Below are 57,671 nucleotides of genomic sequence, written 5' to 3'. Positions count from 1 at the left end.
AAAAATCCCTGATGCTGAAACCATTTAATGTGATGGAAATGGGTGCTAATTACAGTTTTTTCAACTCTTCATTGAACTGAAATGATAGGCGTTTTCTACAGAAATGCGAACAAGTATTTCCGATTAATTCGTCATACATTGAATTGAATGAAGAGTTAAAAATATAAAAAAGTTGGAGCACTATTTTTTACAGATAAAAAAAGAGCATGCGTAAGCATGCTCTTTTCTTTGCAAGAAATTACTCAGCTACGATAGTAACTAGAACTTCTGCAACAACATCATGATGCAATTGGATTGCGATGTTGAATTCACCAGTGTTGCGAAGCGCACCATTTGGTAAACGAACTTCTGCGCGGTCTACAACAAGACCAGCATTAGTTAACGCGTCAGCGATGTCACGAGTACCGATAGAACCGAATAGTTTACCTTCGTCACCAGCTTTAGCAGTGATCACGATGTTAACTTCGTTCAATTGGTCAGCACGTGCTTGAGCAGCAGCTAATACTTCAGCTTCTTGTTTCTCAAGTTCAGCACGACGAGCTTCAAATGCAGCAGTGTTAGCTTCAGTAGCAGCAACTGCTTTACCTTGAGGGATAAGGAAGTTACGGCCGTAACCAGCTTTAACTGAAACTTTATCGCCTAATTTACCAAGGTTTTTAATGCGTTGTAATAAGATAATATCCACAGCTCAACCTCACTTATGATTGTCAGTGTAAGGGATCAAAGACAAGTAGCGAGCTTGTTTAATAGCTAGCGCTAATTGACGTTGGTAACGAGCTTTAGTACCTGTAATACGGCTAGGAACAATCTTGCCGTTTTCAGTGATGTACTGTTTTAAAGTGTCGATATCTTTGTAGTCGATGTACGTAACGTTCTCAGCTGTAAAGCGGCAGAACTTGCGACGACGGTAAAAACGTGCCATGTTATGTTCTCCTTATGCTTCAGCAGAGTCTTGAGCTTGTTGTGCTTCTTCACGTTGAGCTTTACGCGCACGTTTTTCTTCAGCACTCTTAGCCAATAGTGACTCTTCAGTGATAGCGTTTTCACGACGGATGATAAGGCTACGAATGATTGCATCGTTATAACGGAACAATTCTTCTAGCTCATCAAGAGTAGTTTGACCACACTCAACATTCATAAGAATGTAGTGAGCTTTGTGGATCTTGTTGATTGGGTAAGCCAATTGACGACGGCCCCAGTCTTCAAGACGGTGGATTTGACCTTCAGCTTCTTTGATGTGAGTTAGGTAACGTTCTACCATACCCACAACTTGATCGCTTTGGTCTGGATGTACCAATAGTACGATTTCGTAGTGACGCATTGTCAGCTCCTTACGGTTTAGGCAGCCCCAATCATTAATTGATTGAAGCAAGGAGTCACAACCAAAGTTGTGTCGCAATAATTGCGAAGCGTGAATTTTAGAGCGTTTAGGCTTGAAATACAAGGCATGGATTTAAAATGCTTGAATTATTTATGGTTTAATTCGGTTTTTCACTGCGCAATAAAAATACCACATAACCTTTAAAATAAGGATCTTGCGCTAAATGTGCAGGTGCTTGCCAAAGCCCGTTTTGTACAAGACCAATTTTATAGGGGAGTTTTAATTTTGAGACTTTATTTAAATAAAGCGTATAGTTTTTAATGGTGTGGCTGCCTTGATAGGTCTGTATAGCAATCTCATCAATATTTTGAGCAAGTAATTTTAAGGTTTGCTGATCCTGAACATTGGTCCAATCCATTAAACCCGTAATGCTTAAACGATATTTTTGAGGCATTTTCTTTCGTATCTTTTCAAGGAATACCGCATATCGATGGATATTTTGTGTCTTTGCATCAAAATCAATTTGTAAGCCTTGAATCTGATTGCCATTTTTTTCCCAATGTTTAAGCCGCTGCAAAATTTGCTGAATATTGTTATTTGACCATTGTAAATGATGGCTACGGATTACAATCCAAATTTTCTGCTGTGGTTTATGGAGGACTTGAATACCTTGTGGGATAAACTCGGATTGCTTTAACGGTTTATTCCAATTCATTTCACCTTGTAAAATATAGAGCTCCTTGGCTTGCTGTAAGTAGGGGCTACTAGAAATATTGCCCCAAATCCAAAAACTTGAATAATGTGCTGCATTAACACGTTGCTGTATTTCGGTGTGAGCTTGTTGTGTATTTCCAGATTGGGCAGGTGAACAAGCGGAACACAAAACAATGCTCAATATGAACAAAAGTTCTAATGTATTTACCCGCCTGATCATCTGGAAAAGCATTGAAAATTACCAATAATATTTTAAGGATTTAGCCCAACTTGTTTCAGGATAATCCTGTTTGATTTGATCAAACCATTGTTTGCGTACAGACTTACTCACATCTTTGTCTTGGCATTCATTATTACCACTTGGCGCATAACATTGAATGGCACGGTACAGCGCATAAGCCGTTAATTCAGATTTTGTCCCTGTTTTAATAATATTTTTATATACATCTCCGCGTGCAAAATAACGACCTTTAAAACTTTGTGGCGAATCATCTGACTGATAGCTGAGATCGACCATGCTGTAGGCTTGTGAACTACGCGCATACTCACCTAAACACAATTGCAGGCTCAGGTCTTTCGGATTTACTTGTAATTGCTTGGTCAATGTCGCTAAGTCAGGGCATTTGATTGAATTGCTCACAGTGATGCCTTTCCATAAGAAATTGGCAAATGGTGGTTGATAGCGATATTTCTCCGCAGTATTTTGCTCACTATTAAACTGGGCTGCATTAGTTGGTAATTCGGTATAGGCTTGATTAAATAAATCAAAATTTTGATAAGCCAGTGATTTGTTCAGTAAGGTATAAAGTGCTACATTTTTTTGATCCTGAGTCGCTGCATTATTTTTCACAACACTCACTAAGCTTTGTTCATTTGCAACTTCAACTAAATATTGTTGCTGCAAAAAAGCTTGTTTAATTTTTGCTGAGGGACCGATAAATTGTGCTGTATTTTGCTGCTGAGCATAGTAACGATACAGCATAAGTTCAGCCAAACCACGTTGTTCAGCTGTTTTGCTAATGGAAAGTAGATTTTCCCAATATTGCTGCGTTGTTTGATTTTGTCCACTTGCTTCCAAAATGCGACCTTTCAACATGACTTGGCTCAATTGAAGGTAGCTGCCTATGTTATTCGGCATTTGTTGGGGAAGGTATTTCAAGGCTTCTTGTGCTTTGTTTTGCACATAAAATAAGTGGTTCGCCTGCAAATACTGGAACAGTTCTGGCGCGTCTTTAAAATAATTTTTTTGTGCGTTTAATTCAGCCCAGGAAATGACAATATCATCGGAACTTTGTATTTTCCGCATGTGCATCAGATCATAGATAGTGAGGAAAAACGGATCTTTCAAATTTTTGACATTCAGACGCTTACTTTGAAATACATGACGATCTAATTCATAGGGTAGATTGGGCAGCTCTAAGTTATAAACGCTGGATTTAGGATTATTGATTTGCCATACGTATTCATTAATCAGTAAATCATGTTTTCCACTGAGCCAAAATCCACGTCTTAATAAACCGCGTGCACTTGCGGCATATTGACCTTGGGGATAGAGCTTAAAGTACTGGGTGATATTATTGAAAAAATTGGTTAATAAACTTTGATTGAGTTTGTCATGATCTAAATCGCCATATTCACCTAAACCACTTTGATAAGCCTCATTTAAAGCACTTCGAATCAACATATATTGTGATGTTTCTTTCAGCCAAGGTTGATCCACATTAGTTAATACTGAATAAATCTTAGTCGCTGTGGAAAAGTTAGCATTGTAAAACGAAATTGTGGCGTTTAAATACGATGCATATTGGCGTGCAGATACTGACCAATTTGGATTTACGCTTAGCAAAGTTAGTTTATTGTCGCAATCATTAATTTTCTGACGTTCGCGAATCAGGGTGTCTTTTTCACTACTTGAAAGCTTACTGTCCTTTTTGACTTGTTCAATAAAGGCTTGTGCGCCATTTTGAATGCTGTTGCAATGTTCGTTAAAACTTAGATCAGGTGTTTTTAAAGGTTTACGTGCATTCGGCAGTTTATTGCTGCTAGTGCTCATGATACTGGAAACTTCAAATGGAACTTTGCTGTAGCTAGTTCGCCAAAGTGTGGATTTATCTTCATGAATATTAAATTTGGCAATACCTAAATCGCTAAGCAACAGCAGCATGTTGGTTTGATTGTCATTTGCAGGTGTGAGCGCAGGGAGTTCATCGCATGCGGTATAAGCATTGGTTTGAATAAGTGTCGACGGTTCACAATAAATATCCATGCCTGCATGACTTTGCATACTAAAGAAAATACCGAATGGAATACTCGATGTGAAAAGGGCAGAGTGAATAAATTTTTTTTGATATGACATAAGGCACAGTTAATTATAGTTGTGTGTGCAATGGTATCAAGTTGGGCTTAGGGGTTGAAGCTATTCACAAATAAAAAAAGATAGAGTAAAACTCTATCTTTTTTAAAAAAATACAATTGGCTTTAGAGGAGCAGTGGAAGTAAAACTAAAAATTAAACTAATCACTGTGATCAATTTGACTGAAAACATGAAATATTGTTTTGCCCAAATTTGATCATCTTCAGCTTTGAATCCTTGAATGGTTAAATAAATCCAATACAGACTTAAGGCATTTAGGACAATCATATAAATCAAATTTGCATAACCAAAAAAGAATAAACCATTCATGGTGATGCAGAACAAAATCACGTAAACCAAAGATTCAACCTTGGTTCGATGAATTGAACGTGCTACAGGTAAAATTGGAATACCTGCATTTTTGTAGTCATCAAATCGGTAAACTGCAATTCCCCAAGAATGAGGCATTTGCCAAAATGCATAACCAATAAAAATCAGCAATGCACCTAAATCAAACTGGTTTGCAACAGCCGTATACCCGATTACAGGTGGCGCTGCGCCAGAAAGACTGCCGATAATGGTTTGATGAATTGTTGTTCGTTTTGTCCATAAGCTGTAAAAACCAACGTATACGACAAAACCAATAACAGCAAAAAGAAAAGCGTAAGCATTTACCCAGAACCATAAAATGCTAAAACCAATTACACCTAAAACTAAAGCAAAAACTAAAGCAACAGGAATCGAGATTGATTTTTTAACCATCGCACGATTTTGTGTGCGTTGCATTTTTGAGTCGATGTCTTGGTCAATAACGTTATTGACAACACATCCAGAAGCGACCACAAAGAGGGTGCCTAAGAGGGTAAGAAGCAACAGAAGGAAATCTACAGAACCTTGGGCAGCTACAAAGTAGCCACCCAAAGCGGTAACAAAGTTACCAAAGAGAATTCCTGGTTTAGTCAGGAATAAATACTTTTTCAGCATGACGACCAGTTTAGATCATCATGTTGAAGTGAAGGTAGTTCATAATCCACACAGAACCTACTAAAAGGATAGCAATTGTGAGGATTGTATAAACAAATGCAATCACGTTCCAGCGTTGCTCTGAAGAAGAGTTCATATGCAGGAAGTAAACTAACTGAATAAGAACCTGAGCAACCGCAGTAATCGCGATTACGGCAACCAATAGACCACGGCTAAAACCACCTGCCATTACCATACCGAATGGAATTACGGTAAGTAGAACAGAAAGGATAAAACCGATTGTATATTGTTTAACGTTACCGTGAGCTGCACCAGCAGAGTTATGATCGTGACTCATTAGATAACTCCCATCAAGTAAACAACGCTGAATACGCAGATCCAAACGATGTCAAGGAAGTGCCAGAACAAGCTTAGGCAAGCAAGACGACGAGTGTTTGGAAGTGTCAAACCATATTTCTTGATTTGGAACATCAACACAAGCATCCATACCAAACCAGAAGTTACGTGAATACCGTGCGTACCAACTAAAGTAAAGAACGCAGATAAGAACGCACTTGTGCTTGGGCCATGACCAGCATGAACTAAATGATTGAACTCATAAAGTTCCATGCCAATGAAGGCTGCACCAAATACCCAAGTAACTGCTAACCAAGTTAAAACTTGACCAACATTTTTCTTGTATGCTGCAAGAACAGCAAAACCAAAAGTTACAGAAGAGATAAGAAGGGCGAAAGTTTCAGTTAAAACGAAACCTAAAGATTCACCAAACAGCTCATGTGCACTTGGCGTACCCACTGGAACGTGGCTACTTAATACAGCGAACGCGATGAAGAGTGTCCCGAAAAGAACCAAGTCACTCATCAAGTAAGTCCAGAAACCAAAGACAGTGATGTCAGTATCATCGTGATGATGATGTTCGTCATGTCCGTGGTTGTCGTGATGAAGTACTTCAGCCATTGTCTTAGTCCTTCTTCAAATGTTTTTCAAGAAGCGCGTAGCGTTCATTTTCAATACGTTCAACTTCTGCAGCTGGAACATAGTAGTCCACTTTCTTAGTGAAAGAAGAAACGATGAAGCTGATAATTGAAGCAATGAAAGTTACAACGACTAACCACCAGATATGCCAGATTAATGCGAAGCCCATAACTGTAATAAACATTGCAATTACGAAACCTGCCGCACGGTTTGTAGGCATATGGATGTCTTCGTATGTAGTTGGCTTAGCGTAAGCAACACCATTTTCTTTGTCAGTCCAGAAAGTATCAATACCATTGATCTTTGGAAGATAAGCAAAGTTATAGAATGGTGAAGGAGATGAAGTAGCCCACTCAAGAGTACGACCATCCCAGATATCGCCAGTAACGTCCATGTTGTCTTTGCGTTGAAGGAAACCAACAACGATTTGCATAACAAAACAGAAGATACCGATAGCAACCAATACAGAACCAAATAAAGCGATCGCTAAGTACGGATCCCATTCAGGGTTGTCATATGTATTCAAACGACGAGTCATACCCATGAAACCAAGGATATAAAGTGGCATGAATGCAAAGTAGAAACCGAAGAACCAGAACCAGAACGCTGCTTTACCCCAAGTTTCATTCAATTTCCAACCAAACATTTTTGGCCAGTAGAAAATGATACCCGCGAACATCGCGAACACTACACCACCAATAATTACGTTATGGAAGTGAGCGATAAGGAATAAAGAGTTGTGTACTAAGAAGTCCGCTGGTGGAACTGCCATTAATACGCCTGTTAAACCACCAATACCGAAAGTCACAAGGAAGCCAAGTGTCCAAAGCATTGGAGTTGTATAGGTGATGCGGCCCTTGTACATGGTGAATAACCAAGAGAAGATTTTCACACCAGTTGGGATCGCAATGATCATGGTCATGATACCGAAGAACGCGTTAACGTTGGCACCAGCACCCATTGTAAAGAAGTGGTGAACCCAAACAACCAGTGAAAGAACACCAATTGCTACAGTTGCGTACACCATAGATTTGTAGCCGAACAACGCTTTGCGTGAGAACACAGCAGTAACTTCTGAGTAAATACCAAAAGCAGGTAATACCAAGATGTAAACTTCTGGGTGACCCCAAGTCCAAATCAAGTTTACATATAACATTGGGCTACCACCCATGTCATTTGTAAAGAAGTGGAAGCCGAAGTAACGGTCAAGTGAAAGCATTGCAATAGTCGCAGTCAAAACTGGGAAAGTTGCAACGATAAGCACTACAGTAACTAATGCAGTCCAAGTGAAAATAGGCATGTCCATAAGTTTCATGCCAGGCGCACGCATTTTGATGATGGTAACGAAGAAGTTAACACCAGTAAGAAGCGTACCTAGACCAGAAACCTGAAGTGCCCAGATATAGTAGTCTACACCTACGCCTGGAGAGTATTCGATGCCAGAAAGTGGAGGGTAAGCCATCCAACCTGTTGCAGCGAATTCACCAATTGCAAGAGAAGCCATCATCAAGCCCGCAGCGCCGGCGAATAACCAGAAGCTAAGAGAGTTTAATAATGGAAATGCTACGTCACGTGCACCAATTTGAAGTGGTACAGCAACGTTCATTAAACCAACAACTAGACCCATTGCTACGAAGAAGATCATGATTACGCCATGGGCAGTAAAGATCTGGTCATAGTGTTCTGGGTGTAAGTAACCTTCACCGCCACCTTTTGCAAGGAACAGTTGAAGACGCATCATAATCGCATCGGCAAAACCACGCACAAGCATGACAATTGACACGAGGATATACATGATACCAATTTTTTTATGGTCTACAGATGTGAACCATTCGTTCCACAAGTAGCCCCATTTTTTAAAGTAGGTGATACCAGCAACAATTGCGATACCGCCAAGGATCATCATTGCAACAGTAACCAACACGATTGGGTCGTGTGGAATTGCATCTGGTCCTAACTTACCTAATAAGCTCATGTCTTATTCCCCTGCAACAGTCGCATGTTCAACGCCTGCATGAGCTTCAGAAGCAGCAGCTTCGTGTCCAACAGTAGCTGTATGATCAGCACCGTGGTAGTTGCTCATGTATTTGTTAATCACTGATTCGAACAATTTAGGTTCAACTGAAGAATAGTAAGTCACTGGGTGTGGCTTAGTAGGGTAAGGCTTCATTGCTTCAGCTAGAGCCTTCTCTTCAGGAGTAGTTGCTTTGGCAACTAAAACTTCGATCTGGTGTTTAGAACGGTTGCCGTCACGTAAGGTTGCAAATTCAGCTTGGTCTAAAACAGTTTTTTGAACCGCTTCAGGATTAACTGAAGAACCATTACCAGCTTTAACAGCAGAAACCCATTCAGCAAACTGAGCATCAGTCACAGCATGTGCACGGAAGCGCATTTGTGAGAAGCCATAACCTGAATAGTTAGAAGAGAAACCACGGAAGCCTTCAGCAGGACTAGTTTCATCAGCTAATAAGTTCAAGTGAGTTTGCATACCTGCCATAGCATAAATCTGACCACCTAACGCCGGAATGAAAAATGAGTTCATTGTGAAGTTAGATGTTAAACGAAGGCTTACAGGAGTTTTCTCAGGGAAGCGGATCTCGTTTACAGTCGCGATGCCTTGTTCAGGGTAGATGAAGATCCATTTAAATTGTTCAGCAATAACTTGAACAGTTAAAGGAGCTTTATCTGACTCGAGTGGACGGTAAGGGTCATACTTGTGGGAACCCCACCAAGTTAACCAAGCTAAAATAGCGATAATAATTACGGGAATACCCCAAACTACAACTTCAATTGCAGTCGAGTGTGCCCATGTAGGTGCATAGTCTGCATCTTTATTTGACGCGCGATATTTCCAACCAAACCAAAGAGCCATAAGTGCTGATGGAATAACTACCAACAACATTAGGTAGATCGCAGTAAGCATGAGGTTTGACTGACCTTCAGCAACTGGACCTTTTGAGTTTAGAAGTACCATATCACCACCACACCCAGTTAAGAGTGCAGCGATCGCAGATAAAGACAATACAGCTAAAATTGTTTGTCTCATTTTACAACCTCGGTGAAGAGTCCCATTCCCTAATTTTTAAAATTGGGATAGCGAATAAAGTGTCGCATGATTGTGATTTTTCAGATATGAAAAAAAGTTCACAATGATGTGACACCGCTACGTTGTAGGGCATTATGCCTGATATCGGCAAACTAAGCTATACATAAAGATGCTTTAAATGACTGTATTAAAACCCTATTTTGTTGGTCGGGATTGTGTTTTTTTTATCTGAATTTTATTTTAATTTCAATGTAATGCACAAAAAAGGGATGAGAAATTCATCCCTCAATAAAAGTGAAAGTTATTGGTTTATTACCTTGGTTTTTGCTAACTTGTCATGCAAAGTTTGACGCTTTTTGCCGAAAATAAAAACGGAATCAATGATTGCGCTTAAAGGCATCGATAAAAAGTTCAGAAAAATAAATAAAACACTACGTAAAGTGAAGCCACGCATGAGGTTGACAGGTTGGCTGGTTTCGGCATCTACGATTTTAATTTTGGTGATTTTTTTACCAATACTTTGACCAGATTTAGCAATCAAATACGCTTGAATGAAAAGCATAATGAAGAGGTAAGCAAACATTGCAATCCAAGCTTGGTTGGGAAACATCTCAACCATTTGTGTTTGTAGTGCTTGTAAAACATTAGGGTCAGCATTTGGGGTCATCACAGCTTGCATAAACTGTTCATTTAGATTGGCAAATTGTGTCTTTTCACTTGGATTAAAAAATGCCGTTAAGATAAAAGTTGCCGGTATCCAAAGCAGTAAATCAACGATCTTAGCCAAAACACGTTTAGGAATACTGGCTAGGCTAGTTTGCAATTGTACAGCCTGAGGTTGTGTGTAGGTATTTGATGGCGTAGTTGTAGTTTGATTTGATTCGAATGCTGTCGGTGCTATATAACCTGCAGGCATATAAACCAACTGACCTTGAGTGAGTTCACCCAAAGCTTTCCATTCGGTCATACCTTGGTGCCAAACCAAGTCCGTGAGTAACACTTGTTGGCTCGCGAGCATTTGGTTAAGTTGTTCTAAGGTATAGGGACCAGCTTGTTGGTTATTTCGTGCCAAGTAAATCTGCATAAAACTAAAATCTCAAAAAACGTCTGTAAAAGTATAAATAAAAAAAAAGACCCACATGTGGGTCTTTTTTTAACACAGTTTATTAAGCTTGTTGAGCTTTTTCTTCAGAAAGGAAGAACCAAGTGTCTAATACTGAGTCTGGGTTAAGCGAAACAGACTCAATGCCTTGTTCCATTAACCATTTAGCTAGGTCAGGGTGATCTGAAGGGCCTTGACCACAAATACCTACGTATTTGCCAGCTTTACGACAAGCATGGATTGCCATAGAAAGAAGTGCTTTAACGGCTGGATCACGTTCATCAAATAGGTGAGAAACGATACCAGAGTCACGGTCTAGACCGAGTGTTAATTGAGTTAAGTCGTTTGAACCAATAGAGAAACCGTCGAAGTGTTCAAGGAACTGTTCAGCCAATAATGCGTTAGTTGGAAGTTCACACATCATGATCACTTTAAGACCGTTTTCACCACGTTTAAGACCGTTAAGCGCTAACAATTCAATAACACGTTTCGCTTCAGCAACAGTACGTACGAAAGGAATCATGATTTGAATGTTAGTTAAGCCCATTTCGTCACGTGCTTTTTTCAGTGCGCGGCATTCAAGTTCGAAGCAGTCACGGAAATTGTCAGACACATAACGGCTTGCACCACGGAAGCCAAGCATTGGGTTTTCTTCTTCAGGTTCGTATAACTTACCACCGATTAAGTTTGCATATTCGTTTGACTTAAAGTCAGACATACGAACAATCACTGGTTTGTCAGCAAACGCTGCAGCAAGTGTAGAAATACCTTCAACTAGTTTTTCAACATAGAATTCGATAGGAGATGCATAACCCGCAGTACGTGACATTACAGCAGCACGAGTTTCACGTGGTAGGCTGTCAATATTAAGCAATGCTTTAGGATGTACGCCGATCATACGGTTGATGATGAACTCAAGACGAGCAAGACCAACACCTTCGTTAGGAATTTGAGCAAAGTCAAATGCGCGGTCAGGGTTACCTACGTTCATCATAATTTTGAACGGAAGTTTAGGCATAGATTCGATAGAATTACGTTGGATTTCAAAGTCCAAAGCACCTTCGTAAATAAAGCCTGTGTCACCTTCAGCACAAGAAACAGTCACTTCTTGACCGTCAGTCAATACTTCAGTCGCATTACCACAACCTACGATTGCAGGAACACCAAGCTCACGTGCAATAATCGCAGCGTGACAAGTACGGCCACCACGGTTAGTGACAATTGCAGCTGCACGTTTCATTACTGGTTCCCAATCTGGGTCAGTCATGTCAGATACAAGTACATCGCCGTCTTGAACTTTGTCCATTTCTTTGATTGAAGTCACAATACGAACGCGACCAGAACCAATGCGTTGACCGATTGAACGGCCTTCACAAATCACATTACCTTTTTGTTTAAGAAGGTAGCGTTCCATTGTGCCCACGTTTTGGCGGCTCTTCACAGTTTCAGGACGTGCTTGAACGATATAGATTTGACCATCATCGCCATCTTTCGCCCATTCGATGTCCATTGCTGAACCATAGTGGTTTTCAATGATCAATGCTTGTTTAGCAAGTTCTTGAAGTTCGTGGTCATTTAAAGCGAATTGTTGACGATCTGCTTTTTCAACGTCTACAACAACCACTGACTTACCTGCAGCACCTTCTTCACCATAAATCATTTTTTGGTGTTTAGAACCAAGGTTACGACGTAATACAGCGTGTTTGCCTGCATTTAAAAGTGGTTTAGATACATAGAATTCGTCAGGGTTTACAGCACCTTGTACAACCATTTCACCCAAGCCATAAGAAGCTGTGATGAAAACTGCATCGCGGAAACCAGATTCTGTATCTAGTGTAAACATTACACCAGCTGCACCTGTTTCAGAGCGAACCATGCGTTGAACACCTGCAGATAACGCAACGACGTCATGTGCGAAGTTTTGGTGTACACGGTAAGAAATTGCGCGGTCGTTATAAAGTGAAGCAAATACTTCTTTAATCGCAATAAGGACGTTGTCGATACCACGGATGTTCAAGAAAGTTTCTTGTTGGCCAGCAAATGAAGCATCTGGTAAGTCTTCTGCTGTTGCAGATGAGCGAACGGCAACCGCGATATCAGGGTTGCCGTTTGAAAGAGCTGTGAAAGCCTCACGAATTTCTGTTTCAAGTTCAGCTGTAAGCGGAGTGTCTACAATCCATTGACGGATTTTTGCACCAGTTTCAGCAAGTGCATTTACATCGTCAACATTGAGTGCAGCAAGTTCAGCGTTAATTTTAGCGTTTAGGCCACTTTGCTCGAGGAATTCACGATATGCTTGAGCTGTAGTAGCAAAACCACCAGGAACAGATACACCAGCATTTGCTAGATGGCTGATCATTTCACCTAATGATGAGTTTTTACCACCCACGAGTTCTACGTCGTGTTTCCCTAATTTTTCTAGACCAATTACGCGCGCTTCCAAAGTTGTTACTCCACTTTTGCAGTATTAATCACTATCTTGGCATGAAATTATAACAAATTACTTAGCATTCTAAATTTACTAAGTGACAGTCATGTAAGATGGTTTACTATAAAGATTATATAGCACTAAGACAAATTTTGGAGGAGAATTTTAATGTCAGAAGGTAAACAGATTCAGCGTAGTGTTTTCTTTGTTTCGGATGGTACCGCGATTACCGCAGAAACCCTTGGACACTCACTGTTAGCCCAGTTCCCTCATGTAGATTTTGACATTCATATTATTCCATATATTACCTCTGAAGAAGCAGCTACAAATGTGGTTGCAGAGATCAATCTTAGAGCGCAGCAAGACGGTCAAAAGCCTTTGGTGTTTGATACCCTTGTAGACCCGTATGTACGTGACATTATTAATACTGCAAATGCGATAAATCTTGATGTTTTTGAAGGGCTTATTAGTAAATTGTCGGACGAGTTGGGTACAGCTCCTACGACTTTAGTCGGTCAAACCCATGCAGTTACAGATTCTGAGTCTTATAAAGCACGTATTGATGCGGTGCATTTTGCTTTAGATAACGATGATGGGGCACGTACTCGTCATTATGATAAAGCAGATTTGATTTTAATTGGAGTATCACGTTCGGGTAAAACACCAACTTCAATCTATCTCTCTTTGCAATTTGGTATTCGTGTAGCTAATTATCCTTTGACAGAAGAAGATTTGGATGACAACCGTTTACCTGCAGTTTTACGTGAGCACAAACATAAGTTGTTTGGCTTGATGATTGATGCAGAGCGCCTTGTAGCAATTCGTTCAGAGCGTAAGGCCAATAGTCGTTATGCAAGTTTTAGTCAGTGCCAAATGGAACTACGTGCGATTGAAGGTATTTATATTTCTGAAGGAATTAAATACTTAAACGTGTCAGAAATGTCGATTGAAGAAATTTCTACACGTGTTTTACAAATGACCGGACTGAAGCGTCGCATTGGTTAAGTGTAAATTGAGCCACTTTGGTGGCTCTTCTGATAATAATAAATTACCGTATAAATTATATAAAAATAGTATTAATTTCTGGTTTGTCATACTTTTAATGAATGATAAATATTTAAGATATTGATGAAAATTTTCCTCAATATTTAGACTTAAATTTTAAGCAATTTTTGCATTCATTTGTGTACCAATTCGATAAATTTCTTTGCCTAAAAATTTATAAAATATGGCCAAATTGACAGCACAAATCTTTTATAAAAATCCGTGTTTTGCTGTATTTTTATCTATGAATTAAGCCTGAATAATCCACTTGATATGAGTTGTGTAAATACAAGATTTAGCTGATATAGTTTAATATTTAATCAATTTTTCAAAAATACTGATTTAAATGCTAAAAAAATAGGCAGAAAATAGAATAAAAAATAATCAAACAGTTGCTTTTGGGTGCTAAATATAAAGAAATGTCACCATTTATTTAATTGATGTGAGTGAAAAATATTCAAATTGATAACATTCAGGCTCTAAACTCCGATATAAATTGATATTTAAACTGGATTTCAATCTGTTATTTTCCTATTAAATATAGATAACAATATAGGTAAATATCGGTTGAACATAAGCATCAATATAAATTTTTCAACTTACAGTTAAGGAGTAAATAGAGCTGTGTAAAAAAATAAGCACTGAAAAAATTATTGGTTTGACTAATCTTCTTATAGCTATATTGATCATAATTATTTCAAAGTTACACCTCTATAAACTCGCTCTATCTACAGGTGTAATGCTGATGCATGAATTATGCAATAGAGCTGATAAAGCTATTTTTCATTTATGAGTTTATAAGAATTTTTAGCCTTATCGAATTGAAGTATCCAATATAGTAGGGGAGCTACCAAAAGCCGCCAGAGATGGCTTTTGGTATTGTGATTTTTGATCAATCAGATAAATTTTAGTAAATGTTATGTGAAAATCATTTCATTGTAATTACTTTTCTTTAGGCTGGTTAGGTTCGCTGCGCACAATGACATCACACTCAAACGTATGCTCATCTAAAGCCGTGATTGAATTATTCTGAATATTCGCAATTGGCCAAGTATTTAAGATGCAGTTGGGCTGCTGTAATGCAGCATAATAATGATCCGATTTTAGGAAGGTTTTGTTCTGAATTGCGGTATTTGGACTGAGTAAATGTCTTAACCAATGGTTCGGCACTTGATCTTCTAAAAAGCGAATCGCCAAAATACTCTTAATACGATTGCTAAATAAACGTCGATTTTTTGCAATCAGTGGGTGCTGGATTAATTTATTCAGTAGACGTTCGGTGCGTGGTAAGACAAATTGCGGTTTGATTTGATAGACCATGATGTTATCTGCAACCTGACATAGATGATGTAGTTCAGAGACCACATGCTGATCTATCCCAATAATTGCGATTTTTTGATTCTTAAAATCATAATCTTTGATCTGTTCTGAACCGATGATCGTTCCACGAAAGTGTTCAAAATCCTCTAGATGATTATTAAAAATATGGTGGGTTGCATCCTGCTTGTTGGCCATATTTATTCCTTGTCTTTTCTTTTTTTAGTTGAGTCTTAGATAGAAATATATTCTGTGATGGGCCAGTCGGGGTAAAGCGTTTTTTCAGTCTGATGAGTCATACAATTTGTCTAGAATTGATTTGCTTGGCCCTTGTCATTTATACATTTCTAGGAGTGAACTGATTTTTTTATGCGTTGTAGTTCATTAACCGCTCAAGCAGATCGATAAAACAATGAGCGACCTGCATGAGCAGCTTTTGAGATCTATAAATTTTGTGAGTTTTAAAGTGGTTCATCATCTGATGAGTTATAGTCAAGCTGACTCGGGGTTGAATGCTTAAGTTCGGGTTGGTCGGTATGTGTACGTAAATAGTCCATATCACGAATATTTTTTTGTACAGCAACTGCACCAAACAGACTCATTAGGAAAGCCATCATGTAAAAACCTTTTTCACTTAATGCCAGTTCAGCATTCCATAGACCAATGGCAAGAAGTACGAGGCAAATAATGACGGATGCCCAGCACAGTCCAAAGTAGATTGCAGTGACATGCATTCCTTCTAAACGGTCACGAATGATTTTTTGTAGTGAAACCGATGAAAATAATCCATAAAGCAATAAAATGAGATAAAAGCCTTTTCATTCAACATCATATTTGCATTGAATAAACCTATGCAAAACACCACAGCGCCTAAGATCAGTGCACACCAACTTGCTGCGATAAATGCGGGTGTGGGTTTATTAATATATTGGCTCATCTGCTTATTTTTCTCTTTGTTTTGCTTATGTTTAATATTTATACAGCAATAAAAATGAGTAAAGCAATTATTTCGTTGAGGCAATGATGGTTTTTAAGTGTAGCTTTAGTAAATGTTAGCCAAAGCATTGTTCTCGGTTGTATCCGTCTAAAAGAGCCACAAAAGACGTAATCGCAATTCTGGCTTTAGACGGATCAAACGCTTGGATTAAATCATTAAGCTTAGAGTCTTAAGCTAGATCATTTTTGATTTGCATTAAACGTTCGAAATTTTCAATGCGCTTATCGGTATCGTAAATGTCGCAGGTGAAAATAAATTCATCAACGTCATATTTGGTGAGTAGGTTTTCTAAACCTGCTCGAACGGTTGCATTTGAACCGACTTGTCCCATAGCGTAGAAATTATCAACAGACATTTTTTCTGCAGCAGACCATAAGCCTTGCATACTGTCGACTGGAGCCTTGAGTTTTAAACTTTGACCGCGCATTAAACCTAAAACTCGTTGATAAGCACTCGTTGCCAGATATTCTGCTTCTTCATTTGTTTCGGCGACAACCGTTGGTACGCCCATAGACACATAAGGTTGATCTAAATATTCGGATGCTTGGAAATTTTCACGATAGAGCTGAATTGCTTGTCCAAGCATGCGTGGTGCGAAATGAGAAGCAAAAGAATAGGGTAGACCTAAACGTGCAGCGAGTTGTGCACTGAATAAACTTGAACCTAGCAGCCATACGGGAACATGTGTATTTTGTCCCGGTGTGGCAATGATGCGCTGGTGAGGTTCAGGTGCTTTGAAGTATTGTAAAATCTCAAGAACATCTTGTGGAAATTGATCTTCGGTTTCCTGACGGCCACGGCGTAGTGCGCGCATGGTGGTTTGGTCAGTACCTGGTGCGCGACCTAAACCGAGTTCAATACGTCCAGGATATAACGTTTCAAGTGTGCCAAATTGTTCAGCGACAACTAAAGGCGCATGGTTGGGCAACATAATCCCACCTGAACCGAGCTTGATAGATTGTGTATTTGCTAAGAGATAACCGAGTAAAACCGCAGTTGCAGAACTTGCGATGCCGTCCATATTGTGGTGTTCGGCTAACCATAGACGTTCATAGCCAAGCTCTTCTGCTCTCTGCGCTAACTGGAGTGCATGTTTGAGCGAAAATTCGATGGTTTTATCATCTCGAACAGGTACGAGTTCAAGTATTGAAAATTTTGTATCGGCTAGAGTACGCATGTTTTCTCTCAGAGATCTTTATATCGAAATAATACGATATAAAAAGCTGAATGTATATCGAATAAATTCGATATGGCTGTGGGGCGGTGTAAAAGACAACTTTAGATATATCTAAACTTTTTTATATACAAAAAAAGCACCCGAAGGTGCTGATTTTTTTCCATTGAAATATATCGATTAACGTTTACCGTTTTTATACCAACCTAAGTGACGACCATTGTCTCCACGGTAGCCTCGGTCGTTGTAGCTATAATTATTGGTACGATAGCCACGGTTGTTATAACGACGGTCATAGCGATCATCATAACGACCATTATAGCGGTCATCATAGCGACGGTCTTCAGACACTTTTTTACCTAGTGCAGAACCACCAGCTGAACCAAGTGCAGCACCGATATAACCACCGTTTGTGCCGCCCATGTTTTTACCTACGGTATAACCACCTGCGCCACCAAGTGCACCACCGATGATGGCACCATTACGGTCACGTTTGTTTGCCGATGCTGCTGCACCTGCACCGCCACCAATTGCTGAACCAATCATTGCGCCAGTTTGGCCGCCAACTTGGTTACCGATTGCTGCACCAACAACACCACCTAAAGCAGATGTTAATGCAGTATTGGTGCTATTACCTGCATGTGTTGCAGTCATAGTAAGTGCTGAAGCGGCAATTGCTGCACTGAATAGAATTTTATTAATTTTCATTTTTAAACTCCTTACGAAGCATGATGTTTATCTGTTGATATCAATATATGAAAACACATAGCGAATATTTGGAGCGTGATGTGAAATAAAATACGTGTTCCGTTGCTGCAATGTAAATTTTGCACTTTATTTCTACATGATTGATTACATGGATAGAGAGAAGGCAAATCTGCATATGTATGAAGTGCAATAAATTAAGTTGTACTTATCATTTGAAAAATGGCGATACATAAAAAAAGCACCCGAAGGTGCTCTTTTCACTATCCAATAAGTTTGGACTCACTAATTTAAAATTAGTGACGACGACGGTAACGTTTTTTGTATTTACGTTCTTGGTGTTTGTCGTAAGCTTTATCTTTAGAGATTTTATTACCTAGAGCAGCACCACCAGCAGCACCTAGTGCAGAGCCGATGTAACCACCGTTTGTACCGCCCATGCTTTTACCAACAGTATAACCTGTACCACCACCTAAAGCACCGCCGATAGCAGATTCTGTACGGTTGCGTTTATTACTTGCTACCGCAGCACCACCAGCACCACCAAGAGCGGCACCAATTGTAGCGCCGGTATTACCGCCCATGTTTTTACCAATTGCAGTACCTGCAACACTACCTAATGCACTAGCTGCAGCAACGCGTGTTGTACTATCTGCATTTGCAGACACAGTGAACATAGAAGCAGTTGCTAGAGTGGCTGTCATTAAAAGAGTATTCAGTTTCATAGTTCACTCCATGTCCTTCATAAACGCGAGGACTTTTTCATAATCATTTCGATGCCAGTAAATGTAACAAAACTATTCGCTATAAATATGGAGAGCTTTCTCTTTATTTGGTGATTTGAGTGTCTAGTTTGTATAAGTTTTATTAATATTGTGAAAAAAATGGTCGAATGCAGAAAATCTGTACGACTTTGTGGAGAAAGGTAGGAGTGATGAAGTTCACACTTTGATATTTAGGGTCATTGATAGGCCAAAAAACAATATATATGTCATTTCAGACCCATTATCGGTACACTAGCGCCATTATTTTGAATTTTGGCATATCCGTGAAAGTTTAGCGGTAGAGCCTGTGTATTGAGATTTTTTGAAAAATGAAAGAATCGTTACGTTTACGATTAGATCAGCTCTCTGACCGTCACGAAGAATTAAATGCATTACTCGCAGATGTAGAAGTCATTTCAGACAACAAACGTTTCCGTCAGTTGTCACGTGAGCATAGTGATTTATCTGAAATCACTGAAGTTTGGAAAAAATACCGTCAAGCTGAAGAAGATATTGAGACTGCTGAAGTAATGATGACGGATCCAGATTTTAAAGAGATGGCCGTTGAGGAAATCAAAGAAAATAAAGCTTTGATCGGTCAGCTTGAAGCAGACTTAAACATTCTGATGATTCCAAAAGATCCGAATGATGCGAACTCTGCTTATTTAGAAATCCGTGCCGGAACAGGTGGTGACGAAGCTGCAATTTTCTCGGGTGACTTGTATCGCATGTACAGTAAATATGCTGAATCACAAGGCTGGCGTATTGAAGTGTTGTCTGAAAATGACGGCGAACACGGCGGTTATAAAGAAGTGATTTGCCTCATCAATGGTGAAGGCGTATATGGTCGTTTGAAATTTGAAAGTGGTGCACATCGTGTACAGCGTGTTCCTGCAACAGAGTCACAAGGTCGTGTTCATACTTCGGCATGTACTGTTGCGATTTTGCCGGAAATTGATGTAGACACAAGTGTTGAAATTAATCCTTCAGAATTACGTATCGATACCTATCGTGCATCTGGTGCGGGTGGTCAACACATTAACAAAACTGACTCTGCTGTGCGTATTACCCATATTCCAACGGGTACAGTTGTAGAATGTCAGGATGAACGTTCACAACATAAAAACAAAGCCAAAGCGATGGCGCTATTGGTTTCTCGTTTAGAAAATGCCAAACGCGCAGCAGCAGATGCAGCGACATCTGAAATGCGTCGTGACTTGGTGGGTTCTGGTGACCGTTCTGAGCGTATTCGTACTTATAACTATCCACAAGGTCGTATGACTGATCATCGTATTAACCTAACACTGTATAAGTTAGATGCTGTGATGGAAGGTGATTTGACTGAATTGCTAGATAGTTTGCATCGTGAATATCAAGCCGATCAGTTGGCATTATTAGCACAGCAGAATGGTGGCTAATGAATATTGCACAGGCTTTGGCCTATCGTGGTGAACCTGAAAGTTATGAACGTCAGGAAAATGCGTGGTTGTTAGAGCACATCACCAAGATTGATTCTTTTGATTTAATCATGAAAAAGGATCAAGAATTAACAGCTGAGCAAGAACAACAATATATCGCATCACTTGCACGTATTGCAGCAGGTGAGCCTTTGGCTTATGTCACAGGTTCTCAGCCATTTTGGACGCTAGACTTAAAAGTGACTAAAGATACTTTGGTGCCACGTCCTGATACGGAAGTACTTGTTGAAACTGTACTGCGTTTAGAACTTCCTGAAGATGCTCGTGTGGTGGATTTAGGAACAGGAACTGGTGCTGTAGCCTTGTCATTAGCTAGTGAACGTCCAGATTGGTCAATTGTGGCTTCGGATATTTATGAACCTACATTGGAAGTTGCTGAATTTAATGCCAAAAAGCATGATCTTGAACATGTGCAGTTTGTCTTAGGTTCTTGGTTGAAACCCTTTGGTCGTGCTTTCTTTGATGTAATTGTGTCAAATCCGCCGTATATCGATGCTGATGATGTACACATGAAGGATTTGGCAACAGAGCCTGAACGTGCTTTGGTTGCAGATAATCATGGGCTTGCAGATCTTGAACAAATCATTCTTCAAGCCAAAAAACATTTAACCGTGAATGGTTGGGTGGTGCTCGAACATGGTTATGACCAAGGTGAAGCGGTCAGACATTTGTTCTTACAAGCTGGGTATCGAAATGTTCGGACTGTAAAAGATTATGGTGGCAATGACCGTGTCAGTTTAGGCCAGTGGCAACACTGATTTGGTGTTAGAGAAATAGTCAAAAATAAAGCGCATTGAATGCGCTTTATTTTTTTGTTTTTCAATGCACATGTGAGCATTTATATGCGTGCATTTGCAAGTATGGAAAATATGTTACTTCACAACATCACGCCAACGCAATAGATATTGTTCTAGATATTTCATCAGGCTATCGGTGATTTTCCCTAAGAGCGCCAATAGAATAATGGCAATAATCACGATATCTGGACGTGAAGTTTCACGACCATCACTGAGCAAATAGCCAATACCTTGCGTGGCTGCAATCAGCTCTGCTGCAATCATAAACATCCATGCCAAACTTAAACTATTGCGTAAGCCTGTAAGTATACCCGGCGATGCTGCAGGTAAAATAATTTCACGAATCTGCCTGAAATATTTCAAACGATAAACTTGCGCAACTTCAATGAGTTTTCGGTCTACACCTTGAATCGCTGCAACAGTATTGGTATAGGTCGGGAAAAAAGCACCTATGGCAATGAGGGTGATTTTTGAGGATTCATCAATACCTAACCATAAAAGCAGTAAGGGAATCCATGCCAAACTGGGGATGGATTTAATCGCTGAAAATGTGGGTTCCAAAAATGCTTCGGCTTGTTTGTTCAAACCGACCAAGAGTGCAAAAATCAGAGCAAGTCCGCTACCAATAAAAAAGCCTAAAAATACCCGCCAAGTACTAGTCCAGATATGCTGCCAAAGTTCACCTTCAGATAACTCTATAAATGACTGCCAAAGGCTACTCGGAGCAGGGAGTAGATACGGTTCGATTACACCATTTTTGACCAAGATTTCACATAGCAGCAATAAAACCACAGGTAGAGCAAGACCTTTTAAAATCAAGATCAACTTGGGTTTTATATGGTTTGATGAATCGGAAGCGGTCGAAACCGCTGTATCGATTTTGGGTTGAGTCAGTGATGATGACATGTTATTTCACAACCTTTTTCGCATAACGTGCATCAAAAAGTTGGTCAATGACTTGATTGACATTGGTTCCTTTACGAACTAAATCTTCTTCAGTCAAAATCGTGCCAGATTTCTTTAAGGCCGCAATGTGTTTAGCTGTTGGGATATTTTGATCAAAATTGGTACGATTCAACTGAAGCTTGGCAACAGCCAATGGAAGCTTGGACTCACGTGCTAATAATTCGGCTAATTTATCTGGATTGGCTTTGGCCCATTGTCGTGCTTGTTCATAGGCTTTAATCACAGCTTCAACGGCTTCAGGACTTTGCTGGCTAAATTGTTGTTTGGTACTTAAAACGCTATAGCTGTTAAAACCCACATTTCGATAAAGCAAACGCGCGCCTGATTGTACCTGTGCCGATGCCATGAGTGGATCTAATCCCGCCCATGCATCGACTTGACCACGTTCTAAAGCTGTTTTTCCATCAGGATGTTGTAAATGTACCAATTGCACATCACGTTTATTGAGGCCGACTGTTTCCAAAGACTGCAAAGTAAACATGAATGGATCGGTTCCTTTGGTCGCTGCAATTTTTTTGCCTTTGAGGTCTTTCAGACTTTTAATCGGAGAGTTTTTTGCCACAAGCAATGCCGTCCATTCAGGCTGTGACTGGATGTATACAGTTTTAATCGGACTGCCATTGGCACGACTCAAAACGGCTGCAAGTCCTGCTGTTGAGGCAAAATCCACACTGCCACTATTGAGATATTCGAGTGAGCGATTACTACCTTGGCTAAAGACCCATTTAATTTGTGTTTTGGGTAATGCTTTTTCTAAGAGTTTTTGTTCCTTCACCACTAAACTGGTCGGTGCATAGTAGGCATAATCCAGTTTAAGTGTCGAAGGAATAGCAGCAAAGATAGAGCTACTGAGTAGGCTGAATGTCAGCGTAGAAAAAATCAGTTTTGGGCTTTTAAATAGGGAAGTCATGTCGTTCGCAATCAAGTGTTGAATTATGAGCACATAGATACGACGGAAATATTCCAGAAACAAAACAGAATAAATGCTAAGAATAATAGAAAACGAGATAAGCTTATAAATCAAATATAAGTATTTGATATAAAATATTTTATCGGATTTAATTGTGCTGAAATGGTGTTATATCAATTAATGTGTAAGCTTGCATGAAAAATGCTTAGATATTTTAGTGTAATGAATATTCAAAAATTGTAGTGAATTACAGGCTTAAAATAACTTTTTCAATAAAAAAGCAGCTTTCGCTGCTTTTTTATATGTGATCAATACTTACATTGGGTAATCTTGTAAGCTATCGAAAACTTCAACTTGTTCTAAAGCTGATGTTTCTACTGCAAGACAGTAAGCAATAATTTTTGCAGTTGCATTGACTAAATTTTCATCTTTTGGATTTGCACCTGCTTGAATTGCTTCAATGTCATCTGCTTGGATATCCAGCGCATGAGCAACTTCAACTGCATTTTCAGTGCTAAAAAATTGTGAAATCAAATTTTGCAAATCGATATCTGCAACAGTTTTAAGCTGTTCGTGAAACAGTTCATCAATTGCGTCAATCTGAGTGAAAAGAGAATCTGAAAAGTTTTGAACAAGTTGTTGTTCAAGAACATCAATCATCTTAAGCATAGGAAAGCCTTTCAAGGAGATGCAGGAGAATTAGAAAAAAATAAGCAAAGTGCTTTAAATTGAGTAAAAAATAACCTAATTAGACTAAAGTAGCAATCGTTCAAGGATGAATGGTCAGTCTATTTATTGAATATTTTTAAGTTATTGATTTTCTATTAATTAGATGAATATTCAATTTATAAATAGCGAATATCAAATTTTAGGCCTTGAATTCAGGCGCATTATTTTGTCGATATGCACCAGGACTGACACCTGTCCATTTTTTAAAAGCCCGATGAAAAGCACTCGGATCATGAAAATTTAGTTCTTCACTGATATCTTGTAAGCTTTTATCGGTATGGGTTAAAAAATCGATGGCGGTATCTCGTCGGATATCATTTTTGAGTTGTTGATAACTCACACCTTCACTTTTAAGACGGCGATGCATCGTGGCTTCCGACATATTCATTTTGACCGCCAACTCATAAAACTCTAACCATTCGGCAGGAGGAACGTCTAACAGTTGTTTACGAATTTGGCTGCTGAGCGCATACGGGTTTTTAAAGCGTACCAAAAGGTTTTCAGGTGTTTGTTGTAAGAATTGATACCACGAACGTGTGTCTTGTTTGATTGGTAGACTTAAATAACTGGCATCGAGCTGTATATAGTTTTGACTGGCTTGGTAATGAATATTTTCACAGAAGCGAACTTTGTAGTCGTGATCATCAAGTGGTGCATCGCATTTAAATTGGATTTGGTTTAATAAAATCCGTTGACCACTTAGCCAGCACAGTAGCGTATGGATAAGCATTAAATATGTGGCATAGCTGAACATGCGTTTAGGCGCTTGTTGGTCATAGATCACGATATAAGCAAAGTGATCTTCAATGGTTAAATCACTATGCAAGTCATCTAAAATCAGATTTAAAAATTGTATGATTTGCTTAAGTGCATCCCCCAAGGTGCTGTTATGCATGACCATTTTCGACAGTAGCTTAAAACTGCCACGTCGCATGGCATGCCGATCCATGCCAAAAAATTCATCATCCATCACATCTGCTAGATGAGTCCATAAAGCCGCATATTGAGAAACAGAAACTCTGGTTTTACTCGATAGCAGTAACTCTGAGGGTATACCAGACTTATGCAAAATAGCAGAAATATCAAAGTGCTTTTTTTGCGCATCGTGTAATGCTTCATGCACCAAGTCGATAGAAATCGTCCCTTTACTGTATTCGAGTCCATGATTCGGCATATGTGCTGATAGGTCCTTGTTCAGAATTGTCCAAATACATCAGAAAAGATGCAACATTTGGAAATTGTACTGAATAAATTCTCTGTTTACTCTGCATCTTAAGTCGAATTTAAAACAAGATATCGTAAATAGGGAAATGCTATGGACATTAAAGGAAAAGTTTTCGTTGTGACTGGTGGTGCATCGGGTCTAGGCGCTGCGACAGCAACACATCTAATTGGCTTGGGCGCAAAAGTGATTATCGTGGATATGAATCATGAGCATGGCGAAGCGATGCAACGTCAACTGGGTGATCATGCGAAATTTGTTCAATTGGATGTCACTGATGAACAAGCGGTAGGCGCTTTCTTTACACAAGTTGAAGCGGAATTTGGTCAACTTAATGGCTTAGTGAACTGCGCAGGTATCGCACCCTCTGCAAAAGTTTTAGGTCGTGACGGATTACATGATTTGGCGATGTTCCAAAAAGTATTAAATATTAATGTTTCAGGTACATTCAATATGCTGCGCTATGCGGCACAACTGATTGCTAAATATGAATTAAAAGCGGGTGAAGAAGAGCGTGGGGTGATTGTGAATACGGCGTCGGTTGCGGCTTTCGATGGTCAAATTGGTCAGTCGGCTTATGCAGCATCCAAAGGGGCAGTGGTTGCAATGACATTACCTCTTGCACGTGAGCTTGCACGTGAATCAATCCGTGTGATGACCATTGCTCCGGGTATTATGGAAACGCCGATGCTCAAAGGCTTAGCACAAAATGTACAAGATGCTTTGGGGCAAATGGTGCCTTTCCCTCCACGTTTAGCAAAACCGCAAGAGTTTGCAAAATTAGTGACGCATATTTTTGAAAATGCTTATCTCAATGGTGAAGTGATACGTCTTGATGGCGCGATCCGTATGCAGCCTAAATAGTTATTTATTAAAACTGCTTATTCAGGCTTCTACGACGGAGTCTGATCGAGAATAACTTCGTTGACAATAGATTATCTCGTTACTTTTGTTTCGGCAAAAGTAACCAAAACTATAGTCATTTGTAAAACTCGTCATCAAGTATTTATTGATTTACAGATTACAGAAACATTAGAGATTAATGGCGTCCTGCCTCAGACAGTTGCAAATGACGTCGTCGTGTATCTAACTTTGCTTTATACAGCCAAAGTATTTTTAATTCCGCAGTTATCCAAAATTTAAAGCTATACGCGCTATAAAAGATTTAGAAAAGGAAGTCTCATGATTTTAAATGATGAACAAAAAATGGTTCAGGACATGATGCGAAGCTATTCGCAAGAAAAACTGAAACCGACGGCTGCAGAGCGTGACAAAACGGCGTCATTTCCTGCACAAGAACTTAAGGAACTGGGTGAGCTAGGTGCTTTAGGCATGACGGTTTCGGATGAATGGGGTGGTGCAGGTTTAGACTATGTGTCTTTGGTTGTTGCCTTAGAAGAAATTGCTGCGGGCGATGGTGCGATTTCCACAATTGTTAGCGTACAAAATTCACTGCCATGTGGCATTACGCAGCGTTATGGTACAGAAGCACAAAAAGAAAAATACTTAAAAAAATTAGCCACTGGCGAATGGTTAGGTTGTTTTTGCCTAACAGAACCACAAGTGGGTTCAGATGCGAGCGCATTGGAATGTAAAGCGGAGCGTGATGGTGATGAGTGGGTGTTAAATGGCACCAAGCAATTTATTACCACAGGAAAACATGCCCAAGTAGCCTTGGTTTTTGCGGTAACGGATAAGTCTGCAGGTAAAAAAGGGATTTCGTGCTTTTTAGTACCGACGGATGCACCGGGTTATATCGTATCGCGATTAGAAGACAAAATGGGTCAGCATTGTTCCGATACAGCAACGATTGTTTTAGATGACTGTCGTATTCCTGCGGATAGTCTTTTAGGCCAAGAGGGTGAAGGCTATAAAATTGCCTTATCAAACCTAGAGTCAGGTCGAATTGGTATTGCAGCGCAGTCTGTGGGTATGGCACGAGCAGCATTAGATGCAGCCGTTGAATATGCCAATGAACGCAAGGCATTCGGCGTAGAGATTGTACAGCATCAGGCCGTGGCATTTCGCCTCGCGGATATGGCTACCCAAATTGAGGCGGCTCGCCAATTGATTTTCCATGCAGCGACGTTAAAAGATGCAGGTTTTCCATGTTTAAAAGAAGCCTCGATGGCGAAACTTTTTGCATCGACGATGGCTGAACGGGTGTGTTCAGATGCGATTCAGATCCATGGGGGCTATGGTTATGTATCTGATTTCCCAGTAGAACGAATTTATCGTGATGTGCGTGTCAGTCAAATCTATGAAGGTGCATCGGACATTCAGCGGCTGGTGATTGCACGTGAAGTCACCAAAGGGTGAAAGGTTAAAAAATAGACTTTAGTCGATGTTCAAACCCTGCAATGGCGTTGATGGTTATGGAAATTGCAGGGCACATCCAAACATGGTTATCTAGGTATAGACAGTCTAAGAATAGGTAATTTACGAATAGATTGTCGAAGAGTATAAGTTTCAAAACGAAAAAACCGACATTGCAATCGGTGTATAGAAAAGCAGTAAAAGCGGATGTGGCAAAGGAATCGTCACTAGTACGCAGCGGTACAACAACAAGATCAATAAACCTCAAAGTCTTGCACTTTGAATCATAGAGAACAGGATAGGAATTGTCGTCATGAAGACACTAGAACAAGCATATCGTGATTTTAATTTTGAAAAAATGGTTGCAGAACAATTGGTCGGTACGCCAAGTTCAATCAATGCTTATGATGAATGTTGTGGGCGCTATGTTGGGCAAAATCGAACTGCACTGATCTGGGAAGGTAAAAATGGTGAATCTGAACAATGGACTTTTGAGCAATTAGATTTAGCTTCTGCACAATTGGCGAATTATTATCAGCGCATTGGGCTAAAAGCAGGTGATTGCATTGCAGGTCTATTACCCCGTACTGCAGAGTTATTGATTACTATTTTGGCAACATGGCGTATAGGGGCAATTTATCAGCCTTTGTTTACGGCATTTGAGTCCAAAGCGATTGAGCATCGGGTGCAAACTGCGGGAACAAAGCTGATTGTAACCAACACTGAGCAACGATCAAAACTCAATCATATTGATTTACCACATATTTTAACCGTGCATGCCGATCAAGCAATTCAGACAGATCCTGACTTTTGGTCAGAGTTGCAATTGCATGACGCCACATTTAACTCAGTTCCCCGTTCATTTGACGATGAATTTTTAATGATGTTTACATCGGGAACGACCGGTTTAGCCAAGTCTGTACCTGTGCCACACAAAGCGTTATTGGCATTTAAAGGGTATATGACACATGCGGTTGATTTGCGTGATGAAGATTCATTTTGGAATTTGGCAGATCCGGGTTGGGCTTATGGTTTGTACTATGGAATTGCAGGGCCATTAAGTTTAGGACACAGCATTATTATGGATGAACGTGCTTTTAGTGTTGATCATGCACTTCAAGTCATCAAAAAATATAAAGTCAGTAATTTGACCGGTTCACCAACGGCATTTCGTATGTTCTTTGGTTTTAAAGAAAAATTTGACGCATCCATAAAATCACATTTACGGGTTGTGAGTAGTGCAGGAGAGCCACTAACGCCTGAAGTGATTCAATGGTTTAATCACGATTTAAACGTCAATATTTATGACCAATATGGGCAAACAGAACTCGGTATGGTGATTGCAAATCATCACGCTTTAGAACACTACAAAAAAGTGGGTTCAGCCGGTTTTGCTATACCGGGCCATCGTTTCGCGGTGCTTAATAAAGACTATCAAGAAATTGAACGTGGTGGCATTGGAACATTGGCATTAGACTGGTCGCAATCTCCACTCATGTGGTTCACAGGCTATGGTGGAAATAATCGTAAAGCCTTTGTCGGGAACTACTATTTAACCGGTGATACCGTTCGTTTAAACGAAGAAGGCGGCATTGATTTTGTAGGTCGTGCAGACGATGTCATTACAACGTCAGGCTATCGTGTAGGGCCTTTCGATGTGGAAAGCACATTATTAGAGTGTGAAGAGGTTTTAGAGTCGGCAGTTGTTGGTAAGCCTGATCCTGAGCGAACTGAATTGGTCAAAGCTTTTGTGGTATTGAAACCACAATATCAAGCAAGTTCAGAACTCATGGATAAACTACAAGCCTATGTACGATCTCGTTTATCCAAACATGCTTATCCAAAAGAAATTGAATTTGTAGATGGATTGCCTAAAACATCGAGTGGAAAAATCCAACGTAATTTATTGAAGCAACAAGAAGTGGCCAAAACGCAATTAATTCAAAAGGTCAGTTGAGTCAATTTATATACGCAAAAAAGGCTGCTTGATGCAGCCTTTTTGAAATTGATATTTGAGCTGGTGAAACCATTCATTCGAGATCATATATGTATTTGACTAACTATGGGACAATCCAAATTAACCTAAAATTAAAGCATTAATTCGAATCAATAAAATCATTTATTTTAAGTTCAGGGTATTATGCTCAGTATCAAGTTCTTGAGTTTTACCCGTTAAATTGCCCTTCAAAACTTTGAATAAATGGGTGACTTTATTGTCTTTGACATTCCAGAATTCTGCACTAATAGCATTAGCTATCAAAACGCGAACAGTAGGATCAGTCTTGCCATCGAACCAGTTTTCAGCCCAAGGATTCCATAATTTATCGATTAGGGCCGCATCTGTACTGATTTCTCCATGAGCACTAATTGATACATAAATATCGTCTGAAGGTTTAGCGAATGCTAATCCAAGATGATTACGACCTGCATTGACTGCCTCTACAAGGTCATTGTTTTCTTTCATAAGAAAATAGATATTTTCATGCTCATTCATCTTATCAGAATTAAGCATAGTCATAGGTTGAGAATGAATTTCTTGCTTGTCAGTGACATGGCTAATCATGGTGAAACGCACGTCTTTAATGAGTTCCCATAATTTTTGTCGCTGATCTTGTTCAACGTATTCTTGTGACATTTTTATTCTCCACTTTTAAGTAATCACTTTGGGGTAAAGGGGTAAATATAACTGAGCACAAAGTATTTGAATAATGTGTGTTAGGTCATAAGTTTATCGAACATATTGTGTCAGCAATTTAATTCTCACTGAATTCATACATATACCTACGGATTAAATCTCTTCGCATACATAAACGCTTAAAATGTCTTGAATTAAGTTTTATTTTTTGAGGCTAAGGTAGAAAAGAATCATTAAAATGAACCTAATGTAAGCAGCTCTAGTGCAACTAAATATGTTTAAAAATATAACTATATTTTTTATTTATTATTTTTAAAACATGTATACGCTATACCTCTATGATGTTTCTACATACTAAGGTGTCTGAGATACTGTATTTTAAATAGTGTAATTGAAGATACGCTAACTAAGAAAAATACCATGTCTACAGAGCATTTATTTTAACTTTAAGCTGTATATTGTCTTGCTCAAATAGCAGGGTGTTTTTACACTGTTTCGGGTTTGTACTCGAACAACATTTGATGGATATCGGTGTTTTAATCTTTTGCGTGCGATATAAACTCGCCTATTTTTTATGCTTGACGAATTTTAATAAGGAAATACTTTGTCTACGTTTAAATCGAATGAATCAACATCTGAATTTGAATTAAGTGATGATGAAATGCATTTATATAGCCGTCAAATATTGCTTGATGGATGGGACATCGATGCACAAGAGAAGCTAAAACTTGCCAATGTACTCATCGTGGGGTGTGGTGGAATTGGGTGTACCACAGCCGAATTATTGGCACGTGCAGGCGTCGGACAAATTACTTTAATTGATGCAGATCGAATTGAAATCAGTAATTTGCAAAGACAAATCGCGTATACCAAAGACGATGTGGGTTTTTATAAATCAGAAATTTTGGCTAAACGCTTAAAAGCGATTAACCCGCATATCCGAGTGCAAAGCTATACCACAAAATTAGATGAAAGCAACGCAAAGACATTGATTTCACAGCAAGATTTGGTTCTCGATGGTTGTGATAATTTCAGCACGCGTTATTTGGTCAATGTGAGCTGCGTAGAAAATAATGTGGCGCTGATTAGTGCTTCAGCGATTGGTTTCCAAGGGCAACTGTTTATGGTCGAAGGAAACGCGGCATGTTATGAATGTCTATTTCCAAAAGAACAACAAGCCAATGAAAGTTTGCGCTGTGCAGACTCGGGTGTGCTTGCAACCACACCAAATGTTATGGCAAGTTTGCAAGCACATCATGCTTTGCTTTATTTGGGTTTAGGAAAGACAGTATTGAAACAAAAACTTTTGTTGTGGGATGGTCTGTCAATGAAACAAAAAATTCTCGCTTTTGAAAAAGATCCCGATTGTCCAATCTGTCAGGCAAGATAAAGCAGCAAGCCCTTATTTTTTTGCTACACTCACGTTAATTATTTTTTTCTAAGACATTATGAAAAACAATATCTGGTTAGATGGAATTCGCTCGGTTGCCCGAATGGGTGAGACCGCAGTGGTCGCGGCTAAAGCCGGTTTTAAATACGCGACAGAAAAACCAAGTAACGCAAAACTCATGCGTGAAACTTTTGAATCACTGGGTTCAACCTATATTAAATTAGGTCAATTTATTGCAAGTACACCTTCTTTATTTCCACGTGAATATGTCGAAGAGTTCCAAGGCTGTTTAGATCAGACACCTTCATTGCCGTTTAGTTATGTGCAGCAGGTATTGGCTTCAGAATTTGCTGGTCGTAATTTAGATGAAATATTTGCTTCAATTGATGAAAAGCCTTTAGCTTCTGCATCGATAGCACAGGTACACGCTGCTAAATTGGTCAGTGGTGAAAATGTCGTTATTAAAGTGCAAAAACCGGGTGTCGAGACGATTCTCTATACAGATTTAAACGTTTTACATTGGGCAACCAAACTGGTTGAAAAAGCTGTACCTAAAGTCAAATTTGCTTCACTTGCAGATATCGTTGAAGAAATTAAAGTTCGCATGGTACGTGAGGTGGACTTTATTGAAGAAGCTCAAAATCTTGATGACTTTGTGAATTATCTGAATGTAACTCAAAACAAAGCCGCAACAGCACCAAAGGTTTATCACCAATATTCAACACGTCGCGTATTAACCATGGAGCGTTTATACGGCGTACCATTGACTGATTTTGATGTGGTCAAGAAAGTCGCTAAAGATCCATCGCAAGTTTTGGTGACAGCGATGAATACATGGTTTGGCAGCTTGATGTTATGTAATAGTTTCCATGCAGACTTACATGCAGGCAACCTGATGCTGCTTGAAGATGGTCGAGTTGGCTTCATCGATTTTGGTATTGTGGGCCAGTTGAAACCTGAAGTGTGGACAGCATGTATTGCGTTTATGGATGCCCTACAAAAAACTGACTACAACTTGATGGCTGAAAATATGCTGAAAATGGGCATGACGGCTGTCAAAATTGACACACAAGTCTTAGCTGCCGACTTAGAGCGCTTATTTAGCGGTGTGCTTTTGGCCGATCCGCAAGAGTTATTAACCTCGAATCCTGCCGATTTGAATGACATTATGATGGATATGGTACAAGTCGGAGAGCGTCATGGTATTCGCTTCCCACGTGACTTCGCTTTATTATTCAAACAAATGTTGTACTTCGATCGCTTTATGCGCATCCTTGCGCCATATACTGATATTTATGCAGACCAGCGTATTCAAATGGTGCAGACTATGGACCCTAATTTATTGTTGAAGCAATAATTTAGCCGCAAGATATAAATAAAATCCTCTTGCTTAAACAGGAGGATTTTATCGATGTTTAAGATTTTATTTTGAGTGTAAGAATGGACGCAATTATCATTGAAGGTTTGAAAGTTGAAACTGTAGTCGGCTGTTTCAATTGGGAGCGTCAGATTATTCAGCCTTTGATGCTCGACCTCAATATACAAACCAGTTTAGCGCAGGCGGCTCAGTCAGATGAGCTTGAAGATACCTTGAATTATGCTGAAATTTGCGAAATATCAGCCAAAGTCATTCAAACTGCTCAACCTAAATTGATCGAACATGCAGCAAAACTGGTGATTGATGCACTTTTTGCTACCTATGACAGCATTGAATCTATTATGATTAGCATCCGGAAGCCTGCCATTATCGCGCAAGCCAATTCTGTAGGAATTCGTCTTGAACGCCACCGAAACGATTTTCGCCCTAGCTCTGGCGAGTAATTTCAATCCCAAACCGCATTTTCAACAGGCTTTACGTCAAATTCAGGCTTTGGGTCATGTTGAATTTTCCAAAATTTATGTGATTCCTTGTCGTGATGGCATTGGGGCGGATTATTGGAATGCAGCTTGTTTGGTGAAAAGCAGTTTATCTGTAGATGAAATCAGCACCTTACTGAAAAAAATGGAAGCAGACTCAGGTCGTGTTCGTCCGTCTCATAATATCGCTTTGGATCTGGATCTGATCGCGTGGGGCGAAGGCTTAGCGCACATGCAATTTAATCCGAAAAAACTGCCTTTAGCACTCGATGTTAAAATACCAATGTTCGACATTTGGAAAAATGAAATGTTTGAACATCCAGCACATCAATTTCCTATGGTGAGTTGCCAAAAGGTTTTAGTGGATTGAGCGAATGAAACGCAATGCTTTCAAAACTCATGACGTATATTTCAAATGTCCCTAAATATCCCAAGTAGACAATAACAAAAAATGTTCAAATCCTGTCATGGTATGCGCTAGCGTATAGGCTGTCGCAGGATTACATTATCTTTTTAGCTTCAAAATAATGATATGAACTGGACGGATCTGATTCAGCACTATGGCTATATTGCGATTTTTATTGGCACATAGTTTGAAGGAGAAACAGTGCTGATGATTGGCGCCTATGCTGTTCATCAACACATACTTCATTTTCCAATGTTGATTGCAGTGGCGATGCTAGGCAGTTTTATTGGTGATCAGTTTTATTATCAAATGGGCGCTCGCTATGGGCAAAAACTTATCCAGTCGAATGCAGAATTTGCACAAAAATTCGATCGTGCGAGCCAGTTTATTGAACGTTATCCTATTTTGACCATTTTATTTATGCGCTTTGCATGGGGTTTTAGAACCATTTTACCTATTGCAGTCGGTGTGCGTGCTTATCCTTTTTGAAAATATGTGCTGATTAATCTAGTTGCCTGTTTTATTTGGGCGATGTTGGTCGCTACGATTGGGTTTCAAATCAGTCATTATTTACATCTATTTTGGGCGAAAATGCTGCCTTATCATCAAGATATTTACATCGTTATTGCCGTTATTTTACGTATCGTATTCTTCCGTGTGCTCTATATGGTGTTGAAGTGGTGGCGTAAGCATCATCAACATTGATAAAGTGAACGTGGCTGATCTGATAAAATCGTCAAAACATAATCAAAAGATTTAAAAGGATATTCAGTGAGAGCAATATGGGTTTAGGTTATGGTGCGGGTGCGATTGCCTTTATCATTATGTGTTTTTCGGTGTTGCTGGTCATATTCGTGATTCCTGCTTGGTTGTATTGGAATGCATGGCAGAAAAAACAACAGAAATTAAGCAAGTATCATCCTAAACTAGATAAAACTGTAAAATGGGGGCTATCGACTTTACTCATTTTTCCAATTTTTGTTCTCTTGAGTTATGCAGAGATTGCTTTTTCAAATCATCATTCAGATCGTGCTTATCAAGAGTATATGGCACAAATTATTATTCAGCTTAAACAACCTTTAGTTTATGGTGAGGTGATATTGCCTCAGGGGACATGGATCAACCGATCATTTGAAACCAACTATTCTCTTGAACAGATGACTGATATTCGTCAAGGTCTGACTTCGGCTCGTTTTCCAGAGCTTATTCAAATAGCTGGATTTGATGTTATTGCATTTGAGCTGGATCGTCATTTATTGCTGGAATTGGCACATGATCATATTGTTGTGATTAATAACCAAAAGGAAATTTGTCCGGCAGGATGGCTGCTTGAATTAGGTGGATCAGGTTATCCGTCCACTGAGCAACTTTATAGTTTGAATTTTGATTGGTTTACACCAAGTCGATGGCAGCCTATAAACTGTTTTGATGGCGAAGGAATTATTGTATTAGAGTCAAAACATTACTTATGAAAAAGCCTGCATCATTGCAGGCTTTTTGTTCACTATTTATAAAACTTAGCGACAATCATTAGAAAAGCATTAAATGTAATAACTGGTTTTGGTCATCAGCTTTGAAATACCAGTCATGGCAATACGAACTGGAACAGGAAGGTCTACACCACCTGCATTGAGTGCTGTATCACGGTGATGCAGCTCATCTTCATTCATTTGCACTAAGATTTTTCGTGAACGTTCGTCTTGTTCAGGAAGTTGGCGGATGTGGTCTTCTAAATGCAGACTCACCTGACGCTCAGTTTCAGCGACAAAACCTAGGCTGTATTTATCACCGGCAATACCCGCCAATGCGCCCATTCCAAAAGAAAGGCCGTACCAAACAGGGTTGAGCAGGCTAGTATGGCTGTCTAATTCTTTTAAGCGGTCTTCACACCAAGCCAAATGATCTTGTTCTTCAATCGCAGCGTGTTCCATTTCACGGCGTACGTTCGGCAGTTTCGCGGTGAGGGCTTGGCCATGATAAAGCGCTTGAGCACACACTTCACCACTATGGTTGACCCGCATTAGACCTGCAACATGACGTGCTTCACTGACTGCAAGTTGAGTCTTTTCAGCAACAGACGGATTTTCACGATGTGCAGCCGTTGCTCCGGGAACTAAACTACGTAAGGCCTGATCAAATGAGTGAATAAGTTTGTCGACACCTGTAAATTGACGCATGGATTAATCCTCCAGAGAGACTTGCGTAGTTTTAAGCAAAGGTTTGATGCGTAATAGCAGCCAAATACAAAAGATTGCACTGAGCACTGCGGTTATACAAAAAAGTATTTTAATATCAATCTTTAAAACACTCAGAATGATAATTGAAAATATAGCAGAAGATACCATAAATACCGCATTTAAAATGTTGTTTGCGGCAACCACTCGCGCACGATGTGAGCGTGGAGAATAAGCTTGCATCATTGCATAGAGCGGAACGATGTAAAAACCACCACTAATACCCAATAAAGTCACGGCAATCATGACATGGTAATAGCCCCAACCTTGATGAAAAACTTCTGAAAGGGTAATAAGTGGGCCAGTTTGAGTCGGGACAAGCGTTAAACTAAATGCTAAATACAGTGCAAATACCGTTAAACCGACAGCACCGATGGGAACCATCTTAATATTGACTTGAGTGCCGCCCAATTTACGACAAAGCAATGAACCTACGCCCACACCGACAGAGAAAAAGGTCAATAGCAAGCTAACGACATTTTCAGAGGCATGTAGATTTTGCTGAGTCATTTGTGGAATTTGGGTGAGGTAGGTTGCACCATAAAACCAATACCACGAGTTCCCCAATAAAATAGTAAAAATTAGCGGCAAACTTTTGGCATATTTCATCGTTTGATAACTAGTTCGGAAAAAGTTCCAATCGATTTTTAAATCTGGTGTAGTGACATTTTGCTTAAGAATAAAACGACTGGTGATATAACCTGAAATGGCGATGGTCATAACTGTCAGGCTGATCCATATTAAATTGCCTTGTGAGGAAGCAATCACTGCACCGCCCAAAATCATCCCGAATAAAATCGCCATGGACGTTGCCGATTGGAACAGAGCATTGCCTGACATCAGTTCATTGGGCTTTAAAATTTCAGGCAAAATCGCATATTTGATTGGACCAAAAAATGTCGAATGGGTCCCCATCAAAAATAAAGCCAACAATAACAACCATAAATGACCGGTCAGAAAGCCAATACTGCCGATGATCATGATGATAATTTCTAAAATTTTGATGCCACGGACAAGTTGTGAACGTTCAAACTTATCTGCGATCTGTCCCGCTGTCGCTGAAAAAATAAAGTAGGGTAAAATAAACAATAATGCAGCTAGATTGTTTAGCGTGCTGATGGGTAATGCCTGTTGTTGGATTAATCCATAGGTGATGACCAACAATAAAGCCTGTTTGTAGACATTGTCATTGAGGGCCCCAAAAAATTGGGTCAAAAACATAGGCAGGAAACGGCGTGTACCTAGCAGATGTTCGTTGTTATTCATAAGCGTCTTGCTACATTAAGTTTTATTAAGAAATGTGAGTGATTGGTAAAATCTCTAAAAAAATCATGTAATATGTTTTTGAGTTTGGGGATGGCGAAAAACCAATAGATATAAGATCTTTAGCTCTACATCTGATTGACTAAGTCCATTACATAATGAAATTTGTTAGAGTTTGCTATGCCTGCAAAAATCAAGTTTAAAAAAACAATGCTTCATCACAGTATGGCTCACTGCATACGACAGCATCATAGCAATAAAAGTCTATATATGAGCATCTTTTTGACCTTGTGTGCTCAGCATAGTTTCGCCCAAACTCCCGCGGAAACTGTTCCAACCTCTGCAGATACAAAAGCAGAGATTGTTGCTGAAATCAAGGATGAGGCTGTAAAGCAAGGGCTATCGACGCCTGAAGCAATTGAAAAAATTGAAAATATAAATGAGCCGAAAGAATCTGTTGATAGTATGAAAATGCTGCAAGAACAGCAGCAAGCAGGAACACAACTACAAGAATTTAAACCCATTGAGTTCGAAGATTTAGAAAACTTACCCGTGACACCTGTTGATCAAAACATGGCGAATGAAATCTTCCAAGTTGCTGAAGAGGCCAAACGTCAGGCGCAGGAGTACCGTGCGACACAACAAACAGAAGTTGCTGTTGCGGACATTACCCAAAAAGAGTTAACGGAAATTAACCAAGCGCCAGTCAATATTGATCAGCTCATGAGTGAAATTCGCTCTGATAATGAAATTACTGCAACACAAAATGAAAATGCCAGTACGCTGCAAGAGCTGAATAATCCAACTGTGGAAGATGATGCAGAGCCGGGTATTTTCAAGCGCTTATTATATAAAGTGCGTCCGCCACGTCAGATGAATACGGCAAAAGTGCCACGAATTAGTGCGGATGTTGAAATTACCTCAGCACATAATACCAGTCAGACTTCGAGTAAAGCCTATGGTGCGGCACTGGAAGATCTCAAAGCCAATATTAAAGGCAAGCTTTCAAGTTTTACCCAAGAATCCTTTAGCGATTTTCCATCGGCTTTGCCTCAATTACGCAGCTTGTCCAATCAAGCTGCACAAGCTGTAGGTTTTTATCAGTCAGAATTCAAATTTGAAAAAGTGTCTGATAGTAAAGTTCGTGTATTGGTTACACCAAATACGCCTGTGCAAATTCAAAAGCAAAATATTGAATTTTCAGGGGCTGGAGCAAATCAAGCTCAGTTTCAGGTGATTGGTGTTTTACCAGATCAGGAAGAAGGTGACATTCTTAATCATGGTGAATACGAAACGACGAAAGGCCGAATTAATGATGCAGCGACCAATAACGGTTATTTCGACTCGTACTGGCGTTTGCACGATGTAAGAGTGGCTCAACCACAAAATACAGCCGATATCAATTTGCGATTTGAAACGGGTGAGCGTTATAAGCTTGGCGAAGTCGAATTTCGAATGAGTGATCCTAATGCAGAGTTTCCATTGGATCGAGATATTTTAGAAAGTTTGGTGACGTGGAAAGACGGTGCTGATTATACTTTCTGGCGTGTAAATGGTTTAGCCAATAATCTGACCAACTCTCGCTATTTTAACTACACCTTAGTTGATGCGATTCGTCCAGACCCAATTGAAAAGCCGCTTGAACTGCCACCAGATATTCAGACCTTGGTCGATCAAAATCAGTTGTCTGAAAGTTCACAAGTAGTGAAAGACAAAACGGAAGTGATGTCGAATAAGGAAGTCACGCAAAAAGTGGTTGATGAAGACCAATTTGCGGGGGTGAATGATGCAGAGCAATCCTCTAAATTACGCAGGTTGCAAGATACGCAAGATGCTAAACAAGCAGAACAAGAACGTTTAAAAGCGCAAGCACGTGAAGATAAAAAAGTCCCTGTGATCGTGACACTAAATGCAGATAAGTTGAATAGTGCAGAAATTGGTGCTGGTTTTGGTACCGACACCGGTACACGTGTTCGTGGGCAGTATCGCCGTGCCATCGTGAATAAACGTGGTCATTCTTTTGACGCCAACATGGAAGTATCCAAAATCCGTCAATCGATTGATGGTCGCTATAACATTCCTTATAACCATCCATTAAATGACTATGTCAGCTTGGTCGGTGGTTATGAGCGTGAAGAACGTGACGATGTCGGTCAAGGCGTTAATCTTTCGATTGAATCTGCTGTAGCTGGGGTTGACCGGATTATTAAAAACCCACGTGGTAGTTGGCAGCATACCTTTGGTTTACGTTACCGTTTGGACCGTATTACCGATGACGGCCTAAGTCCTAGTGATGACATTCCAGATGCGTTCTTGGTAAATACCAACAATGAACAGCAGTCTTTGATGTTTGGCTATGAAATTTCTCGAACCGACTCTGATAAACGTGTGAATCCGAGTAAAGGGATTAAGCAAACCTATAAAGTTGAAGTCGGAAGTGAAAGCTTACTTTCAGATGCTGACATGGCGATCTTGAATGCGGGCTGGCGCTTTATTTATTCATTGGGTGAAAATGATAATCACCAGTTCGTGGGGCGCAGTGATTTAGGTTATATTCTGACAGAGAACTTTGATAAAGTTCCTTATAACTTACGCTACTTTACCGGTGGTGACCAAACCATTCGCGGCTTTGACTATAAGAGTTTAGCTGCCGAAGAAAATGGCTATAAAATTGGTGGTCAAGTTTTGGCAACGGGTTCATTAGAATATAACTACCAATTTAAAGAAGGCTGGCGTGCTGCGGTCTTTAGTGACTTTGGTAATGCGTACGATAAAGACTTTAATACACCGACTGCATATAGCGCAGGTGTGGGGATTCGTTGGGCTTCTCCAATTGGCCCAATTCGTTTAGATGTCGCTACTGGACTTTCTGACGACAGCAAACCAATTCGTTTACATTTCTTTATTGGTTCACAATTATAATTTTTAGGTGATGTGTTTTTTATGACTGAACAAGAACAGCAAGAACCAGAAAACGAAACGCCGGTAGAGCAACTGCCAAAGAAGCGTCGTATTCTTCGAAGTGTCATTTTGACCTTCGTGTTCGTGCTTATCTTTTTGGTGGCTGCATTAGCAGTCATGTTCTCTACAGACAAAGGCAGTAAGTTTTTACTTGACCGTGTTCTGGAACGTCAGCAAATCATTCACTATGAATATGAAGGTGGTAACCTGTGGCGGGGCATTATTTTACGAAATGTCCTCGTTACGCTAAAACCTGTCGATGTAAAAATTGACCGTGCCGATATTACACTCGGTTGGCGCGCCATTATTAATAAAGAAATTCATTTAAATAAAGCAGATGTTAAAAATCTGCAAATTATTACCAAGACCCCACCTAGCGATAAACCTTTTGCATTTAGTGAAATCCGTCTGCCTTTCGTCCTTCGTGTCGATCATGCAGATCTAGATCATATGCTGATTAAAACCCATAGTTCAGGTGTGGATTTTTATGACATTGAATTGAATGAAGCGCTTTGGTCAGGGACGGAATTAAAATTTGAAGATACCCGTATGGATATGGGCTATTTATCTGTGCGCCAAGCGTCTGGGAATATGAAATTTGAAGGCAAGTATCCGCTAAATGCTGTGGGTATTGTCAATTTACCTTCACTACGTGAAAGCTTGAACATTCATGATATTCAAGTGGTGGCTAAAGGATCTCTTGATACGATTCAAGCTGGTGTGGCAACTCATACCCCAGATCTTTTAACTGGTTGGGCTGTGGTTCATCCAATGCGTCCACATGTTCCAATGTTTGGTGCACTCAAATTTAAAAACTATCATTTACCTTTACTGACTGAGCAAAAGCTTTTTGCTAAAAATGGTCTGGCAAAATTCAAAGGGGATATTCAGCGTCTTAATTTAGATTTAGACACGGACCTGAGCGGTGCCAATATCCCTGAAGGTAAATATACTGCGCTCATGAGTACGGACTTGGTCAACCAACTTGATATTACTAACCTAAATGGTCAAGTGATGGGCGGCGCTGTCAATTTGGGCGGCGTGGTGAGTTGGAAAGATCAGGTCACTTGGGATGTAAGCGGTCGTTTAGATAAAATTAATCCAAAACATAAGTTGATTCCGCAGGTGGTTCAAGATTTTCTACCTGTGAGTTTAAATAGTAAGATTGCTTCTAAAGGGACCCTTGAAAAAGGCATGCACCTGACGGCGTTGGTGGATTTTGATCAATATGAAACTTGGAATTTAAAACTCGATCAAGCGCCTGCTAAAAATAATAAAGCTCAGCCGATACTGATGGATGTGTCTTGGAAAAATATAGACCGTGCAGTGCCATATGTTGGATGGTTGAGTAGTGATTCGGGCAATGTGCAATTGGCGCTTACAGAAGGTCAGCAAAACATTAATGTGGCGACCACCGTGTCACGACATGAAAAAGGTGCTCTGCCTGCTGGACAATATCAAGCCAAACTCAATCTGAAAAATAACAATCTCAATGTCCCTGCCTTTAGTTATGTGGCCGACAAAGGTCAGCTCAAAGGTAACGCGGTTGTAGAATTGCCTGATGAAAAACGTATGCTGAAATGGCAAGCCAATGTACAAGCACAGCAGTTCAATCCACAAACCATCGTGGCTGCTGCGCCTGTCGATCAAATTACAGGGTCATTAAAAGCCAATGGTTATGCAAAACCAAATCAACAGATTATTCAGCTGAATAATATTGATTTGTTAGGCCGACTAGCACAGCAAAATGAAACAGTTCATTTAACAGGTCAATCTACTGCTGCGCTGACTTTCCATGATGAGAAACAAGGTGGAGGCTTTAAAGCTTTTGCTGTGAATTATGATGGTGGCCTCAATGCAAGCCAAGTTGCCGCAAGTAAAGGCAGTTTGATTTTCAAAGTATCTGGCACACCTGAATTAATTAAAATAGCCGAGCTGCGTCATGATGGCGTGGCAGGTAAAATTTCTGCCAATGGACAAGTTTTACTACAAAAAGCCATTGGTTGGGATATTAATGCATCACTGGTGCATTTTAAGCCGCATTATTTTGCCTCAAATGTACGGGGTGAATTATCTGGAAATTTAAAAACCAATGGTGTGTGGTCAGATGCGCTAAAACGAATTCAAATTGAACGTCTGAATTTGGCAGGTATGATCAATAACAAACCTGTCCGTGGTCAAGGTAACTTGGCGATGGTGATTAATTCAAATCAATCCGGCTTTATGCCAAAACAGTTTGAAGCGAATAATTTGCTGTTGGCTTATGCCAATAACCAAATTCAAGCCACTGGTAATGCACAAAATTTACAATTGAAAATTAATGCACCAGCGTTATATGAAATTTATGCAGGTCTACGTGGACGTGCTTATGGCTACTTAAATGTTCAAGCACAGCCACGACTGCAAGCATCTGCCAATATCGCAATAGATGATTTTGCTTTTAATAATTTATTCAGTGTGAAAAAAATACGGGTGCAAGGCGAGTTGCCAACTTCTGCGACTTCACCAAGTTTATTAACGGCAACGATGGATAATTTACGCAGTAACAACCGTGAGATTGTAAAAGGTCAAATTTCACTGGCCGGTACACGTAATGCGCATTTATTAAAAGTCAGTGCTGAAAATAAATTATCAAAATTTTATGTGCAGTTAGCTGGTGGTTTTAACGCACAAAATAATTGGCTTGGTCAGATTCAAAAAGGCGATTTTGACTCCTTGCGTACACGTCTTGTGCAGCGTCAAAATGCATCGATTATTTACAACACTGCACAGTCTGACTTATTTGTTGGCGCACATTGTTGGATGAGCCAGCAAAGTGAATTATGTTTTGATCAGCCGATTCGTGTGAATAAAAACCGCGGCAATGTATCTTTTGTGACAAAGAACCTAGACTTAAATGATTTTGCAGCATTTATGCCTGAAGGCCTGGCGATTACCGGTAAAGTGAACGGTTATGCAAAAGCGTCTTGGGCGAAAGGTGCAAAACCTAAAATTGATGCACGATTAGTGACTCGTGACGGTTTACTCGGTTTAGCAGCTGAAGATCCACAGTATTTAGCATCCACTTTAAAATATGATGAAGTAGGTTTGATTGCGAAAAGTGTCGCTGAAGGGTTACAAATTCGACTTGATACCAAAGCTCCTGATATTGGTACAGGTTATGCCAATATTATTATTGACCCGTATAAAGCCAACAAACCGATCCGTGGTGAAGTGGCCTTTAACCAAGTTCAATTGAAAATCTTAAAACCATTTATACAAGATGTCCGTTCAATGGGCGGTACGTTGTCTTATGCGGCAAAAATTAGCGGAACATTGTCTCAGCCTTTAATGGATGGTGAGATTCGAGTGAAAAATGGCTCGATTAGCATGATTTCATTGCCTGTGAACTTGACCAATATTCAGTTGTATTCTGCTGTACGTCAAAACCATGCGACGATTGATGGTGCATTTAACAGTGGGCGTGGTGTAGGCAAATTAACCGGAAATATTGACTGGAAAAATGATCCACGTATCCAGTTGAATTTAACGGGTAATGAAATGTTGGTCCGTCAAGCGCCATTGATCACCGCTGTTGTAACGCCTGATTTATCTTTAGATGTGCTGCCTTTCAGTAAGAAATTAACCTTAAAAGGTAAAATTGATGTGCCGCGCGCATTGATTTCGATGCCAGAATCTTCTGCAACAGTGGTTGGGGTATCTTCAGATGTACGTGTGGTACATGAAGGTGATAACCAACTTGAGATCTTAAAATCGGCACGTCCTTGGGATATTCGCGCTGACGTACAGGTGAATATTGGTAATCAAGTGATTTTCCAAGGTTTTGATAGCCGAATTCCGTTGATTGGTCGTTTGAATTTGACACAACGTGGTTTAGAAACAGCAATGCGTGCCAATGGTGCAATCGGTGTTTCCCAGCGTGTGAAAATCGAAGCTTATGGTCAAAGTCTGGACTTGAACCGTGCGATTGCCCGTTTCAATGGACCATTGGCGAACCCAACTTTAGATATTGATGCCAATAAAGCCGTACAAGGCAGTACCGTTGGTGTTCGTGTGACGGGTACAGCATCAAGTCCTGCAATTCAGGTGTATAACGATGCAGGTCTGTCTGAACAAGAAGCCTTAAATGCCTTAATTACAGGTCGTATTAATGAAGGAAGTTCAGGTTTAAGTCAGGCGGAAGGTTTCCGTTCTGATGTGAACAACACGATTGCTGCAGCCGGTATTAGTATGGGCTTGGGTGGTACACGTGCATTGACCAATCAAATTGGTCGTACATTTGGTTTGAGTGGTTTGGCATTGGATGCTCAAGGAACAGGGGATGATACTCAGGTTTCTGTGACTGGTTATATCACACCTGACTTATTCATTCGTTATGGCGTCGGAGTATTTACACCAGTGAATAAACTGACCTTACGTTATCAAATGAATCAACGTTTGTACTTGGAAGCGAGTCAGTCTTTAGAACGAGCAATCGACTTGTTCTATAATTGGCGCTTCTAAGAGAAGTCAAAATTTGAATATAAAAAAATGCAGCTTAGGCTGCGTTTTTTTATGCAAATAATGAATTGAGAAATCAATCTTTAAACGTATCATTCAGTGCCTGTTGTACTGCTTCAACACGAGTCTTGCAGGCTTTATAGGCTTGCATCGACTCTTCAACGATTTTCATAAGATTATCAATATCGGGTTCTTGCTGAGATTCGAGTAATTCAGCATTACGTTTTAAAACTTCATAGCCTTCTTTAAAACTTAGAGTATCAGTCGTCATGATTTTTTACCTGTATATGTTGAATGTCAGCCGTGATGACACCGTCTTGCATTTCAATTTCAATCGGTGAATGCGTTGAAGGCTGAAGATTTTTCGTTGCGCGAATGGCGTGACCTTGCTGCCGGACGATGGCATAACCTTTGGAAAGCACATGAGCAGGGTTTTGCAGTAAAGTCTCACGCATGAGTATTTCAATATTCTGTGCAGCTGTTTTAAGTTGTAACTGAGCAAAATAAGCAGTGTTATCTTGGTATTGCTGTAAGAGCCGAGTTGAGTCATTGATTTGACTTTGAGACAAGGTCTTTATGACCTGTAGTAACTGATCATTTTGACTTTGATACAGGGCAATTTGATGTTGAGAGCGCAGTTGAATGCTTTGTAATGCCTCTAAAACTTCCTGAGTTCGCTCAACAATATGATTACGAATCCCCCCGATCACTTTACTCGGGGTGTCGAAAGAACGATGTGCAATTTCATCTAAGATCGTACGGTCTTTTTCATGGCCGATACCGACCCAAATTGGCACGCTACGCTTAGATAGAAGTACAGCCAAATCATAATCATTCAGATAGGCAAGATCGTTAACAGCACCGCCACCACGAATAATCACGATCAAATCTGGCGCAGTTTGAAAGTCATTGGCCCATTGTCTTAAACCCAGTGCTAAAGCATCTCGGATACTTTGTGCTGCGGTATTTCCTTGAAAGGTTGCAGCATGATAGACAAATTCACACACGCCAGCATGTTGTAGCGCATCTGCATCTTTTTTAAAGTCACCTAAGCCAGCCGCATTTTCTGGTGCAATAACCAAGACATGCTGAATATCAAATGGCGCAGGCAAGTTTCGATTTTTATGAATCAGACCTTCGCTGGTGAGCTTTTCTAAAATTTGTTGATAACGTCGAGCCAGATCACCCAAGGTAAAACTCGAATCAATTTCTTCGATATTGACTGAAAAGCCGTACTGCGGGTCAAATTTGGCACGCACTTTAACCAAGACATTTAAGTCACGACTGAGCTCAATGCCGCTTTCACGTTCAAATTTTCCGACAACTTTATTTGCAGTAAATTTCCAAATTGTGGCCTTACAACTGGCAATGACTCTATCACTTTCTTGTTCTTTTTCAGCCAATTCTAGATAGTAATGTCCACCTTTGATGTTTAAATTTCGAATCTCGGCTTTGACCCACACGGCATCATCAAAAGCCAACTGAATGACTTCTTTGACCGCAGATAGGTATTCGCTCAGCGTTAATTGAACATCAGACATAATTTAAAATAGGAGAATATAAAAATGAATATTCATTTAAATACTAAATAAATATTCAGCAATTGCAAATGATCATTTCGGTTAAAACAATAGAAGGACTAAGCGGCGCTACAACATAGTGTTTCATTTCACACGAAGTAGTTCGTTCCAATTACTCAGGTAAGCGGGGGAACACAGATTTTTTTTCATCCGCCATGTTGCAGCATCGTCCTGCGCTAAGCCGATCGAGACAAAATGATGCCCAAATTTTTTTTGAATATCGTCGATGGTGTCGGACAGTTTCAAACGGCTTTGTCTTAACGCCATATCGCAAAACAAATCTGGGGTAAAGTTTTGTTTTGGAATGATTTCTAATAACACCACACCGGCTTTTTTATATTTAAATCCTGCTTTAAAGATTTTTTCGACGGCACGCGTTGCTGCTTGGGTGATACTAATTAAGTCATCGGTATGCTCATTCAGTGTAATGGCCAGATAAGGTGCGTATTTTTCAGCAGAATTAAAGCGACTCGTTTGAATAAACACTCCCACCATACGACATAGAGAATGATCTGCTCTTAAACGTGTGACGGCTCGCGCGATATATACACGAATAGAGGCCTTAATATCTTCCAGTTCGTAGACAGGCTGACCATAGGAACGACTACTGATAATTTGCTGTTTGCTCGGCGCTTCTTCTTCAATAGACAGACAAGATAGACCTTGCAGTTCCAAGACGGTTTTTTCCATCACCACACTAAATTTTTTTCGAATATCTTTAGGCTGTGCATTGATCAGATCTAAAACATAATGAATGCCAAGCTGATTCAGGGCTTTTGTATGATTGCGACCGACGCCCCAAACTTCATTGACTGGTGTCTGGACAAGGAGTTGTTCTGAGGAACAAGGGTCCATTTCAACTAAATTGCACACACCGTTCAAATAAGCATTTTTTTTGGCAAAATGGTTGGCCATTTTGGCTTCCGTTTTAGAGCGACCAATCCCGACACAGCAGGTTAAACCTAGCCATTTTAGGATCGTATCTCGTATTTCTTTGGCATATAGGCTCAAATCAAACAGTTCTTGATAGGCAGTGAAATCTAAAAAACACTCATCGATCGAGTAAACTTCACGGTCTTCGGGGCCGACATACATGCCTAAAATATTCATAAATCGATTAGACATTTCGGTGTAGAGAGCATAGTTACTCGACAACACCTGAACATGATGCTGTTGGATTAAATCCTGAATTTGATAGACCGGCACAGCCATTTTAATCCCGAGGTCTTTGGCTTCCTGACTTCGAGATACAACACAGCCATCGTTATTGGACAGCACGACGACAGGGACATTATTGAGCTTTGGGTTAAAGACACGCTCACAACTGACGTAGCAGTTGTTAAGGTCAACTAACGCAAATATTTTATTTGCAGCTTTCATGGTGAATTCTTGTGTTTAGGTGTGTGATGAGCGCTTATAAAATTGCTTTAAATTAAAGGTCACAACACCCTGAACAACGATAGATTCGCTATCTGAAGGGATAATATGCGCATAGGCTGGATTTTCTGCTTTTAGCCAAATTTTGGGTAAGACTTTATTGGGGTCACCAAAAATGTCGGCAATTTCTTCTTTTGACATTTTTGCGGTGATCATCAATCGCTTTAAGGTGATTTCACGATTATCAATCAGTGCAACCACGATATCGCCATGTTTGGCTTCTAAGCTACGATCGACTAAAAAAGTATCATTAATTTCAAAACCGGCATTGAGTAAAGACTCGCTATCGACATGCGCAATAAATGTAGCGAGCGGGTTAATTACCAAATAATCATTTAGGTCTAAGACTTTTTCAAAAACATCTTTATTGGCGAAAGCTGGGCCAGCAGGAATACGTTCCAAGGCAACGGGAAGTTCAATACGGGTATTTTTCTGAACAGGCTGAACATTGAGCGAAGAATCCAAAAATGGATCCATAGATAGTTCTTGATATTGCCTTTCAAGCAGGGCATTGATGGTGGGACTGGGTTTGCCATCTGCGCCCATGAGCTGTTGCAAAGACGACCAAGCTTCGTCCGAAAAATAAATCGGCAGTTTTTTTGACATATTTTGCTCCTACGCAACGTGGCGTGTTTGAAGAAAAGTACTTTTTTAGCATACGCGTTGAGCAGGTCATTTTTCAAATTTATAAAACCTTTAAAATCAAAGCTGCGACAAGTTTAGTCGTTTTAAATATTGCAAAAATCATCATCAGTTCAAAGAAAATGACGTTCTGTATTTTGAACATAGGGCACATTGCTGCCTAATTACAGAAAGTGGAATGACAACTAAAAATTTCAATAAACAACTCGTTTATTTGGCACAAACTTGATAAGTTAAATTTTTATATTCAGAAATAGACTTGATGAAAAATATATGGATTTTAGCTGCACTGACAGCATTTATGGCGGGTTGTAGCACAACACAGCAAACTGAAACGACACCAGAAAAAATTGGTATGGCAAATCCAGCCAGCCAGTATTGTGTAGAACAAAAAGGTAAACTTGAAATTCGTGATGAAGCAAATGCTCAGGTCGGGTATTGCCATCTGCCAAACGGACAAGTGGTTGAAGAGTGGGCATTATTCCGTAGTAGCCAAACTGAATGTGTAGCTGATAAGGCTAAGACGCTGATTGGTCAAGCAAAATTGACTGAAGATCAGATCAAGGCAATTAGCCAAGCTCAAATTGTCCGTTTAGTAAAACCTGGGCAGCCAGTAACAATGGATTATCGTGTAGAGCGCGTCACCGTCACTGTAAATCCAATCAATCAAAAGATTATTCAAGCAACTTGTGGTTAATTTAAACGCATAAAAAAGGCCCGAAAGGGCTTTTTTTGTTTGTTCGGTTGCGACTAATTTAAATGACAAATCCATTACGATCTTTTATATTGCCCCTCGTAAGGAGAAGTTCATGAAAAAGTTATTTGCTTTATCCGTTATGGTGGCTTTGGTCGGCTGTGCTGAAAAAAAACCATTAACCCCTGAAGAGCAGTGGCAGGGTTACTGCCGCAGTGTAGGTAATGCTGCACGTACGATTATGTTAGATCGTCAAAATGCAATTGAAAAAGACAAAGCAGTTGAGCATGCCAACAAAATTGAGGATGAAACCACCAAAGGATTTATCCTGAACATTATTGATGAAGTTTATGCCTTGCCGCAAGCTGAGATTAATACTGATGTTGAAAAAGCACGTGAAAAAATTCGTGCTGAGTTTACTGAAAAATGTATCGCAACACCGCATACCGAAATGCCAGATTATAAACCGTTCTAAGGAACGGTTTTTTATGCGAGAAAGCGCGTAAAGCAAAACCTAAAGGCTCTATTCAGCAGTGAGTAGTTACAACGGGGCAACTATCCGTTGTTTAGCCATATGATGGAGTTCATGCTTATTTTGCGAATGCATATTTATCTTCGGGTTACTTTGAATATGAGATGCTTAAAGATTTTTAAATAGCCTAAGCAGAGCGAAATACAAATTGTGACAACTTGCTAAATCATAAATATAGAAAAGCAAATCTTTTTAATGAATAATGAAATGGAGAATAAAAAACAGTAGAGGAGCAGAATATGGACGTTATAGGTTATATGCATCACTCAGATCTACTCCTAGAAGATGAACAAGGCGTAGCAATTATCGGTGATGGGAACTACGTGCTCAGCATTGGAGATAAAGTCACATTACGCCAAAAAGTAGATGAATTTTCTCAACGCTATTTGGTCGATATCAGCTTTGCAAGTAATCAACATCAAACCACATGTCAGGACGAATGGTACCTCAGATTTACAGGCGATCGAGCAGAACTTCAGCAATATATCACTGCAACCACTGTACACTAAGGTGGAATATCCAATACCGATAAAAACAGGCAACATTTAGTTGCCTTTTTTTTTGATGGTTAATTTTAGTCAAAAGTTAATATACGCAAGAAAAGCGTGTTCTAAGTATTGATTTTGCTTAATGTATAAACGATATGAGGATCATTTATTTATAAAATAACGGGCATCACGAAGAAACACTTGTAGTGCATTAACTTTTAACTGGAATTTTAGTAAAATTTAGCAGTCCATATTATTTGCGTAGCTTTATTTAAAGCAGGAATGCGTAAATAATTTTTTAAAAAAGAGGAATAACACCGTGCTAGAAGCTTACCGCCAACACGTTGAAGAACGTGCCGCACTCGGAGTCCCACCGAAGCCACTTGACGATGCTCAAACAGCTGCATTAGTTGAATTATTAAAAAACCCACCAGCTGGCGAAGAAGCATTTTTAGTTGATTTACTAGAAAACCGTGTTCCAGCGGGTGTTGACCAAGCTGCATACGTTAAAGCTGCTTTCTTAGCTGCTTTGGCAAAAGGTGAAGCGACTTCTCCACTAGTAACTAAAGAACGTGCGGTTTACCTACTAGGTACTATGCTTGGTGGTTATAACGTTGCTCCTTTAGTTGCACTTCTTGATGATGCAGAGCTTGGTGAATTAGCTGCTGACGCACTTAAGAAAACTCTTCTTGTATTTGATGCCTTCCACGACGTTGCTGATAAAGCAAAAGCGGGCAATGCGAATGCACAAGCAGTTATGCAATCTTGGGCAGATGCTGAATGGTTCACTAGCCGTAAAGACGTTCCTGAAGAAATCAAACTTACAGTTTTCAAAGTAACTGGCGAAACGAACACAGACGACTTGTCACCTGCACAAGACGCGTGGAGCCGTCCAGACATTCCGTTACATGCTAACGCAATGCTTAAAAACGTACGTGACGGTATCAATCCAGAAGTTCCTGGCGAAGTTGGTCCACTTAGCCAAATCAAAGAGCTTATCGCGAAAGGCAACCAAGTTGCTTACGTAGGTGACGTTGTTGGTACTGGTTCTTCTCGTAAGTCAGCAACTAACTCTGTACTTTGGTTCTTTGGTGACGAAATTGCTCACATTCCGAACAAAAAAGACGGTGGTTATTGCTTAGGTTCTAAAATCGCTCCGATTTTCTTCAACACTATGGAAGATGCTGGTGCATTGCCAGTAGAAATCGATGTTCAAAACATGAACATGGGCGACGAAATCACGCTTAAAATCGACCACGCTGCTGCTAAAGTAACTGCGTTCAAAGACGGCGTTCAAATCGCTGAATCTGAACTTAAAACTCCAGTTCTTTTAGATGAAGTACGTGCTGGTGGCCGTATCAACCTTATCGTTGGTCGTGGTTTAACAACTAAAGCTCGTGAAGCTCTTGGTCTTGCACCTTCAACTTTATTCCGTACTCCAGTTCAACCTGCAGCTACTGGTAAAGGCTTCACTCAAGCTCAAAAAATGGTTGGTCGCGCTTGTGGTCTTCCTGAAGGTCAAGGTGTACTTCCAGGTACTTACTGTGAACCTAAGATGACTACTGTTGGTTCTCAAGATACAACAGGTCCAATGACTCGTGACGAACTTAAAGATCTTGCTTGCCTAGGCTTCTCTGCTGACCTAGTTATGCAATCTTTCTGTCATACAGCTGCGTATCCAAAACCAGTTGACGTTCAAATGCAGCACACGCTTCCTGATTTCATCATGAACCGTGGTGGTGTTTCTCTACGTCCAGGTGATGGTATTATCCACTCTTGGTTAAACCGTATGCTTCTTCCAGATACAGTTGGTACTGGTGGTGACTCACATACTCGTTTCCCAATCGGTATTTCTTTCCCAGCGGGTTCTGGTCTTGTAGCGTTTGCTGCTGCAACTGGCGTTATGCCACTAGACATGCCTGAGTCTGTGCTTGTTAAGTTCAAAGGTAAAATGCAACCTGGTATCACTCTACGTGACCTAGTACATGCGATTCCTTACGTTGCGATCCAAGAAGGCGACTTAACTGTAGAGAAAAAAGGTAAGAAAAACATCTTCTCTGGCCGTATCCTTGAGATCGACCTTACAGAAATGGAAACTGACCTTACTGTTGAGCAAGCGTTCGAACTTTCTGATGCATCTGCTGAACGTTCTGCTGCTGGTTGTTCTATCACGCTTTCTGAAGAGAAAGTTGCTGAATACCTTAAATCAAACATTACTATGTTGAAATGGATGATTTCTGAAGGTTATGGCGATGCTCGTACTATGGCGCGCCGTGTAGAAAACATGGAGAAATGGTTAGCGAACCCAAGCCTAATCAAAGCAGATCCAGATGCTGAATACACTAAAGTGTATGAAATTGACCTTTCTACAATCACTGAACCAGTTCTTTGCTGCCCGAACGACCCAGATGACGCTAAATTGCTTTCTGACGTTGCTGGTACAAAAATTGACGAAGTATTCGTTGGTTCATGTATGACTAACATTGGTCACTTCCGTGCGGCTGGTAAACTTCTAGACAAAGTTCCTGGTGGTTCTTTATCTACTCGTCTATGGTTGGCTCCTCCAACTCGTATGGACGAACGTCAATTGATGGAAGAAGGTTTCTACAACATCTATGGTAAAGCTGGCGCTCGTACAGAAATGCCAGGTTGTTCATTATGTATGGGTAACCAAGCACGTGTAGCTCCGAACACTACTTGTGTATCGACTTCTACTCGTAACTTCCCGAACCGTTTAGGTCAAGGTGCGAACGTTTACTTAGCTTCCGCTGAGCTTGCTTCTGTTGCTGCTGTACTTGGTAAATTACCAACTCCAGCTGAGTACCAAGAATACGCAGCTCAAATTGATAGCATGTCTGCCGACATCTACCAATACTTAAGCTTCGACAAAATGAGCGACTATACTGACGCTTCTAAAGATGTTGATACTAAGAAAATTGCTGCTGCTCAATTATCTTAATTGATTAAGTAGAATAGAAAATCCCACTTCCGAGTGGGATTTTCTTCGTTCATGTGTAAATAAAAACATAAAAATAAAAAACTAATCGAGATAAATTATGAAAATTAATATGTTCGCTTTAATTGGGTTTTGTTTATTTTCAATAAATACCTATGCTGATGTTTCGTATTCAAAACTGAGTAAAAAGCAGTTTGCAGTAGAAAGTAATTTTGAGACAAATGCCGAAATTCAATCAAAAATGATAGATATGATTGAGCAAAAAAGATTCAAAGAAATATCGGATAAAGCCAAATATTTATTAAATAGTGAAGAATATAATATTGATGGTAAGTTTAAGCATACCGCATTGTTAGATACCTTGCTGTATATCGTTAATCGTTCAAGAGTGACGTCTAACAATTATTTTATTGAAAATATTTCAGTAGGGCAGGAGTGGATAAAAGCTGTACCAGACTCACCGTTAGGATATATTTATTACGCTTTATGGATAAGACAGCAGGCATGGAAAGTCAGAGGTGGAGATTATTCAGCGAATGTTTCTAAGAAAAATATAAAGTATTTTAGTGAGCAATCTATAAGAAATCTTAATTTTTTATTCGATAATTATGAAGTCGCATCTAAAGATCCTTTTTATTATTACATTGTGCTGATCACATTGGCAGATTTAGGGATGGAAGAAGAGTATTTAAAGGCTTATCAAGATGGTGTTATAAAGTTCCCAAAACAGCGTGTCATTTATAATACCTACATGTCATATTTTAATAATAAATGGTTTGGTGAAAATTATGATGCGATCAGTATGGTTGTAAATGATATACAGAAGCTGAATCCTACTGATCAAGATTTTAACTATTACCATATTATGTATACAGCAAATAGTTATAAATATGATTTAAATAAGTTGGATGTGAATTGGGGGCGTGTAGAGCAAGGGGCGGTAAACTCATTGGAAAAACTGGCGTCATCTAGGAAAATTCAGGACATTCAAAAACTATATTGTACATATCCAGGGAACAAACAAAGACTAGCGAGATTATTTAATTCACTTAAAATAAATCAATTAGATAAAAGTTATATAGATGAGAGTTTAAGCCGTTGTCAAAGCTAAGTTAATTAAGTGGAGACGATATGAAGTCTTACATAGACGCATCTAAAGAAGTTGATAAGAAGAAAATTGCTGTTTAATTGCCTTAATTTGTTGATACTTAAGTAGTAATTATATAAGATGAAGGCTAATTAATTAGCCTTCATCTTTATGTCAGTGACTAAACAAGATAAAGAAAAAAGTATAGTTTATATAACTATAGTTTGGGTTTTAAAGTGGATAATTTCTCCGATATTAACTTTTTTTGTTCTTTCTTTTATAATTTTAAAAATCTTATCATATGTTAACATAAATCAATTTGATCAAGATCCTTATCTTATTAATGTAGGTTATATTGGAAGCAGTTTATCAGGTGTATCTAGTTTAGTTTCAATTATATTAACTTTAATTGCTATTTATTACGTAAGAAAAACTTATATAAATGATAGAAAAAGGAATTTAGAGCAAGATTTTGAAAATAAATTTTTTCTCTTAATTAATAATTTATTAGATGTTAAATCAAATTTAGATCATGATAAATTAAGTGAAATTATTAAAATGGTTAAAGATTTAAATTTGCATGATGCAAAAGTTGTTGTGAGAAATAACAATCATATTTTTGGAGACTTTTTTAGAAATTTATACTTACTTCTTAAGTTTGTTAATTCTAATAAAAGTAAAATTTCGAAAAATGGTTTGGATTTAAAATTTTACACGAATTTAATTAGATCATATCTGTCAGTCGAGTTAACTCAATTATTGGCGATAAATTGTTATATAATGGATGATGAGAAAGATAGTAATTACGAAGCATATAGACAGCTGATTGAAGAATATAGTTTTTTAGAGCATATGTCTTTTGTTGATTTAAATAGAAATTTGGTATTTCCTTCTTTATGTGCATTTGGATACTATGATAAGAATGCCTTTGATAAAAATATATGGTTAAAGTGCAATAATAAACTCCCTGAGATTTATAGATTTAATAGCCCGAACTTGATATTTCCTTTTATATCTTATATTTGTAATAAACAAATATATAGCAAAGATAGTGATAAAATTTATATATCTAAAGGTAAAAATAATAATTCAATTTCATTTAACTATGTTTCTAAAGATAATAATGAGCTATATAAAAGTTACTGTGTGACTATGGAGTATGATGATTTTGGTCAGATTAAAATAGATGATCATATATATGGATTTTTGAATTTTTTATGCGATGATAAATTTTACCATCTTTACTTAGATTTTAATTATTCTAAAGATTATGATGGAGATACTGAAGACTATACAATGCTAAGAATATTAATTGGTCAATTTTCGGATAAAGATTTCATCTTGGTTAAAAATGAACCTAGCTATCATAAGACTGAGCAGTTAGATGAAAATATTGAATTAGTGACAATGTATTAACTTGTGTTTAAATGATGAAATCTATTTAAAATCAAGATTTAATATTCAATGCCCAAACAATCCCGCTTCCTCTGCATAGGTGGTTTCCTTAACGGAACCCAAGTCAAAGATCAAGGCGAAAGCTTTGTCTGTGTCGAAAATGGCAAACAGATGACTTACCACAAAAAAGAAATCTTTAACCAAGATGCGTGGGATCAAGATTACTATGTCTGTGAAACCACCAGTGATAAAGAAGCGCATAACTGGGTATTCGATATCAAATAATGTCTCAAAATTCCTGTTTTTGAGTCATAAACGACCAATGCTTAGCACATCACATACGCTGAGTATTTTTATTTATTTCACTTATTAGGCTTCAAAAATGTGTAGTAGAAGAAGGGGGGTAAATAGCTTATTTACATTTTTCTAGCTGAAAAAATCAAATAATTATGTAAAAAGATAAATAAAATTGAGCACTTAAGATTAAATTATGAATTATGAGCTAGATGCTTTTTTGACAATTGTCGTGGCGGTTTTGGTTTTATTTATCGGTTATTTCTTCGTACACAAAATTTCCATCCTGAAAAAATACAACATTCCTGAACCTGTAGCAGGCGGTTTGGTCGCTGCGATTATCACATTTATATTATTTAAAAACTTTAATATCACCGTAAATTTTGATGCCAAAATTCAGCAAATATTCATGCTGATGTTCTTTACCTCTGTAGGTTTGAGCGCAAGTCTTGGAAAACTCAAAGAAGGCGGAAAAGCACTGGTACTGTTTTTAGGCTGTGTGATTGTATTTGTCATGCTGCAAAACATCGTCGGTATCAGCTTGGCCAAAGTTTTGGGACTAGATCCACTCATCGGCTTAATTACAGGTTCCGTTACGCTTACGGGCGGTCACGGTACAGCAGGTGCATGGGGTACAGTCTTTGAACAAGATCATGGTATACAAGGTGCAGTCGTACTCGGTATGGCAAGTGCAACCTTCGGCTTGGTGATTGGAGGCATGATGGGCGGGCCAGTGGCGAAATTCCTCATCCGCCGTTTTCAGTTGGCAGAAGAACTTGTACCGACAACAGGACGTAATGAAGCACCGCCTGCATCTGAAACTGCGCCTTTCGAATATCCTGAAAAAACTCGTTTAATTACCGCAGATGATGCCATCAAAACGATGGGGATGTTTGCCATCTGTATCAGTTTTGCCTACTTCATGAAGGACTTCGCTCGCGGACTGTGGTTTGAGTTACCTACATTCGTTTGGGCTTTGGCTTGTGGTGTATTTTTAAGAAATACCTTGGAGCTAGGCTTTAAAATAGAAATGTTTGACCGCTGTATCGATGTATTTGGTAACGCATCCTTGGCATTATTTTTATCCATGGCGCTGATGTCATTGCAGCTCTGGTTATTGGCAGATCTTGCAGGCCCGCTGGTGATTATTTTACTGGTACAAACCCTCGTTTTAGCACTGTATCTGTACTTTGTAACTTTTAGAATCATGGGAAAAAGTTACGATGCAGCAGTACTTTGTGCAGGGCAATGCGGCGTGAACCTCGGTGCGACACCTACAGCGATTGCCAATATTCAGGCAGTGACCAATACCTATGGACCTTCACATAAAGCCTTTTTGATCATACCTTTGACAGGGGCGTTTTTTGTAGACATTGTCAATGCTGTGGTCATTCAGATAACGATAGGCTTCTTCGGTTAAAGCTGTATATACTGCTTAAAAAAATGCTAAAGCATCTAGAGAGGGTGCTTCAGCATTTCATTTTTCACCATCTTATTGATCAAGAATAATAAACAATGAAAGTTTTAAAATATCATTTGCCTTACATCAAATTGTTCATGCTATTTGTATTAACAGTACTTCCATTTTCCATAACCTATTCAGCTGAAATTGATGTCCAAAAGACCATAGTTCAAGCGCAAAATAACGAAAAGCAGGCGCTGTATGATTTGGCTGTACTGAAACATATGGGGCTAGAAGGTGTGCAGATTAATCTGCCCGAAGCCATAGCGTTGTATAAACGTGCTTCTGCCTTAGGGCACCGCTCTGCAAATCAAAATTTGGGATTGATATATTACAAAGGTGTCGGTGTAAAAGTAGATTATGTGGAAGCTGCAAAATGGTTTGAGATTGGTGCTGAAAGAAATTTAGAAGATTCAAAGCGTATGCTTTTGATCATGAATAAATATGAACTCATTCCAAGGAATGAGAAAAAATTGGAAAGTCTTTTAATTGAATTTGCAAATAAAGGCAAGCAAG

Annotated in this window: 51 protein-coding genes and 1 pseudogene (1 of these 52 cut by a window edge); 24 read left to right on the top strand and 28 right to left on the bottom strand. The window is 39.4% G+C overall.

From position 1 onward, the window contains the following. Positions 1-238 precede the first annotated feature (238 nt). The 12 genes from rplI to ppsA form a co-directional block, all read right to left on the bottom strand. On the bottom strand, positions 239-685 hold the full coding sequence (gene rplI, locus FTT99_RS00565) for a 50S ribosomal protein L9 (protein WP_078188585.1): 447 nt from the start codon (positions 683-685) through the stop codon (positions 239-241). 9 nt (positions 686-694) lie between these two features. Continuing rightward, entirely contained in the window at positions 695-922 is a 228-nt protein-coding gene (gene rpsR / locus FTT99_RS00560; protein WP_004278792.1) for a 30S ribosomal protein S18, read from the bottom strand. A gap of 12 nt (positions 923-934) precedes the next feature. Then, positions 935-1,321, bottom strand: a complete 387-nt coding sequence (gene rpsF / locus FTT99_RS00555) for a 30S ribosomal protein S6 (RefSeq protein WP_004696436.1) — start codon at positions 1,319-1,321, stop codon at positions 935-937. 157 nt (positions 1,322-1,478) lie between these two features. Further along, complete coding sequence (locus FTT99_RS00550) at positions 1,479-2,267, bottom strand: DUF3142 domain-containing protein (RefSeq protein ID WP_180130411.1); 789 nt, start codon at positions 2,265-2,267, stop codon at positions 1,479-1,481. Positions 2,268-2,273: 6 nt separating this feature from the next. Then, entirely contained in the window at positions 2,274-4,391 is a 2,118-nt protein-coding gene (locus tag FTT99_RS00545; protein ID WP_180130413.1) for a hypothetical protein, read from the bottom strand. A gap of 102 nt (positions 4,392-4,493) precedes the next feature. Continuing rightward, complete coding sequence (cyoE, locus tag FTT99_RS00540) at positions 4,494-5,372, bottom strand: heme o synthase (protein ID WP_180084821.1); 879 nt, start codon at positions 5,370-5,372, stop codon at positions 4,494-4,496. Positions 5,373-5,382: 10 nt separating this feature from the next. Next, positions 5,383-5,709 carry a cytochrome o ubiquinol oxidase subunit IV gene (locus tag FTT99_RS00535; RefSeq protein WP_078188582.1) on the bottom strand — a complete coding sequence of 109 codons (327 nt, stop codon included), beginning with the start codon at positions 5,707-5,709 and terminating at the stop codon, positions 5,383-5,385. Beyond that, a complete protein-coding gene (gene cyoC, locus FTT99_RS00530) occupies positions 5,709-6,329 on the bottom strand; it encodes a cytochrome o ubiquinol oxidase subunit III (RefSeq protein ID WP_180161151.1) in 621 nt (206 codons plus the stop codon). The genes FTT99_RS00535 and cyoC overlap by 1 nt, the downstream gene beginning before the upstream one ends. Before the next feature lie 4 nt (positions 6,330-6,333). Then, a complete protein-coding gene (cyoB, locus tag FTT99_RS00525; RefSeq protein ID WP_078193968.1) occupies positions 6,334-8,322 on the bottom strand; it encodes a cytochrome o ubiquinol oxidase subunit I in 1,989 nt (662 codons plus the stop codon). Positions 8,323-8,325: 3 nt separating this feature from the next. Then, on the bottom strand, positions 8,326-9,393 hold the full coding sequence (gene cyoA, locus FTT99_RS00520; protein WP_078193967.1) for a ubiquinol oxidase subunit II: 1,068 nt from the start codon (positions 9,391-9,393) through the stop codon (positions 8,326-8,328). Between the two features lie 301 nt (positions 9,394-9,694). Then, positions 9,695-10,477, bottom strand: coding sequence for an RDD family protein (locus FTT99_RS00515; RefSeq protein WP_078193966.1), 783 nt, complete (start codon positions 10,475-10,477; stop codon positions 9,695-9,697). An 82-nt stretch (positions 10,478-10,559) separates the two neighbouring features. Continuing rightward, positions 10,560-12,938, bottom strand: a complete 2,379-nt coding sequence (gene ppsA / locus FTT99_RS00510; protein ID WP_111884281.1) for a phosphoenolpyruvate synthase — start codon at positions 12,936-12,938, stop codon at positions 10,560-10,562. Positions 12,939-13,091: 153 nt separating this feature from the next. Here ppsA and FTT99_RS00505 point away from each other — a divergent pair, with 153 nt between their 5' ends. Then, positions 13,092-13,928, top strand: coding sequence for a pyruvate, water dikinase regulatory protein (locus FTT99_RS00505; RefSeq protein WP_078193964.1), 837 nt, complete (start codon positions 13,092-13,094; stop codon positions 13,926-13,928). A 981-nt stretch (positions 13,929-14,909) separates the two neighbouring features. On the opposite strand, the gene FTT99_RS00500 is transcribed toward FTT99_RS00505, so the two are convergent. From FTT99_RS00500 to FTT99_RS00480, 5 genes and pseudogenes are all read right to left on the bottom strand, one after another. After that, the gene (locus tag FTT99_RS00500; protein WP_111884282.1) at positions 14,910-15,482 is read right to left on the bottom strand and encodes a flavoprotein; all 573 of its coding nucleotides are present in this window, start codon (positions 15,480-15,482) and stop codon (positions 14,910-14,912) included. 263 nt (positions 15,483-15,745) lie between these two features. Next, positions 15,746-16,221 (bottom strand): annotated as a pseudogene (gene yiaA / locus FTT99_RS00495) (inner membrane protein YiaA). Positions 16,222-16,450: 229 nt separating this feature from the next. Beyond that, a complete protein-coding gene (locus tag FTT99_RS00490; protein ID WP_180131802.1) occupies positions 16,451-17,458 on the bottom strand; it encodes an LLM class flavin-dependent oxidoreductase in 1,008 nt (335 codons plus the stop codon). A 177-nt stretch (positions 17,459-17,635) separates the two neighbouring features. After that, the gene (locus FTT99_RS00485) at positions 17,636-18,163 is read right to left on the bottom strand and encodes a hypothetical protein (RefSeq protein ID WP_168377731.1); all 528 of its coding nucleotides are present in this window, start codon (positions 18,161-18,163) and stop codon (positions 17,636-17,638) included. Between the two features lie 293 nt (positions 18,164-18,456). Continuing rightward, complete coding sequence (locus FTT99_RS00480) at positions 18,457-18,885, bottom strand: glycine zipper domain-containing protein (RefSeq protein WP_078193959.1); 429 nt, start codon at positions 18,883-18,885, stop codon at positions 18,457-18,459. A gap of 368 nt (positions 18,886-19,253) precedes the next feature. On the opposite strand from FTT99_RS00480, the gene prfA reads away from it, so the two are divergent. Both prfA and prmC read left to right on the top strand, forming a co-directional pair. Continuing rightward, positions 19,254-20,342: a peptide chain release factor 1 gene (gene prfA, locus FTT99_RS00475; RefSeq protein WP_078188570.1), complete on the top strand. Its 1,089-nt coding sequence runs from the start codon at positions 19,254-19,256 to the stop codon at positions 20,340-20,342. Further along, the gene (gene prmC, locus FTT99_RS00470; protein ID WP_180131804.1) at positions 20,342-21,160 is read left to right on the top strand and encodes a peptide chain release factor N(5)-glutamine methyltransferase; all 819 of its coding nucleotides are present in this window, start codon (positions 20,342-20,344) and stop codon (positions 21,158-21,160) included. Before prfA ends, prmC begins: the two co-directional genes overlap by 1 nt. A 114-nt stretch (positions 21,161-21,274) precedes the next feature. Here the strand turns inward: prmC and FTT99_RS00465 are convergent, their stop codons facing one another. The 4 genes from FTT99_RS00465 to FTT99_RS00450 all read right to left on the bottom strand — a co-directional run bounded on the left by FTT99_RS00465 (position 21,275) and on the right by FTT99_RS00450 (position 24,978). Continuing rightward, complete coding sequence (locus FTT99_RS00465; protein ID WP_372491147.1) at positions 21,275-22,036, bottom strand: ABC transporter permease; 762 nt, start codon at positions 22,034-22,036, stop codon at positions 21,275-21,277. 70 nt (positions 22,037-22,106) lie between these two features. Further along, positions 22,107-23,075: an aliphatic sulfonate ABC transporter substrate-binding protein gene (locus tag FTT99_RS00460; RefSeq protein WP_180131806.1), complete on the bottom strand. Its 969-nt coding sequence runs from the start codon at positions 23,073-23,075 to the stop codon at positions 22,107-22,109. A 315-nt stretch (positions 23,076-23,390) separates the two neighbouring features. After that, a complete protein-coding gene (locus tag FTT99_RS00455) occupies positions 23,391-23,744 on the bottom strand; it encodes a hypothetical protein (protein WP_180131808.1) in 354 nt (117 codons plus the stop codon). A gap of 199 nt (positions 23,745-23,943) precedes the next feature. Next, positions 23,944-24,978 (bottom strand): AraC family transcriptional regulator, encoded by a 1,035-nt coding sequence (locus tag FTT99_RS00450; protein WP_180131810.1) that lies wholly within the window; start codon positions 24,976-24,978, stop codon positions 23,944-23,946. A gap of 141 nt (positions 24,979-25,119) precedes the next feature. Here FTT99_RS00450 and FTT99_RS00445 point away from each other — a divergent pair, with 141 nt between their 5' ends. From FTT99_RS00445 to FTT99_RS00435, 3 genes are all read left to right on the top strand, one after another. Then, positions 25,120-25,890: a 3-hydroxyacyl-CoA dehydrogenase gene (locus tag FTT99_RS00445; protein WP_180131813.1), complete on the top strand. Its 771-nt coding sequence runs from the start codon at positions 25,120-25,122 to the stop codon at positions 25,888-25,890. A gap of 318 nt (positions 25,891-26,208) precedes the next feature. Beyond that, positions 26,209-27,345 (top strand): acyl-CoA dehydrogenase family protein, encoded by a 1,137-nt coding sequence (locus FTT99_RS00440; protein ID WP_180023514.1) that lies wholly within the window; start codon positions 26,209-26,211, stop codon positions 27,343-27,345. A gap of 310 nt (positions 27,346-27,655) precedes the next feature. After that, complete coding sequence (locus FTT99_RS00435; RefSeq protein ID WP_180131816.1) at positions 27,656-29,299, top strand: AMP-binding protein; 1,644 nt, start codon at positions 27,656-27,658, stop codon at positions 29,297-29,299. A gap of 162 nt (positions 29,300-29,461) precedes the next feature. Here FTT99_RS00435 and FTT99_RS00430 read toward each other — a convergent pair whose 3' ends face one another. Continuing rightward, positions 29,462-29,977, bottom strand: a complete 516-nt coding sequence (locus tag FTT99_RS00430) for a pyridoxamine 5'-phosphate oxidase family protein (RefSeq protein WP_180023516.1) — start codon at positions 29,975-29,977, stop codon at positions 29,462-29,464. Positions 29,978-30,638: 661 nt separating this feature from the next. On the opposite strand from FTT99_RS00430, the gene FTT99_RS00425 reads away from it, so the two are divergent. From FTT99_RS00425 to FTT99_RS00400, 7 genes are all read left to right on the top strand, one after another. Continuing rightward, complete coding sequence (locus FTT99_RS00425; RefSeq protein WP_180035801.1) at positions 30,639-31,367, top strand: HesA/MoeB/ThiF family protein; 729 nt, start codon at positions 30,639-30,641, stop codon at positions 31,365-31,367. Positions 31,368-31,425: 58 nt separating this feature from the next. Beyond that, on the top strand, positions 31,426-32,724 hold the full coding sequence (locus FTT99_RS00420; RefSeq protein WP_078193949.1) for an AarF/ABC1/UbiB kinase family protein: 1,299 nt from the start codon (positions 31,426-31,428) through the stop codon (positions 32,722-32,724). A gap of 83 nt (positions 32,725-32,807) precedes the next feature. After that, positions 32,808-33,188 (top strand): dihydroneopterin aldolase, encoded by a 381-nt coding sequence (gene folB / locus FTT99_RS00415; protein WP_180004951.1) that lies wholly within the window; start codon positions 32,808-32,810, stop codon positions 33,186-33,188. Further along, entirely contained in the window at positions 33,145-33,594 is a 450-nt protein-coding gene (locus tag FTT99_RS00410) for a 2-amino-4-hydroxy-6-hydroxymethyldihydropteridine diphosphokinase (RefSeq protein WP_180040382.1), read from the top strand. Before folB ends, FTT99_RS00410 begins: the two co-directional genes overlap by 44 nt. A gap of 243 nt (positions 33,595-33,837) precedes the next feature. Beyond that, entirely contained in the window at positions 33,838-34,119 is a 282-nt protein-coding gene (locus FTT99_RS16395) for a VTT domain-containing protein (protein WP_257229301.1), read from the top strand. 6 nt (positions 34,120-34,125) lie between these two features. Continuing rightward, positions 34,126-34,335, top strand: coding sequence for a hypothetical protein (locus FTT99_RS16390; RefSeq protein ID WP_257229300.1), 210 nt, complete (start codon positions 34,126-34,128; stop codon positions 34,333-34,335). Positions 34,336-34,412: 77 nt separating this feature from the next. After that, positions 34,413-35,102 carry a hypothetical protein gene (locus FTT99_RS00400; protein ID WP_180131817.1) on the top strand — a complete coding sequence of 230 codons (690 nt, stop codon included), beginning with the start codon at positions 34,413-34,415 and terminating at the stop codon, positions 35,100-35,102. Positions 35,103-35,171: 69 nt separating this feature from the next. Here FTT99_RS00400 and coq7 read toward each other — a convergent pair whose 3' ends face one another. Next, complete coding sequence (gene coq7, locus FTT99_RS00395; RefSeq protein ID WP_180004953.1) at positions 35,172-35,807, bottom strand: 2-polyprenyl-3-methyl-6-methoxy-1,4-benzoquinone monooxygenase; 636 nt, start codon at positions 35,805-35,807, stop codon at positions 35,172-35,174. Between the two features lie 3 nt (positions 35,808-35,810). Then, positions 35,811-37,130 (bottom strand): MFS transporter, encoded by a 1,320-nt coding sequence (locus FTT99_RS00390; RefSeq protein ID WP_180131821.1) that lies wholly within the window; start codon positions 37,128-37,130, stop codon positions 35,811-35,813. A 177-nt stretch (positions 37,131-37,307) separates the two neighbouring features. On the opposite strand from FTT99_RS00390, the gene FTT99_RS00385 reads away from it, so the two are divergent. Continuing rightward, positions 37,308-40,049, top strand: a complete 2,742-nt coding sequence (locus tag FTT99_RS00385; protein WP_180131824.1) for an autotransporter assembly complex family protein — start codon at positions 37,308-37,310, stop codon at positions 40,047-40,049. A gap of 21 nt (positions 40,050-40,070) precedes the next feature. Then, complete coding sequence (locus tag FTT99_RS00380) at positions 40,071-44,591, top strand: translocation/assembly module TamB domain-containing protein (protein WP_180131826.1); 4,521 nt, start codon at positions 40,071-40,073, stop codon at positions 44,589-44,591. Positions 44,592-44,664: 73 nt separating this feature from the next. On the opposite strand, the gene xseB is transcribed toward FTT99_RS00380, so the two are convergent. From xseB to FTT99_RS00360, 4 genes are all read right to left on the bottom strand, one after another. Continuing rightward, complete coding sequence (xseB, locus tag FTT99_RS00375; protein WP_078188551.1) at positions 44,665-44,859, bottom strand: exodeoxyribonuclease VII small subunit; 195 nt, start codon at positions 44,857-44,859, stop codon at positions 44,665-44,667. Then, a complete protein-coding gene (gene xseA, locus FTT99_RS00370; protein ID WP_180131829.1) occupies positions 44,849-46,129 on the bottom strand; it encodes an exodeoxyribonuclease VII large subunit in 1,281 nt (426 codons plus the stop codon). The genes xseB and xseA overlap by 11 nt, the downstream gene beginning before the upstream one ends. A gap of 123 nt (positions 46,130-46,252) precedes the next feature. Next, positions 46,253-47,548 carry a Y-family DNA polymerase gene (locus tag FTT99_RS00365; protein ID WP_180131833.1) on the bottom strand — a complete coding sequence of 432 codons (1,296 nt, stop codon included), beginning with the start codon at positions 47,546-47,548 and terminating at the stop codon, positions 46,253-46,255. 15 nt (positions 47,549-47,563) lie between these two features. Beyond that, on the bottom strand, positions 47,564-48,211 hold the full coding sequence (locus FTT99_RS00360) for a LexA family transcriptional regulator (protein ID WP_180131836.1): 648 nt from the start codon (positions 48,209-48,211) through the stop codon (positions 47,564-47,566). Positions 48,212-48,509: 298 nt separating this feature from the next. On the opposite strand from FTT99_RS00360, the gene FTT99_RS00355 reads away from it, so the two are divergent. From FTT99_RS00355 to FTT99_RS00315, 9 genes are all read left to right on the top strand, one after another. Further along, the gene (locus FTT99_RS00355; RefSeq protein ID WP_111884976.1) at positions 48,510-48,944 is read left to right on the top strand and encodes an I78 family peptidase inhibitor; all 435 of its coding nucleotides are present in this window, start codon (positions 48,510-48,512) and stop codon (positions 48,942-48,944) included. 112 nt (positions 48,945-49,056) lie between these two features. Further along, positions 49,057-49,416: a hypothetical protein gene (locus FTT99_RS00350; RefSeq protein ID WP_078193938.1), complete on the top strand. Its 360-nt coding sequence runs from the start codon at positions 49,057-49,059 to the stop codon at positions 49,414-49,416. A 296-nt stretch (positions 49,417-49,712) separates the two neighbouring features. Further along, on the top strand, positions 49,713-49,982 hold the full coding sequence (locus tag FTT99_RS00345; protein ID WP_180077016.1) for a hypothetical protein: 270 nt from the start codon (positions 49,713-49,715) through the stop codon (positions 49,980-49,982). Positions 49,983-50,280: 298 nt separating this feature from the next. Beyond that, positions 50,281-52,920 (top strand): bifunctional aconitate hydratase 2/2-methylisocitrate dehydratase, encoded by a 2,640-nt coding sequence (locus FTT99_RS00340; RefSeq protein WP_180131839.1) that lies wholly within the window; start codon positions 50,281-50,283, stop codon positions 52,918-52,920. A 109-nt stretch (positions 52,921-53,029) separates the two neighbouring features. Next, positions 53,030-54,028: a hypothetical protein gene (locus tag FTT99_RS00335; RefSeq protein WP_180131841.1), complete on the top strand. Its 999-nt coding sequence runs from the start codon at positions 53,030-53,032 to the stop codon at positions 54,026-54,028. 147 nt (positions 54,029-54,175) lie between these two features. Continuing rightward, a complete protein-coding gene (locus FTT99_RS00330) occupies positions 54,176-55,420 on the top strand; it encodes a putative phage abortive infection protein (protein ID WP_180161150.1) in 1,245 nt (414 codons plus the stop codon). A 48-nt stretch (positions 55,421-55,468) separates the two neighbouring features. Beyond that, on the top strand, positions 55,469-55,684 hold the full coding sequence (locus FTT99_RS00325) for a hypothetical protein (protein ID WP_078193934.1): 216 nt from the start codon (positions 55,469-55,471) through the stop codon (positions 55,682-55,684). A gap of 205 nt (positions 55,685-55,889) precedes the next feature. Continuing rightward, positions 55,890-57,113: a sodium/glutamate symporter gene (gene gltS / locus FTT99_RS00320; RefSeq protein WP_180132159.1), complete on the top strand. Its 1,224-nt coding sequence runs from the start codon at positions 55,890-55,892 to the stop codon at positions 57,111-57,113. Between the two features lie 95 nt (positions 57,114-57,208). Continuing rightward, positions 57,209-57,671: the 5' portion of a tetratricopeptide repeat protein gene (locus FTT99_RS00315; RefSeq protein ID WP_180132158.1), read on the top strand. 395 nt of this gene lie beyond the right edge of the window; 463 of the gene's 858 nt are visible here — the first part of the coding sequence; the start codon lies at positions 57,209-57,211; its stop codon lies beyond the right edge, outside the window.

Origin of the sequence: Acinetobacter sp. YH12040, assembly GCF_013420005.1 — a bacterium.
In the GTDB taxonomy this organism is placed as follows: Bacteria; Pseudomonadota; Gammaproteobacteria; order Pseudomonadales; family Moraxellaceae; genus Acinetobacter; species Acinetobacter amyesii.
Note: the sequence above shows the minus strand (reverse complement) of the source record. Positions and strands in the feature narration are given on the sequence as shown.

What these genes read in the sequence shown, in the direction of transcription:
- rpsR (WP_004278792.1), bottom strand. Translation starts at nt 922, where the DNA reads ATGGCACGTTTTTACCGTCGTCGCAAGTTCTGCCGCTTTACAGCTGAG.
- rpsF (WP_004696436.1), bottom strand. Translation starts at nt 1,321, where the DNA reads ATGCGTCACTACGAAATCGTACTATTGGTACATCCAGACCAAAGCGAT.
- FTT99_RS00550 (WP_180130411.1), bottom strand. Translation starts at nt 2,267, where the DNA reads ATGCTTTTCCAGATGATCAGGCGGGTAAATACATTAGAACTTTTGTTC.
- FTT99_RS00545 (WP_180130413.1), bottom strand. Translation starts at nt 4,391, where the DNA reads ATGTCATATCAAAAAAAATTTATTCACTCTGCCCTTTTCACATCGAGT.
- cyoE (WP_180084821.1), bottom strand. Translation starts at nt 5,372, where the DNA reads ATGCTGAAAAAGTATTTATTCCTGACTAAACCAGGAATTCTCTTTGGT.
- FTT99_RS00535 (WP_078188582.1), bottom strand. Translation starts at nt 5,709, where the DNA reads ATGAGTCACGATCATAACTCTGCTGGTGCAGCTCACGGTAACGTTAAA.
- cyoC (WP_180161151.1), bottom strand. Translation starts at nt 6,329, where the DNA reads ATGGCTGAAGTACTTCATCACGACAACCACGGACATGACGAACATCAT.
- cyoB (WP_078193968.1), bottom strand. Translation starts at nt 8,322, where the DNA reads ATGAGCTTATTAGGTAAGTTAGGACCAGATGCAATTCCACACGACCCA.
- cyoA (WP_078193967.1), bottom strand. Translation starts at nt 9,393, where the DNA reads ATGAGACAAACAATTTTAGCTGTATTGTCTTTATCTGCGATCGCTGCA.
- FTT99_RS00515 (WP_078193966.1), bottom strand. Translation starts at nt 10,477, where the DNA reads ATGCAGATTTACTTGGCACGAAATAACCAACAAGCTGGTCCCTATACC.
- FTT99_RS00505 (WP_078193964.1), top strand. Translation starts at nt 13,092, where the DNA reads ATGTCAGAAGGTAAACAGATTCAGCGTAGTGTTTTCTTTGTTTCGGAT.
- FTT99_RS00500 (WP_111884282.1), bottom strand. Translation starts at nt 15,482, where the DNA reads ATGGCCAACAAGCAGGATGCAACCCACCATATTTTTAATAATCATCTA.
- FTT99_RS00490 (WP_180131802.1), bottom strand. Translation starts at nt 17,458, where the DNA reads ATGCGTACTCTAGCCGATACAAAATTTTCAATACTTGAACTCGTACCT.
- FTT99_RS00485 (WP_168377731.1), bottom strand. Translation starts at nt 18,163, where the DNA reads ATGAAAATTAATAAAATTCTATTCAGTGCAGCAATTGCCGCTTCAGCA.
- FTT99_RS00480 (WP_078193959.1), bottom strand. Translation starts at nt 18,885, where the DNA reads ATGAAACTGAATACTCTTTTAATGACAGCCACTCTAGCAACTGCTTCT.
- prfA (WP_078188570.1), top strand. Translation starts at nt 19,254, where the DNA reads ATGAAAGAATCGTTACGTTTACGATTAGATCAGCTCTCTGACCGTCAC.
- prmC (WP_180131804.1), top strand. Translation starts at nt 20,342, where the DNA reads ATGAATATTGCACAGGCTTTGGCCTATCGTGGTGAACCTGAAAGTTAT.
- FTT99_RS00460 (WP_180131806.1), bottom strand. Translation starts at nt 23,075, where the DNA reads ATGACTTCCCTATTTAAAAGCCCAAAACTGATTTTTTCTACGCTGACA.
- FTT99_RS00455 (WP_180131808.1), bottom strand. Translation starts at nt 23,744, where the DNA reads ATGCTTAAGATGATTGATGTTCTTGAACAACAACTTGTTCAAAACTTT.
- FTT99_RS00450 (WP_180131810.1), bottom strand. Translation starts at nt 24,978, where the DNA reads ATGCCGAATCATGGACTCGAATACAGTAAAGGGACGATTTCTATCGAC.
- FTT99_RS00445 (WP_180131813.1), top strand. Translation starts at nt 25,120, where the DNA reads ATGGACATTAAAGGAAAAGTTTTCGTTGTGACTGGTGGTGCATCGGGT.
- FTT99_RS00440 (WP_180023514.1), top strand. Translation starts at nt 26,209, where the DNA reads ATGATTTTAAATGATGAACAAAAAATGGTTCAGGACATGATGCGAAGC.
- FTT99_RS00435 (WP_180131816.1), top strand. Translation starts at nt 27,656, where the DNA reads ATGAAGACACTAGAACAAGCATATCGTGATTTTAATTTTGAAAAAATG.
- FTT99_RS00430 (WP_180023516.1), bottom strand. Translation starts at nt 29,977, where the DNA reads ATGTCACAAGAATACGTTGAACAAGATCAGCGACAAAAATTATGGGAA.
- FTT99_RS00425 (WP_180035801.1), top strand. Translation starts at nt 30,639, where the DNA reads ATGCATTTATATAGCCGTCAAATATTGCTTGATGGATGGGACATCGAT.
- FTT99_RS00420 (WP_078193949.1), top strand. Translation starts at nt 31,426, where the DNA reads ATGAAAAACAATATCTGGTTAGATGGAATTCGCTCGGTTGCCCGAATG.
- folB (WP_180004951.1), top strand. Translation starts at nt 32,808, where the DNA reads ATGGACGCAATTATCATTGAAGGTTTGAAAGTTGAAACTGTAGTCGGC.
- FTT99_RS16395 (WP_257229301.1), top strand. Translation starts at nt 33,838, where the DNA reads ATGATTGGCGCCTATGCTGTTCATCAACACATACTTCATTTTCCAATG.
- FTT99_RS00400 (WP_180131817.1), top strand. Translation starts at nt 34,413, where the DNA reads ATGGGTTTAGGTTATGGTGCGGGTGCGATTGCCTTTATCATTATGTGT.
- coq7 (WP_180004953.1), bottom strand. Translation starts at nt 35,807, where the DNA reads ATGCGTCAATTTACAGGTGTCGACAAACTTATTCACTCATTTGATCAG.
- FTT99_RS00390 (WP_180131821.1), bottom strand. Translation starts at nt 37,130, where the DNA reads ATGAATAACAACGAACATCTGCTAGGTACACGCCGTTTCCTGCCTATG.
- FTT99_RS00385 (WP_180131824.1), top strand. Translation starts at nt 37,308, where the DNA reads ATGCCTGCAAAAATCAAGTTTAAAAAAACAATGCTTCATCACAGTATG.
- FTT99_RS00380 (WP_180131826.1), top strand. Translation starts at nt 40,071, where the DNA reads ATGACTGAACAAGAACAGCAAGAACCAGAAAACGAAACGCCGGTAGAG.
- xseB (WP_078188551.1), bottom strand. Translation starts at nt 44,859, where the DNA reads ATGACGACTGATACTCTAAGTTTTAAAGAAGGCTATGAAGTTTTAAAA.
- xseA (WP_180131829.1), bottom strand. Translation starts at nt 46,129, where the DNA reads ATGTCTGATGTTCAATTAACGCTGAGCGAATACCTATCTGCGGTCAAA.
- FTT99_RS00365 (WP_180131833.1), bottom strand. Translation starts at nt 47,548, where the DNA reads ATGAAAGCTGCAAATAAAATATTTGCGTTAGTTGACCTTAACAACTGC.
- FTT99_RS00360 (WP_180131836.1), bottom strand. Translation starts at nt 48,211, where the DNA reads ATGTCAAAAAAACTGCCGATTTATTTTTCGGACGAAGCTTGGTCGTCT.
- FTT99_RS00355 (WP_111884976.1), top strand. Translation starts at nt 48,510, where the DNA reads ATGAAAAATATATGGATTTTAGCTGCACTGACAGCATTTATGGCGGGT.
- FTT99_RS00350 (WP_078193938.1), top strand. Translation starts at nt 49,057, where the DNA reads ATGAAAAAGTTATTTGCTTTATCCGTTATGGTGGCTTTGGTCGGCTGT.
- FTT99_RS00345 (WP_180077016.1), top strand. Translation starts at nt 49,713, where the DNA reads ATGGACGTTATAGGTTATATGCATCACTCAGATCTACTCCTAGAAGAT.
- FTT99_RS00335 (WP_180131841.1), top strand. Translation starts at nt 53,030, where the DNA reads ATGTTCGCTTTAATTGGGTTTTGTTTATTTTCAATAAATACCTATGCT.
- FTT99_RS00330 (WP_180161150.1), top strand. Translation starts at nt 54,176, where the DNA reads ATGTCAGTGACTAAACAAGATAAAGAAAAAAGTATAGTTTATATAACT.
- FTT99_RS00325 (WP_078193934.1), top strand. Translation starts at nt 55,469, where the DNA reads ATGCCCAAACAATCCCGCTTCCTCTGCATAGGTGGTTTCCTTAACGGA.
- gltS (WP_180132159.1), top strand. Translation starts at nt 55,890, where the DNA reads ATGAATTATGAGCTAGATGCTTTTTTGACAATTGTCGTGGCGGTTTTG.